This window comes from Actinopolymorpha alba DSM 45243 (assembly GCF_000373925.1).
Classification (GTDB): Bacteria; Actinomycetota; Actinomycetes; order Propionibacteriales; family Actinopolymorphaceae; genus Actinopolymorpha; species Actinopolymorpha alba.
Map to the genome: position 1 here is coordinate 1 of NZ_KB892767.1, position 57,671 is coordinate 57,671.

General features: G+C 69.1%; 46 protein-coding genes and 1 pseudogene (1 of these 47 running past the window's edge). 17 read left to right on the forward strand and 30 right to left on the reverse strand.

The annotated features are described in order from the left end of the window. Together B141_RS42145 and B141_RS42150 are read right to left on the reverse strand one after the other, a co-directional pair. Nucleotides 1-202: pseudogene (locus B141_RS42145) on the reverse strand (IS1634 family transposase); the annotation flags it as partial. 97 nt (nucleotides 203-299) lie between these two features. Further along, a complete protein-coding gene (locus B141_RS42150; protein ID WP_157181203.1) occupies nucleotides 300-1,868 on the reverse strand; it encodes a protein kinase domain-containing protein in 1,569 nt (522 codons plus the stop codon). Nucleotides 1,869-2,112: 244 nt separating this feature from the next. On the opposite strand from B141_RS42150, the gene B141_RS0122405 reads away from it, so the two are divergent. From B141_RS0122405 to B141_RS0122415, 3 genes are all read left to right on the forward strand, one after another. Continuing rightward, nucleotides 2,113-3,807: a sensor histidine kinase gene (locus B141_RS0122405; RefSeq protein WP_020577426.1), complete on the forward strand. Its 1,695-nt coding sequence runs from the start codon at nucleotides 2,113-2,115 to the stop codon at nucleotides 3,805-3,807. Further along, the gene (locus tag B141_RS0122410; protein WP_020577427.1) at nucleotides 3,804-4,523 is read left to right on the forward strand and encodes a response regulator; all 720 of its coding nucleotides are present in this window, start codon (nucleotides 3,804-3,806) and stop codon (nucleotides 4,521-4,523) included. The genes B141_RS0122405 and B141_RS0122410 overlap by 4 nt, the downstream gene beginning before the upstream one ends. Nucleotides 4,524-4,614: 91 nt before the next feature. Next, entirely contained in the window at nucleotides 4,615-6,003 is a 1,389-nt protein-coding gene (locus tag B141_RS0122415) for a C4-dicarboxylate transporter DctA (RefSeq protein ID WP_020577428.1), read from the forward strand. Between the two features lie 196 nt (nucleotides 6,004-6,199). Here the strand turns inward: B141_RS0122415 and B141_RS0122420 are convergent, their stop codons facing one another. Beyond that, nucleotides 6,200-10,288: a Pls/PosA family non-ribosomal peptide synthetase gene (locus tag B141_RS0122420; RefSeq protein WP_026257467.1), complete on the reverse strand. Its 4,089-nt coding sequence runs from the start codon at nucleotides 10,286-10,288 to the stop codon at nucleotides 6,200-6,202. A 319-nt stretch (nucleotides 10,289-10,607) separates the two neighbouring features. Next, nucleotides 10,608-10,877: a CdaR family protein gene (locus B141_RS0122425; RefSeq protein WP_026257468.1), complete on the reverse strand. Its 270-nt coding sequence runs from the start codon at nucleotides 10,875-10,877 to the stop codon at nucleotides 10,608-10,610. A 294-nt stretch (nucleotides 10,878-11,171) separates the two neighbouring features. Between B141_RS0122425 and B141_RS0122430 the strand changes: the two genes are divergently transcribed. From B141_RS0122430 to B141_RS0122445, 4 genes are all read left to right on the forward strand, one after another. Next, entirely contained in the window at nucleotides 11,172-11,927 is a 756-nt protein-coding gene (locus tag B141_RS0122430) for an SDR family NAD(P)-dependent oxidoreductase (protein ID WP_020577430.1), read from the forward strand. A gap of 25 nt (nucleotides 11,928-11,952) precedes the next feature. Then, nucleotides 11,953-12,837, forward strand: coding sequence for an ABC transporter substrate-binding protein (locus B141_RS0122435; RefSeq protein ID WP_020577431.1), 885 nt, complete (start codon nucleotides 11,953-11,955; stop codon nucleotides 12,835-12,837). A gap of 467 nt (nucleotides 12,838-13,304) precedes the next feature. Continuing rightward, on the forward strand, nucleotides 13,305-14,027 hold the full coding sequence (locus tag B141_RS45975; protein WP_020577432.1) for a TetR/AcrR family transcriptional regulator: 723 nt from the start codon (nucleotides 13,305-13,307) through the stop codon (nucleotides 14,025-14,027). Next, nucleotides 14,024-16,624 (forward strand): PEP/pyruvate-binding domain-containing protein, encoded by a 2,601-nt coding sequence (locus B141_RS0122445; RefSeq protein ID WP_020577433.1) that lies wholly within the window; start codon nucleotides 14,024-14,026, stop codon nucleotides 16,622-16,624. Before B141_RS45975 ends, B141_RS0122445 begins: the two co-directional genes overlap by 4 nt. Before the next feature lie 9 nt (nucleotides 16,625-16,633). Here the strand turns inward: B141_RS0122445 and B141_RS0122450 are convergent, their stop codons facing one another. The 6 genes from B141_RS0122450 to ald all read right to left on the reverse strand — a co-directional run bounded on the left by B141_RS0122450 (nucleotide 16,634) and on the right by ald (nucleotide 22,326). Continuing rightward, nucleotides 16,634-17,386: a pseudouridine synthase gene (locus tag B141_RS0122450; protein ID WP_020577434.1), complete on the reverse strand. Its 753-nt coding sequence runs from the start codon at nucleotides 17,384-17,386 to the stop codon at nucleotides 16,634-16,636. After that, nucleotides 17,379-18,206: an SMC-Scp complex subunit ScpB gene (scpB, locus tag B141_RS50815; RefSeq protein WP_020577435.1), complete on the reverse strand. Its 828-nt coding sequence runs from the start codon at nucleotides 18,204-18,206 to the stop codon at nucleotides 17,379-17,381. Before scpB ends, B141_RS0122450 begins: the two co-directional genes overlap by 8 nt. 5 nt (nucleotides 18,207-18,211) lie before the next feature. Continuing rightward, nucleotides 18,212-19,171: a segregation and condensation protein A gene (locus B141_RS0122460; RefSeq protein WP_020577436.1), complete on the reverse strand. Its 960-nt coding sequence runs from the start codon at nucleotides 19,169-19,171 to the stop codon at nucleotides 18,212-18,214. After that, nucleotides 19,168-20,067 carry a ParA family protein gene (locus B141_RS0122465; RefSeq protein WP_020577437.1) on the reverse strand — a complete coding sequence of 300 codons (900 nt, stop codon included), beginning with the start codon at nucleotides 20,065-20,067 and terminating at the stop codon, nucleotides 19,168-19,170. The genes B141_RS0122460 and B141_RS0122465 overlap by 4 nt, the downstream gene beginning before the upstream one ends. Before the next feature lie 151 nt (nucleotides 20,068-20,218). Beyond that, the gene (xerD, locus tag B141_RS0122470; RefSeq protein WP_020577438.1) at nucleotides 20,219-21,121 is read right to left on the reverse strand and encodes a site-specific tyrosine recombinase XerD; all 903 of its coding nucleotides are present in this window, start codon (nucleotides 21,119-21,121) and stop codon (nucleotides 20,219-20,221) included. Nucleotides 21,122-21,210: 89 nt separating this feature from the next. Beyond that, on the reverse strand, nucleotides 21,211-22,326 hold the full coding sequence (gene ald, locus B141_RS0122475; RefSeq protein WP_020577439.1) for an alanine dehydrogenase: 1,116 nt from the start codon (nucleotides 22,324-22,326) through the stop codon (nucleotides 21,211-21,213). A gap of 255 nt (nucleotides 22,327-22,581) precedes the next feature. Between ald and B141_RS0122480 the strand changes: the two genes are divergently transcribed. Together B141_RS0122480 and B141_RS0122485 are read left to right on the forward strand one after the other, a co-directional pair. Then, complete coding sequence (locus B141_RS0122480; RefSeq protein WP_020577440.1) at nucleotides 22,582-23,616, forward strand: aminotransferase class V-fold PLP-dependent enzyme; 1,035 nt, start codon at nucleotides 22,582-22,584, stop codon at nucleotides 23,614-23,616. A 314-nt stretch (nucleotides 23,617-23,930) separates the two neighbouring features. Beyond that, nucleotides 23,931-25,463 carry a helix-turn-helix domain-containing protein gene (locus tag B141_RS0122485; RefSeq protein WP_020577441.1) on the forward strand — a complete coding sequence of 511 codons (1,533 nt, stop codon included), beginning with the start codon at nucleotides 23,931-23,933 and terminating at the stop codon, nucleotides 25,461-25,463. A 38-nt stretch (nucleotides 25,464-25,501) separates the two neighbouring features. On the opposite strand, the gene B141_RS0122490 is transcribed toward B141_RS0122485, so the two are convergent. From B141_RS0122490 to B141_RS0122510, 5 genes are all read right to left on the reverse strand, one after another. Next, complete coding sequence (locus B141_RS0122490) at nucleotides 25,502-26,029, reverse strand: GNAT family N-acetyltransferase (protein WP_020577442.1); 528 nt, start codon at nucleotides 26,027-26,029, stop codon at nucleotides 25,502-25,504. Between the two features lie 74 nt (nucleotides 26,030-26,103). Next, nucleotides 26,104-26,952, reverse strand: coding sequence for a phosphotransferase enzyme family protein (locus B141_RS0122495; RefSeq protein WP_157181205.1), 849 nt, complete (start codon nucleotides 26,950-26,952; stop codon nucleotides 26,104-26,106). 28 nt (nucleotides 26,953-26,980) lie between these two features. Next, nucleotides 26,981-28,333 (reverse strand): MFS transporter, encoded by a 1,353-nt coding sequence (locus tag B141_RS0122500; RefSeq protein WP_020577444.1) that lies wholly within the window; start codon nucleotides 28,331-28,333, stop codon nucleotides 26,981-26,983. Between the two features lie 65 nt (nucleotides 28,334-28,398). After that, nucleotides 28,399-29,187, reverse strand: a complete 789-nt coding sequence (locus B141_RS0122505) for a 3-hydroxybutyrate dehydrogenase (RefSeq protein ID WP_020577445.1) — start codon at nucleotides 29,185-29,187, stop codon at nucleotides 28,399-28,401. Between the two features lie 89 nt (nucleotides 29,188-29,276). After that, nucleotides 29,277-31,199, reverse strand: coding sequence for a helix-turn-helix domain-containing protein (locus B141_RS0122510; protein WP_020577446.1), 1,923 nt, complete (start codon nucleotides 31,197-31,199; stop codon nucleotides 29,277-29,279). Nucleotides 31,200-31,315: 116 nt separating this feature from the next. Here B141_RS0122510 and B141_RS0122515 point away from each other — a divergent pair, with 116 nt between their 5' ends. The 5 genes from B141_RS0122515 to B141_RS42160 all read left to right on the forward strand — a co-directional run bounded on the left by B141_RS0122515 (nucleotide 31,316) and on the right by B141_RS42160 (nucleotide 36,619). Then, nucleotides 31,316-32,347 (forward strand): LacI family DNA-binding transcriptional regulator, encoded by a 1,032-nt coding sequence (locus B141_RS0122515; RefSeq protein WP_026257470.1) that lies wholly within the window; start codon nucleotides 31,316-31,318, stop codon nucleotides 32,345-32,347. A gap of 170 nt (nucleotides 32,348-32,517) precedes the next feature. Further along, entirely contained in the window at nucleotides 32,518-33,819 is a 1,302-nt protein-coding gene (locus tag B141_RS0122520; protein ID WP_026257471.1) for an ABC transporter substrate-binding protein, read from the forward strand. After that, on the forward strand, nucleotides 33,816-34,739 hold the full coding sequence (locus tag B141_RS0122525; RefSeq protein WP_020577449.1) for a carbohydrate ABC transporter permease: 924 nt from the start codon (nucleotides 33,816-33,818) through the stop codon (nucleotides 34,737-34,739). Before B141_RS0122520 ends, B141_RS0122525 begins: the two co-directional genes overlap by 4 nt. Nucleotide 34,740: 1 nt before the next feature. Next, entirely contained in the window at nucleotides 34,741-35,616 is an 876-nt protein-coding gene (locus tag B141_RS0122530; protein ID WP_020577450.1) for a carbohydrate ABC transporter permease, read from the forward strand. Nucleotides 35,617-35,665: 49 nt separating this feature from the next. Further along, nucleotides 35,666-36,619, forward strand: coding sequence for a dihydrodipicolinate synthase family protein (locus B141_RS42160; protein ID WP_020577451.1), 954 nt, complete (start codon nucleotides 35,666-35,668; stop codon nucleotides 36,617-36,619). A gap of 36 nt (nucleotides 36,620-36,655) precedes the next feature. On the opposite strand, the gene B141_RS45980 is transcribed toward B141_RS42160, so the two are convergent. Further along, entirely contained in the window at nucleotides 36,656-37,246 is a 591-nt protein-coding gene (locus tag B141_RS45980; protein ID WP_020577452.1) for a winged helix-turn-helix domain-containing protein, read from the reverse strand. Further along, nucleotides 37,218-38,063 (reverse strand): TrmB family transcriptional regulator, encoded by an 846-nt coding sequence (locus tag B141_RS0122545; RefSeq protein WP_020577453.1) that lies wholly within the window; start codon nucleotides 38,061-38,063, stop codon nucleotides 37,218-37,220. Before B141_RS0122545 ends, B141_RS45980 begins: the two co-directional genes overlap by 29 nt. Nucleotides 38,064-38,265: 202 nt before the next feature. Between B141_RS0122545 and B141_RS0122550 the strand changes: the two genes are divergently transcribed. Further along, nucleotides 38,266-42,390 (forward strand): S8 family serine peptidase, encoded by a 4,125-nt coding sequence (locus tag B141_RS0122550; protein ID WP_020577454.1) that lies wholly within the window; start codon nucleotides 38,266-38,268, stop codon nucleotides 42,388-42,390. A 77-nt stretch (nucleotides 42,391-42,467) separates the two neighbouring features. On the opposite strand, the gene B141_RS0122555 is transcribed toward B141_RS0122550, so the two are convergent. Beyond that, the gene (locus B141_RS0122555) at nucleotides 42,468-42,899 is read right to left on the reverse strand and encodes a ribonuclease H family protein (protein WP_020577455.1); all 432 of its coding nucleotides are present in this window, start codon (nucleotides 42,897-42,899) and stop codon (nucleotides 42,468-42,470) included. A 377-nt stretch (nucleotides 42,900-43,276) separates the two neighbouring features. Here B141_RS0122555 and B141_RS0122565 point away from each other — a divergent pair, with 377 nt between their 5' ends. Further along, nucleotides 43,277-43,579, forward strand: a complete 303-nt coding sequence (locus B141_RS0122565) for a DUF2087 domain-containing protein (RefSeq protein WP_020577457.1) — start codon at nucleotides 43,277-43,279, stop codon at nucleotides 43,577-43,579. On the opposite strand, the gene B141_RS0122570 is transcribed toward B141_RS0122565, so the two are convergent. The 3 genes from B141_RS0122570 to B141_RS0122580 all read right to left on the reverse strand — a co-directional run bounded on the left by B141_RS0122570 (nucleotide 43,576) and on the right by B141_RS0122580 (nucleotide 47,169). Continuing rightward, nucleotides 43,576-45,060, reverse strand: a complete 1,485-nt coding sequence (locus tag B141_RS0122570; protein WP_020577458.1) for an amidohydrolase family protein — start codon at nucleotides 45,058-45,060, stop codon at nucleotides 43,576-43,578. The genes B141_RS0122565 and B141_RS0122570 overlap by 4 nt on opposite strands. Before the next feature lie 257 nt (nucleotides 45,061-45,317). After that, on the reverse strand, nucleotides 45,318-46,328 hold the full coding sequence (locus B141_RS0122575) for a phosphotransferase (protein WP_020577459.1): 1,011 nt from the start codon (nucleotides 46,326-46,328) through the stop codon (nucleotides 45,318-45,320). A 67-nt stretch (nucleotides 46,329-46,395) separates the two neighbouring features. Continuing rightward, entirely contained in the window at nucleotides 46,396-47,169 is a 774-nt protein-coding gene (locus B141_RS0122580; protein WP_020577460.1) for a TetR/AcrR family transcriptional regulator, read from the reverse strand. A 227-nt stretch (nucleotides 47,170-47,396) separates the two neighbouring features. Here B141_RS0122580 and B141_RS42170 point away from each other — a divergent pair, with 227 nt between their 5' ends. After that, nucleotides 47,397-48,560, forward strand: coding sequence for a DUF418 domain-containing protein (locus tag B141_RS42170; RefSeq protein WP_157181206.1), 1,164 nt, complete (start codon nucleotides 47,397-47,399; stop codon nucleotides 48,558-48,560). Nucleotides 48,561-48,608: 48 nt separating this feature from the next. Here B141_RS42170 and B141_RS0122590 read toward each other — a convergent pair whose 3' ends face one another. From B141_RS0122590 to steA, 9 genes are all read right to left on the reverse strand, one after another. After that, nucleotides 48,609-49,277 carry an NUDIX domain-containing protein gene (locus tag B141_RS0122590; RefSeq protein WP_026257473.1) on the reverse strand — a complete coding sequence of 223 codons (669 nt, stop codon included), beginning with the start codon at nucleotides 49,275-49,277 and terminating at the stop codon, nucleotides 48,609-48,611. A 14-nt stretch (nucleotides 49,278-49,291) separates the two neighbouring features. Next, the gene (locus tag B141_RS0122595; RefSeq protein ID WP_020577463.1) at nucleotides 49,292-51,055 is read right to left on the reverse strand and encodes a CTP synthase; all 1,764 of its coding nucleotides are present in this window, start codon (nucleotides 51,053-51,055) and stop codon (nucleotides 49,292-49,294) included. Nucleotides 51,056-51,278: 223 nt separating this feature from the next. After that, on the reverse strand, nucleotides 51,279-52,694 hold the full coding sequence (locus B141_RS0122600) for an amidase (protein ID WP_020577464.1): 1,416 nt from the start codon (nucleotides 52,692-52,694) through the stop codon (nucleotides 51,279-51,281). After that, nucleotides 52,691-52,882 (reverse strand): hypothetical protein, encoded by a 192-nt coding sequence (locus B141_RS0122605; protein ID WP_020577465.1) that lies wholly within the window; start codon nucleotides 52,880-52,882, stop codon nucleotides 52,691-52,693. The genes B141_RS0122600 and B141_RS0122605 overlap by 4 nt, the downstream gene beginning before the upstream one ends. Nucleotides 52,883-52,972: 90 nt before the next feature. Continuing rightward, nucleotides 52,973-54,043, reverse strand: a complete 1,071-nt coding sequence (locus B141_RS0122610; RefSeq protein WP_020577466.1) for a glycosyltransferase family 4 protein — start codon at nucleotides 54,041-54,043, stop codon at nucleotides 52,973-52,975. Continuing rightward, a complete protein-coding gene (murJ, locus tag B141_RS0122615; RefSeq protein WP_020577467.1) occupies nucleotides 54,040-55,731 on the reverse strand; it encodes a murein biosynthesis integral membrane protein MurJ in 1,692 nt (563 codons plus the stop codon). The genes B141_RS0122610 and murJ overlap by 4 nt, the downstream gene beginning before the upstream one ends. Then, on the reverse strand, nucleotides 55,728-56,675 hold the full coding sequence (locus tag B141_RS0122620) for a hypothetical protein (protein WP_202805874.1): 948 nt from the start codon (nucleotides 56,673-56,675) through the stop codon (nucleotides 55,728-55,730). The genes murJ and B141_RS0122620 overlap by 4 nt, the downstream gene beginning before the upstream one ends. Next, nucleotides 56,672-57,622 carry a copper transporter gene (locus B141_RS0122625; RefSeq protein ID WP_020577469.1) on the reverse strand — a complete coding sequence of 317 codons (951 nt, stop codon included), beginning with the start codon at nucleotides 57,620-57,622 and terminating at the stop codon, nucleotides 56,672-56,674. Before B141_RS0122625 ends, B141_RS0122620 begins: the two co-directional genes overlap by 4 nt. Then, nucleotides 57,619-57,671, reverse strand: the 3' portion of a protein-coding gene (gene steA / locus B141_RS0122630) for a putative cytokinetic ring protein SteA (protein ID WP_026257476.1). 1,129 nt of this gene lie beyond the right edge of the window; the window shows 53 of its 1,182 coding nt (coding positions 1,130-1,182); its start codon lies beyond the right edge, outside the window — the gene reads right to left on this strand; its stop codon occupies nucleotides 57,619-57,621. Before steA ends, B141_RS0122625 begins: the two co-directional genes overlap by 4 nt.

The following is a 57,671-nucleotide window of genomic DNA, read 5'->3' on the forward strand; positions in this document are numbered from 1 at the left end:
ACACCGCGGCCAGATCCCCGAACCGCTTGTGCTGGCTACGTACCGGCTCACCCCCCGGCGCACCGGACAGCTTCGCCATCACCTCCTCAGCGCTGCCCAGGTACAGCTGGGACACGATGCGTGGCTTGCCGTCCACCCGCGCCGACTCCACCAAGTAGTAGTAGGTCTGCTTCCCGCGACGCTTCCCCACGATCGACGCCATATATGGGTAATACAACCGCGGAACCAAAACCTCAAGCACCACAAGGAAGACACGCCGGTCAACTACGAAGGCCGGAAACTCCCGCTAGGCGCGGCGATCAGCCGCGGCGACCTCGGTCGTGGTGGTCCCCGTCGCCGTTGTCGCCACCGTCACCCTGGTCGTTCAGCGCTGGGCCGAGCAGGTCACGGAGCGGATCGATCTGCGCGAGGTCGCCGTTCTGGAACGCCTTCACCAGCTCCCGGCGTACCTCGAACGACTTCTTGCGCGCCTGGCCCGGCTTCCCTTCGTCGAACTTGCTCAGCGCGTCACTGATGGTGGACCGAAGGTCGTCGGCCACGTCGGAGTCGATCGCGCCGGTCGCCGCGAGTTCGGCGAGCGCGGCGTCGACCTGCTGCAGCCAGGCTGCCGTTCCGAACGTCGGGATTGGCGCCGCGGAGGGCGTCGTGGCGCTCGGCGTGGCGCTCGGCGTGGTTGGGGTTGGGGTTGGGGTCGGCGTGGTCGTAGGAGCGTTGGTTTTCGAAACCGGTGCGGCCGAACGGCCCTGGTCCCCGCTGGCGGTGCTGGGAGTGTCCCGCCAGCCTTGGGTGGAGAGTGCCAGCAGCCCCACCGCCACCAGTCCCGCCGTAACCAGACCCGCGATCATGAGGATCTGCTTGCGCGATTGCCGGGACTTGGCATGCTCACCGGCACCGCGCTCCGACCGATCGCCGAGCGAGAAGAACGACGTCGCATCGCCCGGGTCCTCTCCTCCCGCGACGCCCGGTGAACCAGTGCTGCTGGGGGGAGCGGGTAGAACGACAGGGGTCGCGATCGCAGCTGTCATGGCCGAGTCGGCCGCGCTCTCGGGCGGGCCGGCCAGAAGCGCCGCGCGGACGCTGGCCGCGTCGGCCGGGCGTTCGTCGGGATCCTTGGCCATCAGGGCGAGTACGAGCGCCTCGAGATCGGCCGGGATGTCCGGCCGCCACCGCGACGGGGGATCCGGTTCGGTGTGCAGGTGTGCGTAGACGACCTCCGTGGGGCCGCCGGTGAACGGCGCCCGCGAGCACAGGAGTTGGTACAACACGCAGCCCAGAGCGTAGAGATCCGACCGCGCGTCGGCCGTGACTCCGCGGGCCTGCTCGGGGGCGAGGTAAGCCGCCGTCCCGACGACCGTGCCCGTGCGGGTGAGCCGGCTCGCCGCCTCGTCCAGCACCCGCGCGATGCCGAAGTCGACGACCTTCAGGGTGCCGTCGCGGGTACGCACCAGGTTGCTCGGCTTGATGTCGCGGTGCACGACCCCGGCTCGGTGAGCGGCCTCCAGGCCAGCCGCTGCCTGCGCTCCGAGATCGCGTACCTCAACGACGGGTAGCGGTCCACGCTCGGCCAGCTCGGCGGCGAGGGTCCGGCCATCCAGGAGCTCCATCACCAGGTAGGGACGCCCCGACCACTCCCCCACGTCGTAGACGGCGACGACATGAGGATGGCTGAGCTGTGCGGCGGCCCGGGCCTCGCGTACGAAGCGTTCCCGGTCGTTGGCGTCGCTCACCCCTGCGTGGAGCAGCTTCAACGCGACCGGGCGGCCGAGCGTGTGGTCGTACCCACGCCATACCTCACCCATGCCGCCGCTGTTGAGTAATTGGTCGACGCGATACCGACCGATCGATGTCCCCACCCTCAGCGCACTCACAGTCACCGCATCCTCAGTCGCCGTTCAGTACTAACCCCCCAGTCCGTCGCAGCAGCCTACGCAGCAAACCCCGCCGCCCGCCAAAACGCTCCGCCGGGACCACTTCCGACAAGCTCGGCGCACCCGGAGAAATCAGGGGCTCGTCACCACCGACCGTGGTCGCCCGTGGACTCTGCGGGCTGGCCGAGACCGGGCCAGCGGTCCCATCAGCGCGGATGCGCGGACCTGTCTCACACTGTGGGGCATGCTGAACCGCTCTGGTGGACATCGGGTTCGCCGGACGTCGCGGTGGAGCCTCGCCCGTCAACTGTTCGTCCTGCAGGTCCTCCTGGTGGTCCTCATGGTCATCGGAGGGACGGCCGTCGCCTACCTCGATGCCCGCCAGCGCGCCCTCACAACCGCTGACCAACGGGTGACGGGGGTCGCCGAAACCCTCGCCGAGACGCCGACCGTCCGCGCGGCCCTCGACCTGCCCGAGCCGTCGCGCGTGCTCCAGCCGTACGCCGACCGGGTCCGTGCGCAGACCGGCGTCGACTTCATCACGATCATGACGCCGTCCGGTATGCGGTACACCCACCCGAATCCCGCCCTGATCGGGAAGCCGTTCCTGGGACATATCGGGCCAGCTCAACGCGGAACGACGTTCACCGAGACGTACGCCGGCTCGCTCGGCCCGTCGCTGCGGGTGGTCACCCCGATCATGGAGGCCGGCCGGGTGCGCGGGCTGATCAGCGTCGGCATCACCCTCGACGCCATCGGGCGGGACCTGCGCGGCCGGGTGATCGCCCTCGTCGAGGTCGCCGCCCTCGCGCTCCTCCTCGGCGCCGCCGGCACCTACGTGATCAACCTGCGGCTCCGACGGGCGACCCACGGTCTTGGCCCGACCGAACTGTCCCGGATGTACGAGTACCACGACGCGATGGTGCACGCGGTACGAGAAGGTCTCATCCTGCTCGACCAGGAGCGGCGGATGACCCTGTGCAACGACGGTGCCCGGCATCTCCTCGGCCTTCCCGCCCAGGCCGACGACCGTCCGGTCACCGAACTCGGCCTACCGCCCGGGCTCACGCAGGCGCTGCTTGACGATCAGCCACGCCGCGACGAAATCCATGTGACCGACGACCGGGTCCTCGTCATCAACACCTCGCCCGCCGAGTCCGACGGCCGGCGGGTGGGTACGGCGGTGACCCTCCGGGACCAGACCGAGTTGCGGGCGCTGATGGGTGAGCTCAACACCACCCGGAGCCTCACCGAGTCCCTGCGCTCGCAGGCGCACGAGTCGGCGAACCGCCTGCACACGATCGTCTCCCTCATCGAGCTGGGCCGGGCCGACGACGCCGTACGCTTCGCCACCGCTGAGCTCGAGTCGGCCCAACAGCTCACCGACCTCGTGGTCGGCGCCGTGACCGAACCCGTCATCGCCGCACTGCTGCTCGGCAAGACGGCCGAGGCGAGCGAGCGCGGTGTCGAGCTCCTCATCACCCCGGACACCGAGGTGGGTCCCGGCGTTCAGCTCGCCGACCTCGAGCCCCGTGACCTGGTGACCATCCTGGGCAATCTGGTCGACAACGCGATCGACGCCGCCGCCGGCAGGGAGCCCGCACAGGTGCAGGTGACGGTACGCAACGACGGCAGCGAGCTCACCCTCCGCGTGGCCGACAGTGGCCCGGGCCTGGACCCGACCATGCTGGGCGACGCCTTCCAGCGAGGCTGGTCGACCAAATCCGGTGACCCGCTCGTGGGACGGGGCCTCGGGCTCGCCCTGGTCGGGCAGGCGGTACGCCGGCAGCACGGCCAGATCGAGGTCACCCGGGGCGACTATGGTGGCGCCGCGTTCACGGTCCGGCTCCCTTTGTCTGACCGGGACGGTAACGGCGGCGAGGCCGGTGGCGACGGACGGCAGACCGTACGACCGGTTGTACGACAGGAGGAGCCGTGATCAGCGTCCTGGTGGTCGAGGACGACCCGGTCGCGGCCGACGCGCACCGGTTGTACGTCGAACGCCTGTCCGGCTTCGCGGTGGCGGGTGTCGCCCACTCCGGCCGGGATGCCATGCGCATCCTCGAATCCCGGGCCGCCGCCGGCGAACCCATCGATCTGGTGCTCCTCGACCTCTATCTCCCTGACACGCACGGGCTCGACCTGTGCCGTGCCCTGCGCGCCACCGGCCAGCGCTGCGACGTGATCGCAGTGACGTCCGCGCGCGACCTCGGCGTCGTACGTGCCGCGGTGTCGGTGGGAGTCGTGCAGTATCTCCTCAAGCCATTCACGTTCAGCACGTTGCGGGACAAGCTCGAGCGGTACGCGAAGTTCCAGGACCAGCTCGCCGTCAAGGGCGAGGCGGCCAGCCAGCATGACATCGACCGGGCGTTCGGCACCCTCCGCAGCTCCGAGGCCCACCTCCCGAAGGGCATGAGCCCCGAGACCCTCGACGCGGTCCTCGACACGGTGAAGGGCTCCTCGACTGGCATGTCGGCCGCGATGGTCGGCGAGCGGCTCGGGATGGCGCGGGTGACCGCCCGCCGTTACCTCGAGTACCTCGCGGACAACGGCATCGTCGTTCGCCGTCCCAAGTACGGACAGGTCGGGCGGCCCGAGGTTCAGTACCACTGGCTGCCGGCAGACAAGGGCCGAAACGTCCGCGAAACACAATGAACACAAGGCTGCCAAGGAGTGAGACCTGGGCCACAGTCGTGCGGTGAATCTCGGGGGACGACAACCACACGTCACGGACCAGGAGATCTCTATGGCCGGCCAACCACCCTCGCGCGACACTGCCTCGTCGCGGGTCCGCCGCGACCGAACCCACCTGCTGTATCCCGCCGTGATCGTCGCCGTTCTCGCCGGCGTCGTGGTCGGTCTGGTGTTTCCCGATGTCGGTACGCAGCTCAAACCGATCGGCACCGGCTTCGTCAACCTGATCAAGATGATGATCAGCCCGGTGATCTTCTGCACCATCGTCCTGGGGGTTGGTTCGGTTCGCCAGGCCGCCAAGGTGGGCAAGGTCGGTGGTCTCGCGCTCGGCTACTTCCTTGTGATGTCGACGGCCGCGCTGGCCATCGGCCTGGTCGTCGGCAACCTGATCCAGCCGGGATCGGGCCTGCACCTCAGCCAGGAGCTGCGCGAAGCCGGCCAGGCCCAGGCGCCCACCGAGGCGAAGAACACCGTCGACTTCCTGCTCGGAATCATCCCCACCAGCCTCCTGTCGGCCCTGACCCAGGGGGAAGTCCTCCAGACCCTGCTCATCGCCCTGCTCGTGGGGTTCGCGGTCCAGGCACTGGGCCGCCACGGCGAACCCGTCATCGCGGCGCTCACCGTGGTGCAGCGGCTGGTCTTCAAGATCCTGGCGATGATCATGTGGCTGGCGCCGATCGGCGCATTCGGTGCGATCGCCGCGGTCGTCGGAGCGACCGGTGTGGACGCGCTCATCAGCCTCGGTCAGATCATGCTCGGCTTCTACGCGACCTGCGTGGTCTTCGTGTTCGTACTCCTCGGCGCTCTCCTGCGCCTGGTGACCGGTCTGTCCATCTTCTCGCTGCTGTCATACCTCCGGCGGGAATTCCTGCTCATCGTGTCCACCTCGTCGTCGGAGTCGGCGCTTCCCCGCCTCATCGCCAAGATGGAGCACCTCGGCGTCAGCAAGCCAGTTGTCGGTATCACCGTGCCGACCGGCTACTCGTTCAATCTCGACGGCACCGCCATCTATCTCACGATGGCATCGCTGTTCGTGGCGGACGCACTCGGCAAACCCCTGGCGATCGGTGAGCAGGTGTCACTGCTGGTCTTCATGGTGATCGCGTCCAAGGGCGCTGCCGGTGTCACTGGTGCTGGGCTTGCCACGCTCGCGGGCGGCCTGCAGAGCCACCGGCCGGACCTGCTCGACGGCGTTGGCCTGATCGTCGGGATCGACCGCTTCATGTCTGAGGCCCGGGCCCTGACCAACTACGCCGGCAACGCGGTGGCCACCGTCCTCGTGGGGACGTGGACCGGGGAGTTCGACAAAAAACGCGCCCGTGCCGTCCTCGCTGGCGAGCACCCCTTCGACGAGTCGACGGTGATCGACGAGCATGGCAGTGGCGCCGCCAACCCAGCGAGTAGTAAGGCGGCGAACACTCCTCAGCCAGTGGGTTCGTGAGCGGGTCGCATGGGGCTACCTCGTAGTCAGGAGGACTGCCCGTAATGGATACCTCCAGCGAGTTCGCCTCGGTTGAGATCGGTGCGGCGTTGCCGGCGGGTCGGAAAGCGCCGGCGTTGCGGGATCGGGGCCGCGGCGAGACGCACAGCAAAGTGATCCACACCCGCCCACACGAACTTCGTCGGGAATCCGGGCTTCAGCCAGAGCGGGTGCTGTTTGGGGTGGAGGTGCGGTCGGCAGTCAGCTCAACCGCAGGATTGCCTCGCCACCGGGCGTGGGCTGGTACGTGTTCGCCCTTCATCAGGAAGGAGTCGGCGTCGATCTGGGCATGTTCGTCGATGACGACGCCGTAGTGCACGAAGGCGCTGGTACCGATCGTGCAGCCAGTGCCGATGGTTATGCGGTCGGACTTGAAGACGCCTTCTTCGAGGGAGTGCGCCTGCAGGATAGTGCCGGCGTTGAGGGCACAGTCGTCGCCGATCTGGGTGAGAGTCCGTTCCAGGATTCTGCAGCCGTCGTCGAAGACACGGTGACCCATGCGGACGCCGAGGAGCCGCCAGACGAGGGGTTTGGCAGGAGTGCCGTTGAAGAGGGCGAGGTACTCGATGGGCGTCACCTTCCAGTACCGCTCGTGCCGCCAGAAGGGCCGCTCGTAGATGGAGCAGAACCGTGGCCGCAGGGCGTGGAAACCCAGCACGGCCCGTTCCGCCACGACGAAGAACCCGACTGTGAAAGCGAGTTCGAGCAGGGCTGTGCCGGCCGTCTCCAGCCAGTACAGCGTGCCGTTGTTGGCCAGCGGAAGCATGGCGATCAGCAGCAGACCGTAGACGTAGAGGCATCGCACGGTCAGGAACAGGGCCATCGTCATGGCGTTGTGGCGGTTCTTGGCCGCGAGACGGCGCCGGAACTCCGGTCCCGTGCGGAGGTGGTCGAAGCGGTGGTCGCGCTGAACCGAACGCGGGATCTCGATGGGCGGTGAGCCGAGCAGTCCGGTGTTCTCCTTGACCGGACCACTGACCGGAATCATGGCCTTGGTGGCCAGCAAACAGTTGTCGCCGGTCCTGCCGCCGGCCGGATAGACGATGTTGTTGCCCAGGTAGGTGTGGTTGCCGATGGCCACCGGGGCGGCGCGGAAGGAGGTGCTGGAGAACTCGGCGTTGGCCATGGACAGGCCGTCGGAGACCATGGTTCCGGTGCCGACCCGGGCGAGCGCGGGGACCTCGTGTTTGAGCATGGTGCCGAAGTTGGTTCCGGTCTGCTCGACCGGCGCCAGCCGGTATCCGAGGCCCTTCAGATAGTGCACGATCGCCGAGCTGTCGCCGAACAGGGTGATGAAGAAGCGGATGTTGGTTAGCCGGGCGACGGCGCGCTGGAGTGTGAAGCGCACTCCGTACAGCGGGTAGACGGTGTTCGGCTGGAGGGGACGGGACAGTACGCGCGACAGGACCGGGACGAGGACCGCTCCCAGGATGGCGAGGCCGAATACCGTGGCCGCCGCGATCTCCAGGCCATCGGCGTAGTACCTCCAACTGCCCGGCCCGACCGCTCCGGTCAGGCTGCGGACCAGCGCGGGCCGGGAATCCAGCAGCGCGGCGAGGACCACCTCGGCAACGCCGACGGTGATCGCCAGCGCCAGCACCATGACGAGGCTGTGGCACACGCGCCGCAGACGGCCGCAGCGGGCCGGCGGAACGGTGAGGTACTCAGCCCCCTCCGGCGCGGGCTGCGCCGGCGATCCGTGCCAGCACTGTCCGGCAGGTATCGACTGGCCTTCGTGCAGCGAGGAGGCATGACCGAGCTGAGCGGCGTCGCCGACGCGAACGCCGATGTCCAGAGTGCTCTGCTCGCCGACGAAGGCGCCGGCACCGATGGTGACCGGGCCGGTTTCGATGACTCCGTCGCGGGCTCGGTAGCCGTTGAGGCGGGACTCCTTGCGGATCACGCTGTCGGCCCCGATGGTCAGCAGGTCGGTGCACACCGGTACCCACCGGGTGAGGATCAGGGCGCGCGGTCCGATCTTGGCGCCCAGGGCCCGCAGGTACAGGGTGTACAGCGGCGTTCCGACGGTCAGCCGGGCCAGCAGGTTGGTGGCGATGAGGGTTCTGACACACCAGAAGCGGAAATAGGCCACGCTCCACAGACGGATGCGCTGCGGCTTCCACCGTCCGATGAGCACCCATTTCGCGACGACGGGCAGCAGGCCCGCAGCAACCAGCGCCCCGGCACCGAGGATGACCGCGCGTTCGTAGACGCTGAGCCACCCCTGTCCCCGCGCCATCCACGACGTACCGGCGTCCAGCAGGACCGAAGCAAGACACACATATGCCAGGAACGCCACGAACTGCAGAATCCCGCACAGGGCGTACCGGGGCGTGCCCACGGCTGGAGCCTCCGGCCGCAGTGGCGTGGCCGGGGCGGGGGACGGCGCCTCGTCCAGGGTCGCGGCCAGTTGACGCACGGTGGGGTGCTGGTAGACGTCCTTTATCGATATGCCGGGCAGGTCCGGTCTCTTGCGGGCGGCCGCGTTGAATTGCGCCATGAGCAGGGAGTTGGCGCCGAGGTCGTCGAAGAAGTGGCTGTCCACGGAGACCCGGTCCACCCGCAGGATTCCGGCCAGCAGCTCGGCCAGCGCCCGTTCTGTGTCGGTGCTCGGAGCCGTGTCACCGCCCGGTGCGGTGAGCCGGCGCGGCCCGGTTGGTGGTGGCAGTTGGCGGCGGTCGGCCTTGCCGCTGGGCAGCATCGGTATCGACGCGATGTGTTCGAGGTAGGCGGGGATCATGTAGCCGGGCAGCCGATCCCGCAGATATGTCAGGGTGCGTTCCGGATCCACGGCCGTGCCGTCGCGGGCGGTGTAGTAGGCGCATAGTTCCACGGTCCCCGGAATGATCTCCCGCTCGCTGACCACCGCCTGGGCGATCCCGGGCACGCGCAGCAGCACCGACTCGATCTCGGTCAGCTCCACGCGGTAGCCGCGGATCTTGACCTGGGTGTCGATGCGGCCATGGTGCTCGACCTCGCCATGGGCGTTGATCCGTCCCAGGTCCCCGGTGCGGTAGATCCTGCCGGACGGATTCCCGGCCATGCCGAGAAAGTCCGGGATGAAGCTACGTTCGGTCACGTCCGGCCGGTTGAGGTAGCCGCTGGCGAGCCCGATCCCGCCGATCGCGATCTCCCCCAACGTGTCGGGTGGCAGCACGGTGTCCTGCTCCGGGTCCAGGACGACCACCGAGTACGTCGGCAGCGGAACACCGATCGTCACCGGACGGTCGGGCGCCAGCGGGGTCCAGGTGGCGCTGACGGTCGCCTCGGTCGGGCCGTAGACATTGAGGAATCGACGGCCGGGGCGGCACCAGCGGGTGACGAGGTCCTGCGGACAGGATTCCCCCGATACCAGCAGGAACCGCAGCTCGGAGGTGGTCTCGTTCAGCGTGGCCAGCAGGGTGGGAACGCAGCACATGGCTGAGATCCGCCGCTCGCGCAGGAACACGTCCAACTCGGCACCCAGCAGGCCGGGCCCCTCGGGTCTGGGCACCAGCGTGGCACCAGCCATCCATGGCACCCATATCTCCTCGACGGAGAAGTCGAACGCGATGGTCATCCCCTGGTAGACCCGGTCATCGGAGGTGATGCCATAGACCTCCGAGGCCACCCGGACGAAGTTGCACACCGCGGGGTGGCCGATGGCCACCCCCTTCGGACGGCCGGTGGACCCGGAGGTGTAGATGACGTAGCACAGATCGTCGGCTGGCTCCCCGACAGCCATGGGGTCGAGGCGATCAGGGGACTGCTCCGCTATCCGCGACCGCATCCGGTCCAGATACAGCAGATCGACGCTGTCCGCGAGACGTCCCATCCGCTCGGCGAGCCGCGAGAGCGACAGGACCACGCGCACCGAGGCGTCAGAAACGATGTAGGACAACCGATCCGGCGGAAACCCGATGTCCAACGGCACGTACACGGCATGCGCCTTCAACACGGCCAGCATCCCCGCATAGGCGTCCACCGCGTCATCGAGCAGCAACCCGATCCGATCGCCGGGCCGTACGCCCTCAGCGATCAGGAAACGAGCAAGCCGGTTGGCCTTTTCGTCCAGCTGCGCGTACGTCAGGACGACGTCACCGGCGTCCACCGCGAGCCCGTCGGCGTTCCCCTGCGCGCGCATCCGGTCACAACGCTCCTCGAACAACCGCTCAAGCCGTTCGCCGTCCCGCCACTGGACCGTACCGTCCCAGCCAGCACAGGCGAGCACACCATCCGGACCGCTCCGCGACCTCGGAAACCGCACCTGCGGCGACCCTCCCCTGACCGCCCCTTTCCGGGCACTTTTTCCTTTGCGGTTCAATACCAACATTGTCGGCTTCCTCCGTGGACGCGGACCACTGACTGGTTCCGACGCTATGAAGAAGGCCCCCACAGCTCGCTCTGGCGAAGGTTACGTGCCGGCAAAAGTGGTCACAGCCGGCGGGAAATGAGCTGGCCCTGGTGAATCGCCCGGGTGTCCGGAGAGCTCATTCATTGGGATGACTCTCATGGCACGCGCCCCTCGTCCTCGGCTGAGAGTTGTATCGAGGAAGGCCCCAGAACCCCCGTGCTGGGGCCCTCACCTACGCCAAGGCCACGTTGCCGAAGGGTGGGAGCGGATCAGAGAGGGGTCGAGGGCCAGTCGAGAAGTCGGGCGCCGAGGAGCGCCGCCGAGCCGTCGCGGTGATGTTGCCCTGCGACTCGAAGAATGCTGCCAAGGTGTCAAGGAAAGGTTGCGGACCGCCGCGCGCCTCCGTGAGCTGCCCGAGGACCGTGCGTACCAGATCGGTAATGGCGTGATCGCGCAGCAGGACGGGAAACACCAGCAGGTCGGCGGCGTTCAACACCGGCACCCGAATTCCCAGCCGGGCGGCGAGCTGGAACGTGTTGCGTGCCTCTTCGTACGACTGGACGACACCGCTCGGGCCTGGGTGGGAGCGTCCGACCGCAAAAACTCGATATATCCGGCCGGTTGTACTTGAACAGTCTGGCGAACCCTTGCCGAAAAAGGGGCCGGCGTAGACGTTTGCAGAGAATTCGTATGGCCTTCCCTCAGGTGCGCTAGAGGCAGTACGACAGTGGTATTGAATGAAGAATTCCGTCCTCTGCGGTGCGATCCGCCCCGACAGCGAAAGTGAGGTCACATCATGACCAGCACAACCGGCAGGGTCGTATTGGTAACCGGGTCCAGCAGTGGAATCGGCGCGGCCACCGCGCGACTGCTGGCCGCACGCGGGATGCGCGTGGTGATCAACTACCTGCACAGCGCCAAAGCGGCCGAGGAGGTCGTCGCCGACATCGAGGCCACCGGCGGCCAGGCCATGGCCATCCAGGCCGACGTGTGCGAGCCCGCGGCCGTCGAAGCCCTGCTCGAACGCGTGCGCGCCGCGTGGGGCGGCGTCGACGTGCTGGTCCACAACGCGCTCACGCCGTATGCCATCAAGCCGTTCCAGGACATGACCTGGAAAGAACTGGGCGGCAAGGTCGACGACGAGATGCGCGCCGCGTTCGTGGTCACCAAGGCCGTACTACCGGCGATGACCGAAAACCACTGGGGCCGGCTGATCTACCTCGGCACCGGCCTGAGCCGTCAACCGCGCGCCGGCATGATCGCGCTGGGCACGGCCAAGGCGGCGCTCACCCAGTTCGCCCGTTACCTCGCGCAGGAACTGGGTCCGCAGGGCGTCACCGTCAACGTGGTCGAGCCCGGTCCGGTGGCCGAGACCACCATGTCGACCGTGCTCGACGACGAGGTCAAGCAGCGGCAGGTGGCCGCGACCCCGTTGGGCCGGCTGGCCCGTCCCGCCGACGTGGCCAACGTGGTCGCCTTCTACGCCAGCGAGGACAACGCCTTCATGACCGGCACCACCGCCGCGGTCAACGGCGGATTGGCGATGTACTGAGCCCCGGCGCGGAAAGGACACGGACATGCTCACCATCGATCTGGCCTACGTCGGGCGGGGCCTGCACGAGGAGTTGGTCGCCTACGTCGCCGACCAGGAGGATTTCTACGCCGCCGAGGGCGTGCACGTGTCCCTGCGCGACGGCTGCGCCTGGGACATCCAGCGGCTGCGGCCCGTGGCCACCATCGGTCTCGGCCGGGCGCTGCTGTCCCGGCTGACCGACGGGATTCCGTGGGTGGCGCTCAGCGTCAACACCGACCGACCGCTGTTCTGGTTCCTGGCCCGCGCCGGCCTGACCTCGTTGCCCGACCTGGCCGGCCAACGGCTCGCAGTGCACGCGCCGCACACCCCGCCCGGCAGCTTCGCCCGCATCGTGTTGCGCCAGGCCGGTCTCGATCCCGACCGCGATGTGCAGTGCGTCGTCCGGCCGCCCGGCGACTACGGCCTGGACCTGCGTCACCTGCGCGAGGGCGAGATCGACGCCGCCTACGTCGGCAGCACCATGGCGCCGGAGGCGATCGCCGCCGAGTACGGCTGGAATGTGCTGGCCTGGGTCGGCGACCACTTCCAGATCCCCACGGTGGGTCTGGCCGTCGACCCCACTCACCTGTCGCCCGACGACCCCGCCGTGCTGGCCGTCATTCGCGCCCATCGCCGTGCTCTCCAGGTGATCCACACCGATCCCGACACCACGGTCCGGCATATGCGGACCTTCCTGGGCCAGCACACCGAAGCCGAGGCCCGCGCCCACTACGACACCTTCATCGCCCCGTATTTCACCACCGACGGCCACGCCGACCTCGCCGTGGGCGCCGCCGGAATCGCGGCCGTCGCGGCCGAACTCGGCGTCCCGCACACCGTCACCGCCGCCGACTTCTACCGCACCACAACCATTACACCGGGGAGTTGAGCAGGAAGATGCGCGGTCATGGACGTCTATCCGGTGACACCGGCACCGCCTGCCGCAGCCGTGTGCCCTTGGAGATCACGTACACCTGCGATCCCGCCCCGTCCACGTCCCCCACCATGACGGTCTGCCCGGCGTCCGAGCCTCCCGGACCAGTTGCAGGAACTCCTGCCGCATAAGCGGATCGAGCCGCTGGTCGGCTCGTCGAGGATCAGGAGCTCGGGTTCGTGCATGAACGCCTGGACCACGCGCACCGGGCCGTACGTCGGCCGGATCAAATCCAGCAGCAGGCGGATCGTCGTCGTCTTGCCAGCGCCATTGGGCCCGGCCCGAGGTAACCGAAGACCTCACCTATGTGGACCTCGAGGTCGAGGAGCAGTGGCTTGACCCGACAGATGGCCAGCGAGTAGCTTCCGGGTGTCCAGTGAATGACTAATTACGCTCATCCGGTCAATATCTTGGGAGTGCGGATGGTCGGAAGAGGGCGCACGGCGCGCGCCCACCGCATCCTCGACGCCGCCGAGGAGCTGATCCTGCGCTTGGGCTACAACAAGACGACCCTCGATGACGTCGCCCGGCTCGCCGGCGTACCCAAGAGCACGATCTATCTGCACTGGACCACGCGGGACACGCTCTTCGCCGCGCTCCTCCGCCGGGAACGCCTGGTCATGGTCGAAGCGATCCAGCATGAGGTCACGCGGTCCGCCGACCGGATCACGCTGCCCGAACTCCTTCGCACCCTGGCGCTCGAAATCGCCCGGCGCCCCCTCCTGCGAGCCGCCCTCCTGCAGGACAACGAGGTGCTGGGCCGGCTCGTCGCGCAGAAGCGCCAGAGCAACCAGGCGACGGCCACCGCCGGACTCGAGCACTACCTCGAGACCCTGCGGGCCCTCGGCGTGGTCCGCACTGACTTCTCCCTGGCAGACCACGTCAACGTCATCAGCATGGCGACGTACGGAGCCTTCATGACCGGCCCGATGCTGCCCGACGATCTCAGGCTCTCTGACGAGCGGCGCGCCGAGCTCATCGCCGAGACCGTGCACCGCACGCTCGCGATCGACCGGCCGCTCTCCTCCGAGGACGCCGAAGCGATCTCGAAAGCCACCCGCGAGTTCCTCGACACCGCGGTGGGGATCGCACGGGACAAGCTCGCGCAGTCCCTCGCCCCTCCGCATGGAAAGGACCGCACGTGACCTCACCGGCGACGAACCCACCACCGATCTCGTGGGTGCTCCCGCTCGATGACAACCGCGCTACCAGCCTCGCACTGACCGGAGGGAAGGGCGCGTCGCTCACCCGGCTCGCGATCGCGGGCCTGCCCGTCCCCCCGGGATTTCACCTCACGACCAGGGCGTACCAGGAGTTCGTCGACCGGAACGGCCTCCGGGATCAGATCCTGGCGATCCTCGCGAGGACCACCATGGACGAGCCCGCGTCGGTCGAAGCCGCGTCCGCGCGGATCAGGGAGCTGTTCGCCAAACGCGAGTTGCCAGCTGCGATCGCCGAGGCGATCCGCAAGGCCTATGCGGGGATGGGCGGAAACGAGCCGGCGGTCGCGGTGCGTTCCTCGGCCACCGCCGAGGACCTGCCGGAGATGTCGTTCGCCGGACAGCAGGACACCTTCCTCAACATCCACGGCGAGACGATGCTGCTGGCGGCGGTCAAACGCTGCTGGGCCTCACTGTGGACCGCACGGGCGATCGACTACCGCGCCCGCCATGACGTTCCCTCCGGCGACGTCGCGCTCGCGGTCGTCGTGCAACGGCTCGTACCCGCCGACGCGGCCGGCATCCTCTTCACCGCCGACCCGGTCACCGGAGCCCACGACCAGGTGCTGGTCAACGCCGCCTGGGGACTCGGCGAGGCCGTCGTCGGCGGGCAGGTCACCCCGGACACCTATCACGTCGATCGCACGAGCGGCGCGGTCACCGAGCAGCGGATCAGCGACAAGACGGTCATGACCGTGCGTACGGCGGAGGGTACGCACGAGGTGGCGGTGCCCGCTGATCGGCGTACCCACGCGGTGCTCGACGACGAGCAGGCGGCCGGACTCGCCCGGCTCGGCGTCCGCATCGAGGAGCTCTACGACCAGCCGATGGACGTCGAATGGGCCATGCACGACGGGTCCTTCTTCATCCTCCAGGCCCGACCGATCACCGGGCTGCCAACAGCGACACCAGGCACCGAGGAGTGGAACGACAGCCTGACCGGCGACTACCTGTGGACGTGCGCGAACCTCGGTGAGGCCATCCCGAGCGTGATGACGCCCTGCACCTGGTCACTGGTCCGGATCTTCATGTCCGAAACGATGTCGCTCTCCCACGTCGGACCGCACCGCATCTCCGGCAACATCGGCGGGAGGTTCTATCTCAACCTCAGCGTCACCATGTCGGTCGGCACAGCCCTCGGCGTCACCAAGCTCATCAGGCAGGCCAGCGAGCAGGCCGTCGGCCGGATTCCTGACACCGTGGGGATCCCGCCGTTGCCGATGTCACGATGGCAGGTCGTACGCGAGGCGTTGTCGAGTGCCGTGCCGTTCCTCGGGCGGGTGCTGGCGTACCAGAAGAGGTTGCCGGCGCTCCTCGCGGAGGCGCCCGCACGCTGTGAAGCGGCCCGCACCGCGATCCGGTCCGCGAACGACGCCGCCGACCTCGCCGCAGTGTGGCGGACCACCGTCGACCCCCTCCTGCGTGACGTCAGCCGGATGCTCGCAGCGGGCGCCCGCCTGAACGGCGCGGGCCTGATCCAGATCCGTCCGAAGGTAGGCAAGCTGGTGGGCGAAGCCGACACAACCACACTGCTCACCGGGCTGCACAAGGGCGCCAACCAGCTCGCGAGCCTCGGCCCGGTGGTCGGCCTCGCCCAGGTCGCGCGCGGCGAACTCGACCGGGAGACCTACGTCCGTCAGTGGGGACACCGCTGCCCGGACGAGTTCGAGGTGTCGACGGCTCGACCGGCCGAGGATCCGCAATGGATCGACCGGCAACTCGAGTCCCTTCGTGATTCTGAGCACGATGCGACCGCGTTGCTCGCCCGCCAGGAGGAGGCCCGCACGGCCGCCTGGCAGAGGTTCGAGCGGACGCACCCGCGCAAGGTCAAGGCGCTGCGCCGCCAGATCGAGCGGGCCGCGGTCGCCGCCCGCGCCCGCGAGGACGCCCGCTCGGAGGTGATCCGCGCGTTCTGGGTCCTGCGGGACTTCGTCGTGTGCGCCGGTGACCTGACCGGTCGGGGCGAGGATCTGTTCTTCCTGCCGATCGAGGAGATCCTCGACCTCCTCCACGGCGACGACACGGTGCTGGACGCGGTGCCGACCCGCCGGGCGACGTACGAACGCTATCGCGCGCTCCCGCCGTACCCCACGCTCATCCGTGGCACCTTCGACCCGTTCCGGTGGGCCGCCGACCCGAACCACCGGGTGGATGTCTTCGACGACCACCACGAACTCGCCCCGGTCAGTGACTCGATCAGTGGCTTCCCCGGCGCCGCCGGTGTGGTCGACGGCACGGCTCGGGTGATCCACAGCGTGGACGAGGGCGATCAGCTGCACGCCGGGGAGATCCTGGTGACCACCGTGACGAACGTCGGATGGACGCCGCTCTTTCCGCGCGCGGCGGCGGTCGTGACAGACATCGGCGCACCGCTGTCCCATGCCGCGATCGTCGCGCGGGAACTCGGCATCCCCGCGGTGGTCGGCTGCGGCAATGCCACCATGCGGGTACGCAGCGGCGACCGCATCCGTGTCGACGGCGAACACGGAACGGTCGAGATCCTGGCGTCCGCCAACCCCTGAGGGCTGGCGCTAGAGCTCCACCGCATCGAGCAGGGAGCCCAGCTCCTTACGGGTCAGCGGACGGAATTGGCCGGGCCGCAGGTCACCGAGCTTGACGGGACCGACCGCGGTACGCACGAGCCGGCGTACCGGATGGCCCACCTCGGCGAGCAGCCGCCGGACGATGTGCTTGCGGCCCTCGTGGAGCACGACCTCGACGAGTGCCTTGCGGCCGGACTGCTGCACGATCCGGAACGCATCCACCCGGGCCGGCCCGTCCTCCAACTCCACGCCGTCCCGCAGCTGGCGGCCGACACGGTGCGGCACCGGGCCCGTAACCTCCGCGAGGTAGGTCTTCTGGACGCCGTACGACGGATGCGCGAGCCGGTGCGCGAACTCACCGTCGTTGACGAGCAGGATCAGCCCTTCGGTATCGGTGTCGAGCCGCCCGACGTGGAAGAGGCGTTCCCGGCGGTCCTCGACCAGGTCCCCGAGGCAGCGCCTGCCCTCCGGGTCGCTCATCGTGCTCACCACACCGCGCGGCTTGTTGAGCGCGAGGTAGACCTTGCTGACGTCGACGGGTACGCGTTCACCGTCGACCCGAAGGACGTCGTGCTCGGGGTCGACGCGGGTCCCGAGCACGGTCACGATCTCGCCGTTGACCTCGACCCGGCCGTCGATGATGAGCTCTTCGGCCGCCCGGCGGCTCGCCACCCCGGCCTGGGCGAGCACCTTCTGGAGGCGGATGCCCTCAGGATCAGCCGTCGCCTGATGGTTACTCATGGGGATCGGTTTCCTGGGTTGGTTCGGGCGCGGCATCCGCCGTCGCGGGCTCGTCGGTTGCCGCGAGCTCGGTCGCCGGGGATTCAGGCGCGGCGGATTCGGGCGCCACCTGCTCGGATTCCATCTCGTCGATCTCGGGGAGATAGGGCGCGAGGTTCGGGAGTTCCTCCAGCGAACGGATGCCGAGGCGTTCGAGGAAGTACGACGTCGTGCGGTACAACGTGGCCCCGCTCTCGCCGTCCGTACCCGCCTCCTCGACCAGCCCCCGGGTCACCAGCGTTCGCATGACACCGTCGCAGTTGACGCCGCGGATCGCCGAGACCCTGGCCCGGCTGACCGGTTGGCGGTACGCGACCACCGCCAGCGTCTCGAGCGCCGCGTTGGTGAGCTTGGCCTGCTGGCCGTCGAGCACGAACCGCTCCACGACCTCGGCGTACTCCTCCCGCGTGTAGAGCCGCCAACCGCCGGCCACCTCCCGCAGCTCGAAGCCCCGGCCCTGCTCGGTGTACGACGTCGAGAGTGTGCGCAGCGCCTCCTCGATGACGGGTCGCGGACGGTCGAGCACCTGCGCGAGGGTCACCGGCAAGAGCGGCTCGTCGACGATCAGCAGGATCGCCTCGATCGGGCCGAACAACTCCTCCACCGGCGGTTCCTCGACCAGTGGCTCCTCCGCGGCCGGCTCTTCTACCGCTGGCTCCTCCACAGCCGGTTCCTCCGGCGAGGCTTCCTCTGCCACCGGCTCCTCGGTTGCCGGCTCGGCCAACGCCGTTGGCTCCTCTGCTGGCTCCTCCAGCGAGGCTGCCTCTGCCACGTCGGGCATCCCTGTCACTGCGTCTCCTCCGCCAGCTCCGGCTCGTCCGTCTGCTCCTCCTGCGGAACCGGCGCCAGCTCCACGTCACCCTCGTCGAATTCGTCCCCGACAGCGACCTCGCCCTCGTCGCTCCCCGACCAGCGCACCGTCAGCTCCGACAGCGCCTCGAGCTGTTCGAACGCCACGGCGCCCTCCCGGAAGAGTTCCAGGAGCGCGAGGAACCGCGCGATCGTGGTCACGAGGTTGGGCGAGTCGGCCGTCAGTGCCCGGAACGTCGTCGACCGCAGCCTCCGGAGCCGCTCCACCACGATCGTGGCCTGCTCGCGGACGCTCACCCGCGGCGCGTGGATGTGCGCCAGCGAGAGCACGGGCTCGAGCTTGGGCTTCAGGGCCGTCGCGGCGAGCTTGGCGAAGTCGTCCAAGCTCAGACCGATGAGGACCTCAGGCAGCAGCTTGCCGTACCGCTCCTCCAGCCCGACCGCCCGGGGGTACCGCCGCGACTCCCGCGCTATCTGCGCCGCCAGCAGCCCCGCCACCTGCTTGTACGCGCGGTACTGCAGCAACCGTGCGAACAGCAGGTCCCGGGCCTCCAGCAGCGCAAGGTCCTCCTCGTCCTCGACCTCGCCCTGCGGCAGGAGCCGAGCCGCCTTCAGGTCGAGCAGGGTGGCCGCGACCAGCAGGAACTCCGTCGTCTGGTCGAGGTCCCACTCCGGGCCCTTCGCCCGGAGGTAGGCGATGAACTCGTCGGTGACGACGGACAGTGCAACCTCGGTGACGTCGAGCTTGTGCTTGGAGATCAGGCTGAGCAACAGGTCGAACGGGCCCTCGAAGTTGTCCAGCCGGACCGTGAAGCTCTCGCGCGACTGCGTACCCGCCGGCGCCGCCTCGGTGGAGTCGGTCGCCGGGTCCGGATCAGTCGCCGGGGTGGGTTCGGTCGCGAGGTCGAGGTCGGTCACGTTCTCTGTGGCGGTCACAACCTGGCCAGGAGTTCGCGCGCGAGCTGGCGGTAGGCCTCGGCGGCCAGGCTGCTGGGCGCGTACGTCGTGATGGGCTCGCCGAGCTTGTTGGTCTCGGGGAAACGGACGGTCCGGGAGATGATCGTGTGGAACACCGTCTCGCCGAACCTCTCGACGACCTCCTCCAGGATCTCCCGCGCGTGGAGGGTCCGCATGTCGAACATCGTCGCCAGGATGCCCTCGATGCGAAGCTTTGGGTTGATCCGTTGCTGGACGGTCCGGATGGTCTTGTCGACGAGGAACCCAAGGCCCCGCAGCGCGAAGTACTCACACTCCAGCGGGATGATCACGCCGTCTGACGCCGTGAGCGCGTTGACGGTGAGCAGGCCGAGCGAGGGCTGGCAGTCGATCAGGATGAAGTCGTACTCCGGACGCATGGGGTCGAGCACGCGCTGGAGCGTGGTCTCGCGCGCCACCTCGGTCACCAGCTGGATCTCGGCACCGGACAGCGAGATGTCGGAGGGCAGCAGGTCGAGCCCCGCGACGCTGGTCTTGAGCCGGATGTCCTCGGCCGTGGTCTCGGGGTCGATCACCAGGTCGTACGTCGAGGCGTCGAGGGCGAGCGGGTCGATGCCGAGACCGATCGTGAGGGACGCCTGCGGGTCGAAGTCGACCAGCAGCACCTTGCGGCCAAGCTCCGCGAGCGTCGCGCCGAGGTTGATCGCCGTGGTGGTCTTGCCGACGCCACCCTTCTGGTTGACGATCGCGATCACCCGTGCCGGGCCGTGCGTCTCCAGCGGGGGTGGCTTGGGGAACTTGATCCGCGGGCGGGGCGATTCTTCGGCGCCGTCTACGTCCCGGGATAGCTGGGGTTGGGCAGACTCGGCTCCGGGAACGTTCATCGAGTCGTTCACGGCTCGTGTGACCTCCTGCCCTTCATAGCCGGCACCGTCGCTGCGCCAAGACCGCGGGCTCCTCTTCCGGAGATCGGAGAGACGGCGACCCTGGGGTGGGTGACTCTAGTCTCAGCCATGCTGCCTAAGACGGTAGACCCAAGCGCACCGTCTACGCCCGTGCACGGGGGTGTGTCGCGGCATACACCTCACGCAGCTTGTCAACCGTGACGAGCGTATAGACCTGGGTGGTCGTCACTGACGCGTGCCCGAGGAGTTCCTGTACGACGCGGACATCCGCGCCACCGTCAAGCAGATGCGTGGCGAACGAGTGGCGGAGCGTGTGCGGAGAAACCTCTACCGTCACCTGCGCGCGCTCGGCAGCGTTCCGCAGCACCGTCCACGCGCTCTGCCGCGACAGCCGGCCGCCGCGGGCGTTGAGGAACAGCGCCGGTGTGCCCCGACCCGCCGCGGCCAGCGCCGAGCGGGCCCGGACCTGGTACGCCGCGACCGCCTCGCTCGCGTACGACCCCACCGGGACCACCCGCTCCTTGCCGCCCTTGCCCCGCAGCAGCACCGACCCCGAAGACAGGTCGAGGTCGTCGACGTCGAGGCCCACCGCCTCCGAGATCCGGGCGCCGGTGCCGTAGAGGAGCTCGAGCAGGGCACGGTCGCGCAGACCGAGCGGCGTGCCGGGGGTGCCGGCCGCGTCCAGGATGCGTTCGACGTCCGCCACCGGGAGTGCCTTGGGGAGCCGCCGGGGTGGCGCCGGAGGCCGCACGTCGCGGGCCGGGTCGGCGGTCGTGAGCCCCTCCCGGTGCGCGAACTTGTGGAACCCCCGGACCGCGACCACGGTCCGCGCCGCCGAGCTCGCGCCGAGTGCGCGATGGTCGGCGTCACCTTCCCGGAGCTGGATGAGGAACGCCGTCACGTCGCCCTCACTCACCTTCTCAGGCTGACCGAGACCGCGGGCGGCCAGGAAGTCCGCGTACCGTCGCAGGTCGCGGCGGTACGACGAGAGAGTGTTGGCGGCGAGCCCGCGTTCGACCGCGAGATGGTCGAGGTACCCCGTCACCGCATGGTCCAGCGCGCTTGCCCTCGACGACGTGGAGCGACGACCGGCTCCCGAACCTCGGGCGTCGGCGTCGGGTATGGCGTGGGTACTCAGGCCACCACCTCTGACAGGTTGACGTGCGGGAGCCGGTGCGCGTCGGCGACGGCGGCGTTGACGAGGTGACCCCGATGGGTGTTCAGGCCGAGGCCAAGAGCCGGGTCGTGGCGGCACGCCGCCTTCCAACCGTGGTCGGCGAGATCGAGCACGTAGGGAAGCGTGACGTTCGTGAGCGCGTACGTCGACGTGTGCGGCACCGCACCGGGCATGTTGGCGACGCAGTAGAACACCGAGTCGTGGACGCGGTACGTCGGCTCGTCGTGGGTGGTCGGCCGGGAGTCCTCGAAGCAGCCGCCCTGGTCGATCGAGACGTCGACGAGCACGCTGCCGGGCTTCATCCGGGCCACCTGGTCGCTGGTGACGAGGGTCGGCGCCTTCGCGCCCGGCACCAGCACCGCTCCGATCACCAGGTCGGCGTCCAGCACCGCGCGTTCGATCTCGTACGCGTTGGAGGCGACCGTCTGCAGGTGGCCGCGGTAGACCCGGTCGGCCTGGCGCAGGCGTTCGATGTTCTTGTCGAGGAGGAGGACCTCGGCCTGCATGCCGAGGGCGATCGCCGCCGCGTTGAGTCCGGAGACGCCGGCGCCGATGACGACGACCTTCGCGGCGTACACACCGGAGACCCCGCCCATGAGGATCCCGCGCCCACCACCCTGGCGCATGAGGTGGTACGCCCCGACCTGGGGAGCCAGCCGGCCGGCGACCTCGCTCATCGGCGCGAGCAGCGGCAGCGAACCGTCGGCGAGCTGGACGGTCTCGTAGGCGATCCCGGTGATGCCCGAGTCGAGCAGCGCGTGCGTGCACCCCCGGGACGCCGCCAGGTGGAGGTAGGTGAAGAGCACCTGGTCCTTGCGGAGCAGGGGGTACTCCGAGGACAGCGGCTCCTTGACCTTGAGGACCAGCTCAGCGTGCGACCACACCTTTTCGGCGGTGTCGAGGATCCGGGCCCCGGCGCGCTCGAACTCCCCGTCAGGGATCGCTGACCCCGCGCCGGCATGGCGTTCGACGACGACCTCATGCCCGTGCCGGACAAGCTCATGCGCGCCCGCGGGGGTGAGCGCGACGCGGTATTCGTGGCTCTTGACTTCCTTCGGGACACCGATCTTCACAGTCGTTCAGCGCCTTCCAGTGGCCGAGGTGGTCCGGACCCCGTGGTCGCCGGGGCGCGGTTACCACCGCTCGGGGCAGCCTGGTCGCCGCCCCCTGATGGTTGTCCGCGACTGGTCTTGTGGACCGGCGCGGCGGGGCGAGTGTATTCCCGGGCGCGGCGGTGTTTGGAGCGCGTACGACCGCGCCGCGCCAGCGCACCTTCTGCCATACCGGTGACATACCCGGTCTGGTACCCGGTCTGAGAGAGTGCGCTCATGGAGATCACGGAGGCCCATCGGCTTTGGGACGCCGCGCCCGGCTGGCTCAACACCGCCAGTTACGGACTCCCACCCAGAGTCGCCTGGATCGCCCTGCAGGAGGCCCTCGACGACTGGCGGCACGGGCGTACGAGCTGGGAGGGATGGGACACCTCGACCGCCCGGTCCCGGGCGGCCTTCGCCGAACTCCTCGGCGTACCCACTGCGGACGTCGCCGTGGGCAGCACGACGTCGGGGCTCCTCGCGCCCGTGGCGGCGGCGCTGCCGGACATCGCGCGGGTCGTCCTGCCGGACATCGAGTTCACCTCCAACGTGTTCCCCTGGATGGTGCACGCCGACCGGGGCGTCGAGGTGGTCGCGGTGCCGCCCGGCCAGCTGGTCGACGCGGTGGATCGGCGTACGACTGTCGTCACGTTCAGCGCGGTCCAGTCGGCGACCGGCGAGGTGGCGGACTTCGACGCCCTGGTCGAAGCGGCCCGCGCGGTCGGCGCGATGGTGGTCGTGGACGCCAGCCAGGCGGCGGGCTGGTTGCCGCTGGCGTGGTCGCGCGCCGACGTGGTGGTGGCGAGCGCCTACAAGTGGCTGATGGCGCCCCGTGGCGCGGCGTTCGGGTACCTCTCCCCCGCCGTGCGCGAGCGGTTCCGTCCGCTGCAGGCGGGGTGGTATGCAGGGACCGATCCGCATGCGTCCTACTACGGTCCGCCGCTACGACTTGCCGAGGATGCCCGGAAGTTCGACATCTCGCCGGCGTGGTTCTGCTTCGTGGGGGCCGCACCCGCGCTGGAACTTCTCGTCGAACTCGGCGTGGAGCGGGTGAACGCCCACAACGTGGCGCTCGCCAACCGGTTCCGTGCCGGACTGGGCCTGCCGCCGGGAGACTCGGCGATCGTCTCCACCGACGTGCCGGACGCCGAGTCGAAGCTGGCCGCGGCGGGTATCCGGGCAGCGGTGCGGGGCGGCCGGGTGCGGGTGTCGTTCCACGTCTACTCCACCGAGGCCGATGTCGACGCCGCCCTCGACGCGCTCGCGTAAGGCAGCAGTCCGCAGCCGACATGTTGGGGCCCAAATGATCACGTATACGTGGTCATTGCCCGCCTCACATGGTGTCGATGCCATGCAAGGCATCCGAGCGCGCGGGCCAGGCGGTATTCGTCGGGCCCGGTCGAGCGCCCGCAGCCGCGCACCGTCGTCGACCTCAACGTGGCACTCCGCGGTCCGGGCCGCCGCATCCTCAGCCGTCAAAATGTCACCATCCGCATGCCGCTCCCTAGAAACTTCCACCATCGCCCCCAGACACGCCCGATCCGACCTCGGCGTACCTCACATATGAGATACGCTCACGGGCCATGACCGAGAATTACCTCCTCCGGGTCGGCAACCTGATCCGGGACTCGCGCCAACACCGTGGCTGGACCCAGGCGCAGCTCGCCGACGTGCTCGGCACGAGCCAGAGCGCTATCAACCGCATCGAGCGCGGACACCAAAACCTCAGTCTGGAGATGCTCGCCCGCATCAGCGAGGCGCTCGACAGCGAAATCGTCTCCCTCGGGACGTCTGGCCCCATGCACCTGCGAGTCGTCGGAGGTCGCAAGCTTTCGGGAAGCATCGACGTCAAGACCAGCAAGAACGCCGGTATTGCCCTCCTGTGCGCCGCACTCCTCAACAAGGGGCGAACGACGCTTCGCCGGGTCGCCCGCATCGAGGAGGTCAACCGGATCCTCGAGGTCCTCACCAGCATCGGCGTCCGCACCCGGTGGCTCAACGCCGACAACGACCTCGAGATCACCCCGCCGGCGCGGCTCGACCTCGACAGCATGGACGTCAGCGCCGCTCGGCGTACCCGCACGGTGCTCGCCCTTCTCGGCCCACTCATGCACCTCGAGGACCGCTTCAAGATCCCGTACGCCGGCGGCTGTGACCTCGGCACCCGCACCGTCGAGCCGCACATGGTGGCCCTGCGCCAGCTCGGCCTGGAGGTGAAGGCGACCGGCGGTTACTACCACGCGGAGGTCGACCGTGACTTCACGCCGAGCAGGCCCATCGTCCTGACCGAACGCAGTGACCTGGCCACGGAGAACGCCCTCATGGCGGCCTCCCGGCGGGACGGTGTCACCGTCATCCGCAACGCCAGCGCCAACTACATGGTCCAGGACCTCTGCTTCTACCTGAGCAAGCTCGGCGTCCGCATCGACGGCATCGGCACGACCACGCTCACCGTGCACGGCGTACCCACCACCATCGACTGCGATGTCGACTACGCGGCCTCCGAGGACCCGATCGAGGCGATGAGCCTGATCGCCGCGGCAATCGTCACCTCGTCGGAGATCACGGTCCGGCGGGCGCCGATCGAGTTCCTCGAGATCGAGCTGGCGCTGCTGGAGGAAATGGGTCAGAGGTACGACCGCAGCGAGGAGTACCTCGCGGCCAACGGGCACACCCGCCTGGTCGACCTGACCATCCGTCCGTCGCGGCTGCACGCACCCATCGACAAGGTGCACCCGATGCCGTTCCCCGGCCTCAACATCGACAACCTGCCGTTCTTCGCGGTGATCGCGGCGACCGCGCACGGCTCGACGCTGATCCACGACTGGGTCTACGAGAACCGCGCCATCCACCTGACCGAGCTCAACAAGCTCGGCGCGCGGGTCAAGCTGGCCGACCCGCACCGGATCTATGTCGAGGGCCCCACCCGGTGGTCAGGCACCGAAGTCATCTGCCCGCCCGCCCTACGGCCCGCGGTCTGCATCCTGCTGGCGATGCTGGCCGCCAAGGGTACGTCGGTGCTGCGCAACGTCTATGTGATCAACCGGGGGTACGAAGACCTCGCCGAGCGCCTCAACCAGCTGGGCGCCCGGATCGAGACCTTCCGCGACATCTGAGCGACGACCTGAGGGCTGGCGGTCGGCGTGACCGCTCCTCAGGCCAGCTTGCCGAACTCCTCGGCGTACCGGCACCTGCCGCGCAGCCCGTCGTCGTACGTCGTGAGTCGGCGCACCTGGAAGTACTCCCCCCAGTCCGGCTCCGGCGCGATGATTCCGGACCGACCCGCCGGCTCGAACCCGAAGCGGGAGTAGAACGCCGGCTCGCCGAGCAGGATGACGGCTGGTGCGCCGTACCCATCGGAGGCGCCGAGCACGGCATGCATGAGCGCGTGACCGACACCGCGACCCTGATGGTCCGGGCGTACGCCGAGCGGCCCGAGTCCGAGCACCGGGCGGTCCTCGACGTACGCCCGCGAGCACACGACGTGCCCAACGACCTCGCCGGCACCGTCGAGCGCGACGAGGGACAACTCGGGGATCCAGTCATCGCCCGCCCGCAGCCAGTCGACGAGGTCGGCTTCCTGCACCCGCTCAGGATCGGGAAGGTCTGGCCGATGGAAGGCTTCGAACTGCACGGCGCGGATGGCATCGACGTCGTTCGGGAGTTCACGGCGGATCAGCATGCCCGCACGCTAGGGGCGCCCGGCCGGCCGACGCACCAAGATTTCGGGCCGGCCGACTGTCGCCGAAGCCCGGGTCAGCCCGTGGCTTCTTGCCGCAGGCGCGCGAGCACGTCGCGGTGATGCGCCTCGAAATGCGGGTCGTGGTGCTCGCGAGCCCAGACGATCGAGGACACCGCTCCGAGCACGGCCGCGCCCCGCAGGACCGCGTGGTCTTCCTCGGCAAGCGACCGGCCGTATCCGGAGAGGAACGCGTCGCGCAGGTCAGGCCGCCCACGCCACTCCGCGAAGTACATGCGGTTCAGGTCGTTGACCCAGACGTCCTTGCGGGCGTGCCCGAAGTCGATGACGCGGACCGTGCCCTCGCCATCCACCAGCCAGTTCCGTGGTGTGTAGTCCCGGTGGCACGGAACCCGCATAGGCTCGGGCAGCTCCACGAGACGGCGTACCTCCTCGCGCGCGAAGGTCCGCTGCGCCTCGTCGATCAGATCCCCACCGCGGGCGATCCATTGCTCGAGCAACTCGGCGACGCGTTGGGGGTACCCCGGCCAGGGCTCGGGAGACTCCGCGTCATGAAAACGCCGGAGCAGCGCGCCGGCCTGCTCATGGACGCCGACCTCCTCACCGCTCGCCAGGGTGTCGGCGGCAACAGAGCCGGGAACGACCGACATCACCAGCGCACGGAGGGCGTCATCACTGGCGCGGAGCCAGGGTGCGCGGCCCCCCAACACCGGCACCCAGGAGTGGTACGCCGAAAGCTCGCGGTGGTACGCCTTCTCCTGACGGTGGCGCTTGGCGTACCACGACGTGCCGCCGGCATCGCGTACCTCCAGGACACACGCCTCGCCGTGCTCCCAGGACCTGTCGGCGGAGACCTCCGCGGAGCCCAGCACCCGGTGGACGTACTCCTCGAGCTCGTCGCGCACCAGCAGCACGCTAACGCAGTGTGCGGCCTCACCGATGATCGACGGGCGCGGATCCCGCGACCTCACCAAGCACCCGGTCGTGGGCGAGCCCGCTCCCCCGGGTTTCCCTGGTGAAGACCAGAGCGATCACCGTGACTGCGGCGGAGCCGAGCAGGTACACCGACACGGGCACGCTCGACCCGAACTCCGCCAGCAGCGCCAGCGCGATGATCGGCGCCAGCGACCCGGCGAAGACCGACGCCAGCTGGTAGCCGATCGAGGCGCCGCTGTAACGCACACTGGTCCCGAACAGCTCGGAGAAGAACGCCGCCTGCGGCCCGTACATCGCGGCGTGCAGCACCAGGCCCACCGTGATCGCGACCGTGATGAGCGCCTGCGACTTCGTGTCGATGAGGGGGAAGAACGCGAAGCCCCACAGCCCGACACCGACGGCCCCGATCAGATAGAGAGGGCGCCGGCCCACCCGGTCAGACAGCGCGCCGTACAACGGGATGACGACGAAGTGCACCGCCGACGCGACCAGGACCGCGTTGAGCGCCACCTGCCGGTCCAGTCCGACCGTGTCGGTGACGTACGTCAGGACGAACGCGGTGAAGATGTAGTAGCAGACGTTCTCGACGAATCTCGCCCCCATCGCCGACAGCACCTCGCGCGGGTACTTCCGCACCACGTCGACGGCGGGCAGACGACGCTGGATCCGCCGGCGTTCGAACTCCGCCTGCGCCTCCTGGAAAACGGCCGACTCTGTGAGCGACAACCGGATCCACAGCCCGATCACCACCAGGACCGCGCTGAGCAGGAACGGCACCCGCCACCCCCAGCTCGTGAACGCCGCGTCGGAGGTGGTCGACGCGAGGATGAAGAGCACCAGGACCGACAGCAGGTTGCCCGCGGGTACGCCGGCCTGCGGCCAGCTCGTCCAGAAGCCCCGGCGTTCCTGCGAGCCGTGCTCGGCGACCATCAACACCGCACCGCCCCATTCGCCACCGACCGCGAACCCCTGGACCAGCCGACACAGCAACAGCAGCACAGGCGCGAGGATGCCGATGGTCGCGTACGTCGGCAGCAGGCCGATCGCGAACGTCGCGACACCCATCAGCACGAGGCTCACGACAAGCATCCGCTTGCGGCCGACCTTGTCACCGAAGTGGCCGAACACGATCCCGCCGATCGGCCGGGCGACGAATCCCAGCGCGTAGGTCGCGAACGCGAGCATCGTTCCGACCGCCGGGTCGTGGTCGGGAAAGAACAGCTTGTTGAAGACGAGCGCCGCGGCCGATCCGTAGAGGAAGAAGTCGTACCACTCGATGGTGGTGCCGACCAGGCTGGCGGAGACGACCTTGGTGATGCTGGTGCGAGAGGTACTCACCGCGTCGGACATGGGCACAGTCCTTTCAGGAGGCGAGCTGTTGCGAGCTGTTCCGAGCCGTTCGTGGATCGGGCGGGTCAGGTGGCGGTCCAGCCGCCGTCGAGGCTGAAGGACGTCCCCGTGATCGACGACGTACCAGCGCCGCAGAGGAACGCGACCAGCTCGGCGACCTCGGCCGGCTCGACCAGCCTCTTCACCGGCGTACGCGCGAGCAGCACCTCGTCGAGCACCGCCCCCTCGTCGATGCCATGTGCGGCGGCCTGCGCGGCCAGTTGGTTCTCGACCAGAGGCGTCCGGACGTACCCCGGACACACGGTGTTGGAGGTCACGCCGCGCCCGGCCGCCTCCAACGCGATCACCTTCGACAGGCCTTCGAGACCGTGCTTCGCCGCGACGTACGCCGCCTTGAACGCCGAGGCGCGATGGCCGTGGACGGAGGAGATGTGGATGAGCCGGCCCCAGCCACGGGCGTACATGCCGGGGAGCACCAGCCGGGCGAGCCGGAACGGCGCCTCCAGCATCACCCGCAGGATCAGCGCGAACGTCTCCGGCGGAAACCCCTCGACCGGAGCCACGTGTTGCAGCCCGGCGTTGTTGACCAGGACGTCCGCGTCGAGCGCGAGACGGTCGATGCCGGAGGGGTCCGCGAGGTCCACGACGAGCGCCTCACCGCCCACCTCCGCGGCGGCCGAGGTGGCCGCGTCCGCGTCCCGGTCGAGGACGACCACGTGGGCGCCGGCCGCGGCGAGCCGGGCGGCGCACGCCCGCCCGATGCCGCTGGCACCGCCGGTGACGAGGGCGGTACGGCCGGAGAGGTCCAGACCGCTGGGTACCAGCGGCGGCCTGCGCGGTGTGGCGTCCGTCATGCAGCCAGACGGTAGGCCCGCCAACGCACCCTGACGATGTGGTGGCGGACCACAGAAGTACGCCGATCATGTGGCAGCGGCCCAGGGCGTTACCAGGCCTTCGCCGACTGGAGCCGCCACAGCCGGAGGGCGAGTTGTACGTCGAGCGCGCGTTCCGGCGTACGCCAGTCACCCCCAAGGAGGACGGTCACGCGTTCCAGGCGCTGCGCCACGGTGTTGGGGTGGATGTGGAGCCGCTCCCCCGCCCGGCCCGGGCTGCCACCCTCGGCGAACCACGCCTCGACGGTGCCGACCAGATCCGTGCCGCGCCGGTCGTCGTACTCGAGCAGCGGCCCGATGGTCATACGCAGGAACCCCTCGATCTCGGCGGCCCCGCCACCGAGCAGCAGCCTGGTGAACCCCAGGCCCGCGGCGTCGGCGGCCGCACCATGGCGCCCGAGCGCGAGCAACACAGCAAGGCACTGCCGGGCCGCGCGATAGGCGGCCACGATCCCGTCAGGACCCGAACCCGGACCGGCCGCGCCCACGGTGACCGTGGTGTCGAGCAGGTCGGCCAGGCGGTCGCGGATCGAGCGGGCCACCGCCGCCGCGTCCTTCCCGGGGATGGCGAGGACGACGTCCGCGTCGTGCAGCCCGCCGAGTCCGCCCCGGGTGGCCGCGAGCCGGGACGCGGCGGCGACTGTGCGATGCCGCTCGGCGTCCTCCGCCCGGACCACGACCACCACGTGATCCGCGGCGAGGTCGGTCCGGTGCCGCCGCGCCCGCTCCCGCAGGGTCGCGGGGTCTCGATGCGGGTCGGAGAGCAGGTCGTCGAGGAGTTCGCCGCGTACCCGGTCCTCCGCCTCGGCCACCGAACGCTGGAAGAGGAGCAGCAGCGCGGTCACCAGCGCACCGCGTTCGAGGATGCGCCGGTCCGCCTCCGCGAGGTCGGCCTGCCGGCACAGGACGAGCGTGCCGAGCAGATCGTCACCCGCGACCGCCGCGGCCACCCACTGCCGTGGCGTCGAGGGGGTCGCGTGTCGTTCGGCCGCGGCCTCGACCGTACGTCCGCTGCGCCGCGCCTCCCCGATCGCGTCCTCCAGGGCCGCCGGCGCTGGTCCGGGCGGCAGAGCTGGTCGAGCGTGGCCGGCAAGCGGACGCCCGTCCGGGTCGCGCACCGACACCTGGCCACCCAGCACGTCGGCGAGCACGGCCGCGACCGCGTCGACACCACCACCGTGCAGCACCACGTCCGCGAGCCGGTCGTGCGCACTCGCCGCCAACTCGACCGCCTCCGAATGAGCGCGGATGGTGGCGTTGGCGGCGTCGAGGTCACGGACGGCCGCCTGGGTCTCCTCGAACAACCGCGCGTTCTCCAGCGCGATCGCGGCGTGCGCGGCCAGCGATCCAAGCAGCGCCACCTCGCCGGGCGGGAACGGACGCGCGCTGCGATTTCCGGCGAGGAGCGCGCCCAGCACCCGGCCGCCCAGCAGCAGCGGCACGCCCAGGATCGCCCGGATTCCCTCCTCCGCGACCGCCTCGTCGATGTAGTCGCGGTGGAGGAACCTCCGGTCCGCGAAGTAGTCGTCGGTGAAGTACGGCGCACCCGTCTGGGCGACCAGGCCGAGCAGGCCGGTGCCAAACGGCAGCCGGAGCTTGCGGAACTTCGCCGACACCGAGCCGTCCGTCATCCGCATGAAGGACTGGCCGCGGTCGGGATCGTTGAGGCTGAGGTAGGTGAGGTCGGCGCCCAGCAACTGCCGAGCGCGGCGGACGATCGCCGTGAGCACCGCGTCGACGTCGCGCAGCGCGGTGAGGTCGTTCGCCGTTTCGTACAACGCCGACAGCTCGGCTTCGCGCTGGCGCTGCCGGCTCATCTGCTCGCGGACCCGCAGCGCCACCGCGAGTTCGGCGCGCAGGGCCCGAAGTGCCTCGTCGTCGACACCCGCCTCCTGCGCCCGGCGTACCTCCTCCTCGAAGGCCTCGGGCGGCGCCTCCTCGTACAGCAGCTCGACGAAGGATCGGACAGCCATGCGCCGGAGGTTAGGGCATGTCCAAGTCGACGTACGCCGCTCCGCCGATCTCCAGCCATTGCGCCGTTACCGGTAACGTTTACCATGGGTCGACCGTGGCGGGGAGGGTGAGCTCGATGGCTACCGATGATGGGCGCGACCGGACGCGGCCCGCGACCATCTACGACGTCGCGCGGATGGCGGAGGTGTCGCATCAGACGGTCTCGCGTTACCTCGCCGGTAAGGGCGGGATCCGTCCGCACAACCGGGAGCGGGTCGAGGCCGCGCTCAAGGCGCTGAGCTACCGGCGCAACTACACCGCCCGGTCACTCGCCACCAACCGCACGTATCGGCTGGCCGCCCTTGGTTATGAGCTTTCCGGCACCTCGCCGGGGAAGGTGATGCAGGGCGCGAGCGAGGTCGCCCGTCAGGCTGGCTACTCCCTCGACATCGTGAGCCTCGACCCGATGAACGACACCGACATCGGTGACGCTCTCGACCTCGTACAGAACCGCGACATCGAAGGGATCCTCGCGACCGCGCCCACCGAGACACTCGACCGTGCGCTGGAAACGCTGACCCTGCCGGTTCCTACGGTCGTCGTTCGCGATGCGGACCTCTTCGAAAGGCCGGGTAGCCGGGAGCAGGCGCCGATCGGGCTGCCCGCCCTGGTCAAGCACCTGACCGATCAGGGGCACCGCCGGATCGCACACCTCGCGGGACCGCCGGCGTGGGTGGCCGGACAGCAACGCGCAGACGCCTACCTGCGTGCGATGCGGGAGCACGGCCTCGAACCACTGCCGATCGTCTCGGGCGACTGGACGGCCCGCTCGGGATACGCGGCGGCTCCAGACATCCTCCGCCTCGACGTCACCGCGGTCGTCGCCGCGAACGACCGGATGGCGCTCGGCCTGATCCGCTGGCTGCATGAGCAGGGGATCGTGATCCCGGGTGAGATGAGCGTGGTCGGATACGACGACGTGCCGGAGGCGGAGTTCTTCTACCCGCCGCTCACCACGGTGCGGCTTGACTTCCACGCCATCGGAGCGGCGGCGATGCGGTCGCTGCTCACGATGATCGAACATCCTGACGTCGAGGCCAGGCCGCGGTTTCCGCTGCCTGAGTTGGTGGTTCGGGCTTCCAGTGGGCCGGTTCCGGACAGCAAATAGTGACCGGTAACGAAATCCTTGTGCCTCACTGCCACGCCCGCCTAGTATCGCCGCGTCCTTAAACGTTACCGGTAACGATTTGCCTTGCCGGCTGCTGCCGGCGGCCACCCCTCCGTGCGTCGGCGGCTGTCCGCGGCTGGGCGCGGAGACCTGAAGAGAGCTGGTGACAGATGACCAGATTCCGTGGCGGAACCGCAGCCAGGCTCATGGGCGGAGCGCTGGCGGCAGCGTTGCTTCTCGCGGCGTGCTCATCGAACGGCGACAAGCCGGCTGACGGGCCGATCACCCTGACCTACTGGTCGTGGGCGCCCAGCATCGAGAAGATCGTCGAGGTCTGGAACAAATCCCACCCGGACGTGCGGGTGCGGGTCAACACCTCAACCGGTGGAGACGAGATCGTCGCCAAGCTCACCGCGGCAAAGAAGGCGGGCGATCTGCCCGACCTCTCCAACACCACCTACCAAGGGCTTCCGGCTTTGATCACCGCGGACATCGCGGCCGACATCACCGATGTCATGGGCGAGCGCAAGTCGGAGACATCCGCTCCGGCCTGGACCATGACGACGTTCGACGGCGTCAACTACGGGGTGCCGCAGGGCACGTCGCCGATGTTCCTCTTCTACCGGAAGGACATCTTCGAAAAGTACGACCTGCCCGTTCCGACGACGTGGGACGAGTACGCCAAGGTCGCCCGGGATCTGCGGAAGGCTGACCCGGCTCGCTACCTCGCGACGTTCCCCGCGAACGACGCCCAGCTCTTCGCCGGACTTGCCCAACAGGCAGGGGCGTCCTGGTGGTCGGTGAACGGCGGCAACTGGACTGTCGGGATCAACGACGAGCCGAGCAGGAAGGTCGCTGAGTACTGGCAGCGGCTCGTCGCCGACGACGCGGTCGCCACGATGAAGACGAATACGCCTGAGTGGCAGGCGGCCCTCGCCGACGGCACGCTGGCCAGTTGGCTGGGCGCGGTCTGGACCCCACCGATCCTTGCGACCAATGCTCCGAAGACCGTCGGAAAGTGGGCGGCGGTTCCGCTCCCGCAATGGGACCCCTCCAAGCCCGCATCCGGCGTCCTCGGAGGCAGCGGAACGGTCGTGACCACGGGGACGAAGTATCCGAAGGAAGCCAAGAAGTTCGCTCTCTGGCTGAACACCTCCGAAGAGGCGCTGAACGCCTACATCGAGCACGCGAGCATCTGGCCGGCTGCTTTGCCGGGCAGGAAACTGCCGGAACTGCAGAAGGCACCTTCTCTGATGCCCGAGCAGACCGACTTCTACAAGAGCGCGGCGGAGATCGACGAGATCACTGTCCCGGTTACCTGGGGACCCAACGTGCCAGCCGCGTTCGACTCGTTCAACAACCATTTCAGCGCGGCGGTGACGGCCAAGTCAGGCTTCGCGAAAGCGCTGGAGCTGGTTCAACGTGACGCTGTGGCCAACCTCAAACGCGCCGGTTACCGGGTGACCGAATGAGAGCTGCCATCGCCTGCCGTAGTTCGGCCTCGCTGGAGCCGAAGGCGGTCCCGTGGCTCTTCATGGCGCCGGCGATCCTGCTCGCGGCCGGCCTCATCGCCCTCCCCCTTGGCTACGCCGCCTGGCTCAGCTTCCGGGGAACCCGGGTCAGCGGCTCGGGACTGGGAGTCCGGCGGGAGGTCTTTGTTGGGTTCGACAATTATCTCAACGTCCTGGCCGACACCGCTTTCCTTTCTGGCGTTGGGCGGATGCTGGTCTACGCCCTGATCACGGTGCCGATCACGATGCTGCTGGCGCTTCTCTTCGCGCTGCTGCTGGACAACGCGACCACGCGGCTGAGGAGGTTCGGCCGCATCGCGATCTTCGTTCCGTACGCGGTGCCCGGGGTGATCGCCGCCCTGATGTGGGGATTCATGTATCTGCCCGGCGTAAGTCCCTTCACCGACGCGGCAGGCGCGCTCGGCCTGCCCGAGCCGACATTCCTCGGACCGGTCTCGGTGTACTTCTCGGTGGCCAACATCTCGATCTGGGGGTCGGTCGGCTTCAACATGGTGGTTCTCTACACGTCGTTGCGTGGACTGCCGCAGGAGGTCTACGACGCGGCCCGCATTGACGGAAGCTCGGAGATTCAGCTGGCGCTTCTGATCAAGGTCCCGATGATCGTTCCCGGCCTCGTGATGACCGGACTGTTCTCGATCATCGGCGCCCTGCAGGTGTTCAGCGAGCCGAACACCCTGGTGACGCTGACGAACACCATCAGCTCCGACTGGGTACCGATGATGCGGGTCTACCGGGACGCGTTCGTCACGAACGACCTCTTCTCGGCGTCGGCGGCATCGATGGTGATCACCGGTGTCACCCTGGTCGCTTCGCTTGCCCTCCTTCGGCTTCTGCAGCGTCGCGCGTTCGGAGAAGGGTGAGATGGCGTCGCTGGCAACGGCCGAAAAGAAGAGGCGCCCGGATCAGCGGGCGGCGTTCTGGCCGACGTTGGTCGTACTCCTCGGCGCGGTGTACTGCCTGCTGCCGGTCGTCTGGTTGGTCACCGCCACGACGAAGAAGTCCGGCGAGCTTTTCACGACGTTCTCGTTGTGGCCGAGTTTCACCGGAGGGTTCACTGACAACCTCGCGAAGCTCGCCTCGATTCGCGGCGGCGCGTTCTGGACCTGGTGTCTGAACAGCCTGATCTTCGCTGGTGGTGGGGCACTCCTGGCCACCGCCGTCTCCGCGCTCGCTGGCTATGGGCTCGCCAAATATCAGTTCCGGGGAAAGCAACTCATCTTCAACTTCCTGCTGGTCGGAGTGCTCATTCCCGGGGTGATCCTGGCCGTCCCGCAGTACCTGCTGCTGTCGAAGGTCGGGATCGCTGGGACGTACTGGTCGGTGCTGTTGCCGAGCATCATCAGCCCGTTCAGTATCTATCTCTGCCGGATCTACGCGACCGCGGTCGTGCCGGATGAAATGCTGGAGGCGGGTCGTCTCGACGGGGCCGGAGAGTGGCGAATCTTTCGTTCGATCGCTCTCTATCCGATGATCCCGGGGTTGATCACCGCGTTCCTCCTGCAGTTCGTCGGGATCTGGAACAACTTCCTGCTGCCGTTCATCATGCTGGCCGACAGCGAGAAATTCCCGTTGACTGTGGGCTTCTATTCCTTGATGAACCAGGGAAACGACCAGGTGAACATCTACAACGTGGTGATCACCGGCTGCCTGGTCTCTGTCATTCCTCTGCTGGCGCTCTTCTTGTTCCTCCAACGCTACTGGCGCCTGGACCTGGTAAGCGGCGCGCTCAAGGGCTGAGCGTCCCACAGCCCTGGCCAGCTGACTGAATCTCACCACGAGGAGAACGATGTACGACGAAGCTTCGGCGACGCTTCCCCACGGAGCGTGGCCGGTGATGCTGACGCCGTTCAACGAGGACCGCTCCATCGACTGGAACCACGTCGACGAGATCACCGACTGGTTGATCGATCGCGGATCGGCGGGAATCTTCACCGTCGCCTTGTCGAGTGAGATGTACGACCTGACCGAGACCGAACGGCTCGCCCTCGCTCGCCGCGTGGTCGACTGTGCGGCGGGTCGCGTGCCGGTCGTGGCGTCGGCGGTGGCGTCCGGCTCGGCGACGCGGCAGAGCGAGGCGGTGAAAGCGATCGCCGACACGGGCGTCACCGCCGTCGTCCTGATCTCCTCACTGGTGGCCAATCTGGCCGAGACCGAGGACCAGTGGCGTACGACGACGGAGGCGATCCTGGACGCCAATCCCGGCGTCGATTTCGGAATCTACGAATGTCCGCTGCCGTACAAACGACTCTGTTCGCTTCAGAACGTCGCCTGGATGGCACAGACAGGCCGGTTCGTCTTCTTCAAGGACACCAGCCACTCCGTCGACGTCATGCGCGATCGGCTGGAGGTGATGGCGGGGACCCGGATGCGTTTGTTCAACGCGCAGATCTCGTCGCTGACCACGACACTCCGGATGGGCGCCGCGGGCTTTTCCGGATACGCCGCCAATATCTACCCGGAATTCGTCGCCTGGCTGTGCGAGCAACTCGCCGACGCCGCGGAGGAAGACATCCTGACGGTGCAACGCCTCCTGACTGTCGCCGAACACTCGGTCAACAGCCGGTACCCAACGTCGGCGAAGTACTTCCTGGCTGGAAGCTCCCGGCTGGATATCCGTCCAGTGAGCCGCTGGCGCCCGGAATCGATCGGGGACCACGAGGGCCGGCCACTCCTTGACCTCGCCGAGTACATCGCGAGCCTGGGCCTGCCAACCGGTGCAAGGGTTACCGGCCCTCGCTGACAGGAGCGGGTGCGTACCGCTGGGTCGAGGTCGCCGTCAGCCGTTCTGGCCCTTGGCGCTGACAAGTCGCAGGTCACGGCCCTCCGCGAGACGGAAGCCAAGTCCTCTGACCGCGACGATCTCGAACGGCAGACCGGCCATCCGCAGCTTCGCGCGCAGCCGCTTCACAACGGACTGGACGGCGGCCGGACCCGGGAAGTAGGCGCCGTCCCAGCCGTGGCCGTACAGCTGCTCGTAGGTCCAGACCCGGCCCGGCCGGCGAGCCAGGCAGCCCAGCACGGCCAGCTCGCGCGGCGTGAGCTGCAGCGACTGGCCGTGCCAGGTCGCCTCATGGTGCACGAGATCGAGGTGCAGCGCACCGACCCGCACCACGGTCGCTGAGGTGTCCGGCGGATCGGCGACCGACTCCAACGACCAGCCAGTGTCGGCCTGCACGTCGCGGCCTCCGCGGCTGTCGTGCAGGTGGCCGAGGAACGAGCTGGCGCTGCCAGGATCGGCCGCCAGCACCATCACACCGACGCCGTCGAACAGCCCGGCCAGCCGGCTCCGCTCCTCAGGAGCGGCGGCAATGCAGACAACCACCGGCGGCGGCGAGCCGTCAGCACGATGGTGGCGGGCGGTGTCCATGACGTCCTCTCTCGGGTGCGGGCCGCGACTCCAGTGGCTCCGAGCGCTCCCAGATCGTTTCGAACAGGAAGCCCAACGCGGCCGCGAGTTCGCGGTTGCGGACGATGATCGCGACGACCCCGGTCACCCCCGGTGCCACCAATGGCATGAGGACGGTGTGGCCGTCGAAGAGCGCGAACTTCATCGGCAGTTCGCCGTCGTAGACGCGAGCCTGCTCCCCCTCAGCGAGCCACGCACTGAGGTTGCCGGCGACCGACGGGTCGTCCAGGGCGGCACTGTCGTAGATCGCTCGGGCACGGACTCCCCGTCGCAGGGCCTCCTGCTCGGCCTGGTTGACCCCGCCGACCTGGATGGGGCCACGGACCACGATGTCGATCGTGTTCTTCGCCGCCGACTGGAGCCGGTCGAAGCGTTCACCGATCAGCTTCGGTGTACGGAGGATCTCGACGATCTCGCCGACCTCGGTGCCAGCGCCACTCCGCTCGAAGATCTCGCTAAGGGCGGGAAGGGCGTCTTCGGCATGGCGTTCGCGGCGATCGAGCTGGGCACGGTCACGTTCCAGCAGTCCGCCGAGGGCATGCTGAGGAGGGACCGGGTGGTAGCGACTGCTGTAGCCGGCGCCTGCGGCGATGAACCCCTTGTCGACCAGTGAGCGCAGGACGAGATACAGGCTGCTGCGGGACGTGCCGGTGCGGTCAGCGATGGTGGCCGCCGCGAGTGGTGACTGCCCGAGGAGACAGAGGTAGACCCGCGCCTCGGTCTTGGAGAGTCCGAGCTCTTCGAGTGCTGGCTCGAGGTTCATCAGGCCGTTCCCCATGGGGTGCCATCCTGGCCCACAAGATCCACACCGGGCAACACGTTCTCCACTTGTTGGACGACGTCTTGCCCAGGAACTGCCCCGGCACCGCCCGGGTTCTGCCGTCCTGCCGGCCTAGGGTCCACCGCACGGAGAGGTAGTTCCGGCCCCACGGGCATTGCCCGTCTGGGCCCCACCCCCACCCCGCTCAGGGAGGTAGCACGTGGACAAGGTGCGTCTACGTGCGGTCCGGTCGCTCGTCGGTGGAGTCGCGGCAGCAGCGTTGCTGGTCGGCATGGGCCCGATCACGACCGCCACCGCCACCGCCACCACGCACACCGGCCGGACCAGCACGCCGGACCCGAAGGACAAGATCAAACCGAAGCTCGAACAACGCCTGGCCGCCGACCGTCCGGCGAACTTCTGGGTGCGCTTCACCGCCACCGCCGACCTGTCGCGAGCCAGCGCGATCAAGGACTGGAACGCGCGGGGTACGGCGGTCGCCAAGGCACTGCGGGACGTCGCCCAGACGAGCCAGCGAGACGTCATCGCCACCCTCAAGGACGAGGGCGTCGACTACCAGGCGTTCTGGGCCACGAACGCGGTCTATGTCCGGCAGGGCTCGCTCGAGCTCGCCGAGCGGCTCGCGGCCGAGGCGGAAGTCCAGGCGTTGTATCCGACCACGGCGTACGCCGTACCCAAGCCGGTCAATGGCAAGGACGTCAACGAGGTCGACGACGTCGAGTGGGGCATCGCGAACATCAACGCCGACGACGCCTGGTCGCAGTACGACGTCCGGGGTGAGGACATCGTCGTTGCCAACATCGACACCGGCGTGCAGTACGACCACCCTGCCCTGGTCAACCAGTACCGCGGTAACAAGGGCGACGGGACCTTCGACCACAACTACAACTGGTTCGACGCGGCCGGCGTCTGCGGTGACGCGCCCTGCGACAGTTACGGGCACGGCACCCACACGATGGGGACGATGGCCGGCGACGGCGGGTCTGGCAACCGGATCGGCGTCGCCCCGCACGTCAAGTGGATCGCGGCGAACGGCTGCTGCCCGAGTGACGCGGCGCTGATCGCGTCCGGCCAGTGGATGCTGGAGCCGACCGATCTCGCCGGTGAGAATCCGGACGTGAGCAAGCGTCCCCACATCATCAACAATTCCTGGGGTTCGCAGGTCCCGTCGAACGACCCGTTCATGGAGGACGTCACCGACGCCTGGACAGCGTCGGGCATCTTCAGTAGCTGGTCGAACGGCAACAACGCACCGGGCTGCCTGACGAGCGGTTCACCGGGTAGCCGGACCGCGAACTACTCGGTCGGCGCGTACGACAACACGAACACGATCGCGTCCTTCTCCAGCCGTGGCGCGGGCCAGGACCGCGAGATCAAGCCGAACATCGCAGCCCCCGGTGTGAACGTACGCTCGGCAGTGCCGGGCAGCGGCTACCAGAGCTACAACGGGACGTCGATGGCCGCACCGCATGTGGCCGGCACCGTCGCGTTGTTGTGGTCGGCGGCGCCCACCCTGGTTGGCGATGTCGCCGGGACCCGCGCGCTGCTCGACCGGACGGCTGCCGACCATCCCGACGACGAGTGCGGTGGCACCGACGCGGACAACAACGTGTACGGCGAGGGACAGCTGAACGCACTAGCCCTCCTGGACGCCGCGCCCGTCGCCGAGACCGGCACTCTGGGGACGACCGTCAAGGACGGTGGCACGGGCGACCCGATCGCCGGTGCGAAGGTCAGCGTCACCGGCCCGGTCAACCGCGAGCGGACCACCAGCGCCGACGGCAGGCTGTCGCTACCTCTGCCGGTCGGCACGTACACCGTGACCGTGTCCTCCTTCGGCTACGCGGACGAGACGGTCAGCGTCGAGGTCACGAGCGGCGGGACCACGTCCCGCACGATCGGGCTGCGGGCGACGCCCAGGGTCACGGTCACCGGCCGGATCACCGACGGCTCGGGTCAGGGCTGGCCGTTGTACGCGAAGCTCACGGTGGCCGGCATGCCCGGCGGGACGTTCATGACCGCGCCGGCGACCGGGCGGTACTCCCTCAGCCTGCCGGCTGGCGCGACGTACACGCTCACGATCGACCCGGACTATCCGGGCTATGAGACGGTGACCGACAAGGTGACGGTCGGCTCGACGAGCGTCACCCACGACATCGCCGTACCCGTCGACGCCCAGGCCTGCACGGCTCCCGGCTACCACTACACGTACGACGGGGCGTTCGCGGACTTCACCACCGGGCTGCCGGCAGGGTGGAGCGTCGTCGACAACAACGGCAGCGGCGAGGTGTGGCGGTTCGACGACCCGTACGACCGCGGCAACCGCACCGGCGGCGACGGAGCGTTCGCGATCGCCCAGAGCTCCGGGCACGCGACCCTCGACTCGACTCTTTCGACTCCGGTGGTCGACCTGCGTGGCCAGCGGGCGCCGGAGATCAGGTTCCGCCAGGACTTCTACCCGCTCGTCGGTGTGAGCGAGGTCGACCTCAGCACGGATGGTGGGAAGACCTGGGAGAACGTCCTCCGCCAGACGACGAGCGCCCGCGGGCCGGTCGAGAAGGCCATCGCGATCCCGCAGGCAGCCGACCAGCCTGACGTGCGGGTGCGGTTCCGATACTCCAACGCGCAGTACAACTCGCGGTTCTGGCAACTCGACGACATCGTGGTCGGTACGCGGTACTGCTCGCCGAAACCAGGCGGCCTCGTGCTGGGTCACGTGCGTGACCGCAACACCGGCGATCCCGTCAACGGCGCCACGATCAGCAGCAAGGAGCGCCCGCTGGAGACGGCGGAGTCGCGGGCCACGCCGGACGACCCGAACCTGCCGGACGGCTTCTTCTGGATGTACTCCTCGCTGACCGGCAAGCGGGAGTTCACCGCCGTGGCCGACAGCTATCAGACCCACACGCTGAAGGTCGCCGTGGTCGACGGCGGGGCGGCTCAGCCGGCGTTCCGGTTGCCGGCCGGGCGGCTCTCGGTGAAGCCGGCCGACATCGTGGCGACGGTCCGCTCGGGCCGGACGACGACGGGGACGTTCGTCGTGACCAACACCGGGTCGGCGCCAGCCAAGGTGGAGTTCAGTGAGGGCGCCGGAGGCCGGGTCCCGCTCGCGGCCAGTCGTACGCCCGGGAGCGGCGGGAAGGCGAGCACCGCCGCGGGGAGCGCCACCGGCGACGGCCCTGAGGTCGTCCGTCTCAAGGGTGACTTCACTCCCCTGCCGTTCGCGCGGGCGAAGTCCGCAACCCGGGCGGCCGGGTCCGGTCCGGCGGCCGGGCCGTGGATCGACCTCGCCAACTACCCGACGCGGATCATGGACAACCTCGTCAGCGAGCTCGACGGGCGGATCTACTCGGTCGGCGGCGTTGACGGGATCGACGTCACCGCCAAGGGCTTCCGCTACGACCCGGCGACGCGGGCCTGGACCGAGATCGCGCCGCTGCCGCAGGGCCGGGAGAACCCTGCCGGAGCGTTCATCGACGGCATCCTCTACGTGACCGGCGGGTGGGAGCCAGGGCCCCGCTCCCTCAAGACCACGATCGCGTACGACCCGGCGACCGACACCTGGACCTCCCGCGCGTCGGCACCGGTGGCGACCGCCGGCGCTGGTCGGGCGGTGCTCGACGGCAAGCTCTACGTGATCGGCGGATGTACGAACGCCTGCGACGGCCAGGACGTCCAGCGTTACGACCCCGCCACCGACACCTGGGAGCTGCTCGCGGAATACCCCAACCCGGCCGGGCACCTCGCCTGTGCGGGCATCGACGGCAAGATCCTCTGCGCCGGCGGTGTCAGGCGAGGCGGCACGGTCTGGAAGAACACCTACGCCTACGATCCGGCGGCCAACACCTGGACGCGGCGGGCTGACCTGCCCCTCCCGATCTACGGCTCGGCCTCCACCGCGTCGTACGGCCAGCTGCACGTCTCCGGCGGCACCACGGGCGAGGTGATCACCAACGAGGGGTTCAGCTACGAGCCGGACACCGACACCTGGTCCGGGCTCCCGCCGGCGCGCACCATCGCCTACCGGGGTGGGAGCGCCTGTGGCCTCTACCGCGTCGGCGGATCAGTGGCCAGTGGGTTCGTACCAACGGTCGCGGCGGAGGTGCTGCCGACCTACGGTAACTGCGCTCCCGTCGACCTGGCGTGGCTGTCGCTCGACACCACGTCGGTGACGCTCGGCCCGGGGAAGCAGGTGCGGGTACGGGTACGACTCGACGCCGGGGACACCTCCCCTGGCGCCCATCGGGGCGGGGTGTGGATCAAGGAAGACACGCCGTACCTCGTCGAGCCGGTGAACGTCACGATGACCGTCGCACCGCGCTAGCGTCCGCAGCCGCGACTTGTCCGAAGGAACGTCCCCGATCCCAGCGGGGAAACTTCGGACAAGTCGCGGCCGTGCGATCAGCTGGTGCCGTTACGGGCCGCCTCGACGGCGAGCCGATCGACCAGGTCGTTCATGGGGTCGCCGCTATGACCCTTCACCCATCGGAACGTGAGCTCGGCCTCGCGGGCAAGGTAGATCTCCACCATCGGCCGCCACAGATCCTGGTTGGCAACCGGCTTCCGGGCCGCGTTGAGCCAGCCAGTCCGTATCCACGCGTCGAACCAACGCCGGCGGAAACAGTTGACGACGTACGTCGAATCACTCACCACAGCGATGGGCCCGCGGTGAGCTTCGAGCGCCCGGAGGACGGCGGTGAGCTCCATCCGCTGGTTCGTGGTCCGCGGCTCCGCGCCGCTCGCGTAGGCACCACCTGGTATCGCCCAGGCCCAGCCGCCTGGACCGTCTGGGTTACGCAGGCAGGAACCATCGGTGAAGACCGTCGTCGACATCCCGTCAGCATCCCACCCTGGACCTTCGGACAAGTCGCGGTCCACCCGGCGACCACGCCGGCGCTGGACTCGTACGGAAGCTACTCGAGGAGTTCGCAGCCGTACGCCTCGAACAGCTCACGCAGCATCTCCGGACTCCGCTGCCCACCGGAATGCAAACCACCTGGGATCGCCGGGAACTCCGGCCGCACCGGTCCACTCAGCCATCACCAGGTCGGAACCGGCGGGTGCGAGTGTCCGCCCGGCCAGGGGTACCGCCGAAACATCGGCCCGCAATGGAACAGACACGCCTGTCCTCCATCGATCGGCCGCCAGTTCCTAGCACCCTAGAGTGTGAATCGGCTTGACCGCCTTCGTGGGGACGGCAAACTTGGGGCGTGCCTAAGTGCGGGCTGACCCTTCCACCCGAGGCCGACCCGGCGACGCAGAAGCTGTTCCGCGCGTTCGTCCGCGAGGGGCGGATCGTGACGATGCCAGCCAGGTACGCCAAGCGCCGGACGCTGCTGGACCACGTAGCGAGGTTGTTCGAACCTGGCGTGCGCTTCCCCGAGAAGGCTGTCAACCAGACCTTGCTCCAGGTGTACGACGACCACGCCGAGTTGCGTCGGCTCCTGGTCGACGAGGAGTTCCTGACCCGCGAGGATGGCGTCTACTGGCGGTCCGGCGGCGCGGTCATCTAGGCGCGCACACGCCCGTGGCAGTCGCAGCCGCCGGCGGTGCGCCGGGCGCCAGCCAAACCGCTTGCCGCGGCGCCGGCCGAGCCCACCGACGCCGGCTCTGTCGGCTCCTGTGCGGCCGCCTCGACGTCGGCCAACATCCGTGCCCGCTGCTCGGAGGAGATCAGCCGGCCCCGAACCACCACCGCATGGACCATCCTGGTGTTCCTGATGGTGTCGAGCGGGTTGGCATCGAGCACCACCAGATCGGCGATCTTGCCCTTCTGAACAGTCCCCAGCGCGTGCTCCACACCGAGAAAGCGGGCCGGCTCGAGCGTGGCTGCCTGGAGCGCCTCCATCGGGGTCAAGCCCGCCTCGACGAGCAGGGCGAGTTCGTCGTGCAGGCTGAATCCCGGAAAGGTGTACGGGTTTATGGTGTCCGTACCAGCCATTATCGGCACCCCGGCCCGCCGCATGGCGCCGACGAGACGCAGCCGGTGCCCAAACAATTCACGGTGTTGCGCGAATTCCTCAGGTGTACGCCCAGCCAGATACAGCTCCTCGATCTGCCACTGCCATTCTCGCAGCCTCGAGGCTGGAAGGTATTTCAGCCGCTCGTCATCCGGCGAGAAGTCGTCAGGCCGGTCCACCACCTGGTGCACGGTCAGCGTCGGGACCTGCCGGGACCCGTTCGCGACCAGTTGAGCGAAGAGCGCCGCTGCCTTCTTGTGGTCGTAGCTGTGTGCGGCCATCCATTCGAGGGGGTGGATCTGCTGGAACCAGCTGTTGTAGGCATTGTCCGAGTCGATCGTGATCTCCGCGAGTCCTCGCCGGATCTCCGCTTCGCGGCTGGAGGTGGAGAACCAGGTCCAGAACAAGTGCTCGAAGCTTCGCTGCCCGGCATCGCTGGCCTCAGGCATCGGAACCGCGTCAGGGCAGTGGCCGGCGAACGGTATTCCCTGCCGCCGGGCCTCATCGGCGAGAGCGTGATAGACCGGCCGGGAAACCCGGGTGTAGACCTTGATGAAATCGGCACCCTCGCGTTTGAGTTTCCGCACCGCGTCCCGGGCCTCGGCCTCAGTACCAGCCTTGATGATCGGTAGCGGAATGCCGTCCCAGAGCGACGGCGTACCGTCGATCATCCGGCTCGCGACCACCATGTGCGGGCCGAGCAGACTGCCACCCTCGACCCGGTCCCGCCATTCGTAGTGGAAAGGCAGGCCATTCATTTCCCGGACGGTCGTCACCCCGTTGGCGATATAGAGCGGAGGATAGATTTTTTCCAGATCGTCACTGTGTACGTGCATGTCGCACAGTCCGGGGATCAGGTATTTCCCGGTCAGGTCGACGGTCTTGGTGCCGGGCGCGATCCGCACCTCACGGCTCTTGGCGATGAGGGCGATCCGCTCGCCTCTGACGAGCACGGTCATGTCGGGCTGCGGCCGCCTACCAGTGGCGTCAATTGCCGTGACATGGGTCAGCGCGAGGTCCCCGCGAGCGGTCATCAGAGCACCATTTCCAGCGGGTGCTGTTTCGGCCACACCGGTTTCCGCGGCGGACGCCCGGCCAGCGGGTTGAGTCGCCGCCATGAATACGCCGCCGGTGACGACCGCAGCGGTACGCAGGATATTCCGTCGAGTGGGCTCAGGCATGGTAAGTCTGTTCCTTAACTGTGGATGTCGCTGTACTGCAAAGGCATCCACGACTCTGCCCCACCAACGTCCCCCGGTCACTGCGGCGAGCCGGCAAGTTCCCGGTGGGGCTATCCCCACTGTGGAATCACGCGCGCCCAGCGATCCAGGGCGGTGACATCCTGCGCGAACGAGCCGATCAGTGCGGGAGCGAGCCGCCGGCGTAGCTCGTGGTCGTCACCGGGGACATCCCACAGGACTCCCTCGACATTGCGCAGAAGCCAGTCGGGGTTGGCCTGCTCCACCGCCAGCGCCAGCGGGTCGGGGGGTTCGGCGTCGCCGCCGGCGGCGTGGTACCCCGAGACGAACGCGCGTACCAGGCGTTCGTCCACCCCACTCTCCCCGTCGGCGAACGACGTGGCCGCGACCACCAGCTCCACACCAGGTAGCACCGGCCCGGCGTAGTCCCAGTCGGTGAGCGCGATCCGGCCATCGGGGCGGACCACGGCGTTCTTCGGGTCCAGGTCGCGATGGCTGGCCAGCATGGGCCGTCGTTGCGAACGCAGCAGGTCGAGCCGGTCCGCGAGTTCCTCCACGAGCGGGGTATGCGCGGCCAGGTCAACCGCCCACGGCACATTCGCGATCCGTGCCTTCCGCACCGCCCGCCGCCACCGCTCCAGGTCGAGCGGCGGCACCGCGGACGTGTCGCCCGCGGGCATCCGCATCGCGTGCAGGAAGCCGAGAGAACGCCCGACATCCCTTGCGTACTCGATCGACGGGGGTACGGCCGAGCACGGTCGACCGTCTACCCAGGCGTGGGCCCGAGCCAGCCGGGCCGGTCCACCGCCCGAGACGGCGACCTCGACAAGCCAATCACCGCCGTCCGGATCAGGGACCGGCTCGGCCATGGGCACTTTGCCGGCCTTCAGGACGGCCGCCTCGACCGCCATTCCCGCGCGCAGCGTCGCGAGCCGCTCCGGGCCGACAACGGCGGGAAACAGCTTCACCGCGAAGGTGCCCGCCTCCGTCACGACCCGGAACACTGAGTTCGACCAGGCCTCCCGGAGAGGTTCAGGCTCTTCGAGGAGCCGGCCGAGGCCGAAGCGCTGGGCGGTGGCACGGATCGTCTGGCGAAGGCTCACACCAGGAGACCGTAGGGGATCGCCTCCCCCGCGGGCCACGGAGAATCCGCCGGGCACTGCCCAAGGATTACGGTCGGGTGGTCACTTCGATCGCGGCGGCGACGCCGTCGAGAATCAATTCGAGGCCGAAGGTGAAATCGTGGTCCACGGGTTCTTCGGCGGGTTGCGGCGGCGATTCGAAAATGCCGGAGGCGAACAGCTTGGCCGCCTGGGGGAAGCGGTCGGGGTCGACAAGCCTTGCCATCGTCCTGCCATAGGCGCGTTCGACCTGCACCTGGTCAATGCCGATGTCGCGCCTGCCCTCCTCCATGTCGAGCATTTGTTGGGAGGTGCTTCGCACATATCCGGTGAGGACCACCGCGATGCCCACTTTCGCGCCCCAGTCGAGGCCGGTGTCCCTCAGGACACCCAGGCAGGCGTCCAACCAGCCGATCGCATTCGGTCCGCTCGGTGGGCCGGCAATCGGCAGATGGGCCAGCCAGCGGTGCCGTACGTAGACCGCTCCCAGCGCGAGCGCCCACTGCCGCAATCCGGCGCGCCAGCGCTTGCCGCCGTCCGCGAGGTCGGGTGCGAGGTCGGGCGCGGGCCCAGTGGCCGCGTCCGCCATCAGGACCAGCAGCTCGTCCTTGGAGCCCACATAGCGGTACAGCGACATCGAGGTGAAGCCCAACTCCTTCGCGATCTTCGGCAATGTCGCACCCGCCAGACCGTCGCGATCAGCCAGCTCCACGGCCGTACGCACGACCCGCTCCACGTCCAATGCGGCGGGCCGGCCCAGCCGGTATCCCGCCGACACCCGCCACAATCGCCCCAATGCGGCGGGCACCTCCTGCTCGCCCATGACTGGCCGCTACCTCCGCATGCTCGTCGACTCCGTTGCCCACGCACATCATCACGCACCATATTAGTATGCGTCATATAGTTTCTCTGTTACATTAACTCTCCCGCTGACAGACAGACCAAGGGGGAGTTGTGACCGTCAACGTTCCTGCCCATGCGGCGCAGGTCGCACGAGGCCCAGTGCGAGGTGCGGACCGCGTTCTGGCGCCCGACCTGGCTCGGGGAGCCATGCTGCTGCTCATCGCGCTGGCCAACGGTGCGGGAGTGTTCTTTGCCAACGCTCCTGGCATAGACACCACTCCGCACGGCCTCGAGCGCTTCTACAACGTCTTCCTCTTCCTGTTCGTGCATGCGCGCGCGCTACCGCTGTTCGCCATCATGTTCGGCTACGGGCTGGTCCAGCTCGCCCGCCGGCAGGAAGCGGCCGGTAGCACACCCGGTGCCATCCGCGCGGTGCTGGTGCGACGCAACGCATGGTTGTTCGTCTTCGGGATCGCCCATGGCATCTTGTTGTATGCCGGCGACATCCTCGGTGCGTACGGCCTGATCGGGATCGCGTTCACGCTCGTCCTGCTGCAGCGCGGCGACCGCATCTATCGCATCGCGGTGTGGTACGCGGGCTTCGGCGCCGTGTATATCCTCGTGCTCGCCGTCGTGGTTGCGGTTGGCATAGCCGGCAACCCGAACGCACAAACGGTGGCACCCACGAGCGCCTTCCCCTCGATGGCGGCTGACAGCTATGCCGCCGCCGTGCTGACCCGGTTGACCGAATGGCCGGCGAGCATGGTCACGATGCTGCCGCTCATCCTCTTCGCCTGGCTTGGTGCCTGGGCCGCGCGACGTCGCGTACTCGAAGAGCCGGCGAACCACCGGCGGCTGCTGCGCGGCGGGGTGATGGTCGGGTTCGGTGTCGCCGTCCTCGGGGGCCTGCCGATGGGGCTGCTCAGCGGTGGGTTCCTACCTGTCGACGCCGCCACCGGCACGTGGATCAAAGTCCTGTACGAATCGTCTGGGCTCTTCGGCGGCATCGGGTATGTCTCGCTGTTCGGTCTCCTCGCCCTCAGGTTGTCGAAGGCGATGGCGTCCCCGCGATCGAACGTTGTCGTGGGCGCACTCACCGCGCTTGGCCAGCGCTCGCTGAGTGGCTATCTGTTCCAGTCGGTCGCCTGGCTGGTGTTGGCGTCACCCTTCGTGCTCGCGCTCGATGAGAAGGCTGCCAGCCCGACGTTCGCCGCCGCCGGGTCCGCGGTGGCCGTCTGGCTGGTCACGGTCGTCGGCGCCTATGTGATGGAACGCTGCTCCTACCGTGGGCCAGCCGAAATCCTGCTCCGGCGACTCACCTACGGCCGACGCTGGCGGGGAAGCGCAACCACCTCTCCCACCCGATCATGAGCACCGAGTGGACGTGATGCCGGGCCCGCCGGCCCGGCATCCCTCCGATCACACCAGGAGACCGTAGGGGATCGCCTCCCGCGCGGGCCACGGAGAATCCGCCGGCCGCAAGGCGTCGTAGCCACTGCCCTGCCGGGCCGTCCACGCCGCCAACGCGCCCATCACAAGCGTCGGATTGTGCAGGTCGCCCCGGAGAATGCCGTCGACCACGTCGGCCAGCGGCGCCCAGGCCACCGGCATGTCGGCCTCCTCGTGGATGCCGTTGTAACGCTCCGCCGGCGGTACCTCCTCAAGACCGCGCGCGAGGTAGATCCGCAACGACTCCGTGGTCATGCCGGGTGAGGTGAACGCGTCCACCAGCACCCGCCAGTCCCGAGCCCGGACATGGCCTTCCTCGTACAGCTCGCGTTGCCCGGCGGTGAGGTAGTCCTCACCCTCGATGTCGAGCAGGCCGGCGGGGGGTTCGTAGAGCAGGTGGCCCACCGGGTGGCGGTACTGCCGGACCAGCAGCACCCGCTCCGCGTCGTCGAGCGCGATGATCCCCACCGCACCCGGGTGGACCACCACATCGCGGGTGAAGCGCTGGTCGCCGGCCACCACGTCGTCCTGGCGTACGTCGATGACCCGGTGGGTGCGGAGCGCGTACGCCGACGAGGTGACGGGCCACCGGGTGGGAACGTCGCGCAGGCCGTCCTCGAGGTGGTCCTCCCCTGTCATGCCAGGGTCACCTGTCACCGGCGTGCTCCCGCCTTCACCCACGCGGAGCCGGCACCGACCTCGTCACCGGGCCGGCCGTCGTGGTCGCCCTCCGGCGTCCCGACGATGCCATCCTCCACGCCGTCCGCACCCGCGTAGGCGACGGCGAGGTCGCCGACCGGAAGCTGCATCTCCCGCTGGCGTACCAGCGCCGCCTCCACCAAGCCCGCGAACAGCGGATGGGGCCGGGTCGGCCGGGAGCGCAACTCGGGGTGTGCCTGCGTGGCGACGAAGTACGGGTGGAGGTCACGGCGCAGCTCGACGAACTCCACCAACCGCCCGTCGGGAGACGTGCCCGAGATGATCAGGCCGGCCTCCTCCAGCTGCGAGCGATAGCCGTTGTTGACCTCGTACCGGTGCCGGTGCCGCTCCTCGACGTACGGCTCGGTGTAGGCGCGGCGGACCAGCGTGTCTTCGGCGAGCTTGGCTGGATAGAGCCCGAGCCGCATCGTGCCGCCGAGATCACCGGAGCCGGCGACGATCTCGCGCTGCTCCTCCATCGTCGCGACCACCGGATGCGCGCAGCTTGCGTCGAACTCCGAGGAGTTGGCGCCGTCCAGTCCTGCGAGGTTGCGGGCCACCTCCACCACCATGCACTGCAGCCCAAGGCACAGGCCGAGAGTGGGGAGCTGGTGTTCGCGGGCGTACCTGACCGCGCCGACCTTGCCCTCGACACCGCGCACGCCGAAACCGCCGGGGATACACACCGCGTCGACGTCAGCGAGGTGCTTCGCCGCGCCCTCGGGGGTGGTGCACTCGTCGGAGGGGACCCAACGGATCTCGACGCGGGTGTCGTGCTGGAATCCGCCGGCACGCAACGCCTCCGTCACGGAGAGGTAGGCGTCGGGCAGGTCGATGTACTTGCCGACCAGGGCCACCGTGATCTCGTCGGCCGGGTGGTGGACGCGGCGCAACAGCTCGTCCCAGCGCGTCCAGTCGACATCACGGAACGGCAGGTTGAGCCGGCGTACGACGTAGGCGTCGAGGCCCTCCGAGTGCAGCACCTTGGGCAGGTCGTAGATGCTTGGTACGTCGGGATTCTCGATCACCGCGTCTTCGTCGACGTCACACATCAACGAGATCTTGCGCTTCACCGCCGCTGGGAGCGGCCGGTCGGACCGGCAGACGATGGCGTCCGGCTGGATACCGATGCTGCGCAGCTGCGCGACCGAGTGCTGGGTCGGCTTCGTCTTCTGCTCTCCCGACGGGCCGAGATAGGGAACCAGTGAGACGTGCAGGAAGAACACGTTGTCGCGGCCCACGTCATGGCGTACCTGTCGAGCGGCTTCGAGGAACGGCAGCGACTCGATGTCGCCGACGGTCCCGCCGATCTCGGTGATGACCACATCGATGTCGGGCCCGGCCATCGCGCGGATCCGGGCCTTGATCTCGTTGGTGATGTGCGGGATCACCTGGACGGTGTCGCCGAGGTAGTCGCCGCGGCGCTCCTTGGCGATGACGCTCGAGTAGATCTGACCGGTGGTGACATTCGCGCTGCGGCCAAGATCCACGTCGAGGAACCGCTCGTAGTGGCCGATGTCGAGATCGGTCTCGGCTCCGTCGCCGGTCACGAACACCTCACCATGTTGGAAAGGGTTCATCGTGCCGGGATCGACGTTGAGGTAGGGGTCGAGCTTTTGCATGGTGACTCGTAGTCCTCGAGCCTTGAGCAGGTTGCCAAGGCTCGAGGCGGTGAGTCCCTTGCCAAGAGAGGAGGCGACGCCTCCGGTCACGAACACATGCCTTGTCGGCGAAGAGGCGGCCAAAGCTAACTCCCCGTGGTCTTGTCGGGGCTAGAAACCCGGGCGGAATCCAGCAGGTCCACGGGCTTTCAGCCTATCAACGACCAGGTACCTCGCGACACACCACGCCGGGCTGGGCCCAAAACCCCAGGAACGGTACAACTGATGGGACCCGGACAGCGACATTCCGTCACCATTGCTGAGCTTCGCACCACCCAACTCAGGAGGAAACGGCAGTTGGCGGGACCTTCAGGTGCCAGTCGGTCCAGCGCTGGTAGGCGTCCGCCGCGTTGAGCACCGTCGCCTCGGCGTACGGCCGGCCGACGATCTGCATCGACAACGGCAACCCGCTCACGCTGAACCCGCACGGCACCGCGACCGCGGGCAGGCCGGCGAGGTTCCACTGGCCGGTGAAGCCCGGCCCGAGCAGCAGCATCTCGACGTCGAACTCGTCGAACCGCTCCGCGGGTCCGGTCATGGTCGGTGTCACCAGGACGTCGACGGTGTCGAACACCGTCGACAACCCGCGCCCGAAGGCGGTCCGCAGGCGCTGCGCCTGTGCGTAGTCGCCGGCGGAGTACATCGCGCCGCGGGCCAGCATCGGCCGGGTGCCGGGGCCGTAGTCGTGCCAGCGGTGGACCAGGTTGGAACGGTGGTAGGCGAACGCGTCGGCGGCGAGGATGAGGTGCGAGGCGTCCCTCGCCTCCTTCGCGTACGGCACCGTCACCTCGCGGACGAGCGCGCCATGGTCGCGGAGTACGCCGACCGCGGTCAGGACGGCGGTTCGCGTCTCGGCGTCCAGCTCGGGCAGGTCGAAGAAGTACGGCGTCGCCACCCCGATCCGCACGCCCTCGACCGATCCGGAGAGCAACGCCGGGTACGACGGGACCGGCACCCGTCCGGCGTCGCGGTCACCGGGATCGTGGCCCGCCATCACCTCGAGCAGGAGCGCACAGTCGTACGCGCTGCGAGCCATCGGTCCCACGGTGTCCAGCGAGGCGGAGAGCGGGACGACGCCGTTCTTGGGGACTCGACCAAACGTCACCTTCAGGCCGGTGTGACCGTTGACCGCCGCCGGACCGCGGACCGACCCGCCGGTGTCGGTGCCGAGCCCGCCCAGGGCGAGGCCGGCCGCCACCGCGACCCCCGTGCCGGAGCTCGAACCAGCCGCGATGTGGTCGGTGTTCCAGGGGTTGCGCGGGACGAGGAAGCCCTTGGCCGGGTCGGGCGGCCCCATCGCGAACTCGCTCGTGGTCGCCTTGCCGAGGATGACGGCACCTGCGGCGCGCAGCCGGGCGACCACCGACGCGTCGACGCCCTTGCCCCACGCCGGATCCTGGACGGCGCTGTTGGCAGAGGTCGGCGCGTCCCGGGTCGCGATGAGGTCCTTGATCGCCAGCGGGATCCCCTGCAGGGCGCCCTTCTCCACACCGTGCGCGCGCATCTCGTCGGCCTCCGTGGCCGCTTCGAGCGCGGTTTCGGGACACACCGTCACGAAGGCTCCGAGGCGGGGGTCCTCGGCCTCGATCCGGGCGAGCAGGGCACTGGTCAGCTCGACCGCGGTCAGGGCTCCCGACCGGAGGACACGTGCCGCGTCCCCGATCGTGAGCGGCAGGGGCTCCGTCATCGCGGTCATCGCACGAACTCCCGCGGATCGAAGGAGACGGCAGGTGGCACCTGGTCGAGTTCGGGGAGGTAGAGCCCGTCCGCCTGCGCCCGCAGCACGGCGTACTGCGCGACGAGGCTCCGGAACTCCTCCTCGGTCACCGTCAGACCGGCCGCCGCCAGCAGGGAACGCACGATCGGCGCGCCGTCGTCCGCCATCGGGTCACTCCTTCCGCGACCGATCGCTCCCGACCGCGCGCCGAATGTATCCCGCCGAGGTAACGGAGGGCCGCGGGCCGGCGGAACCTCTCAGATCAGCTCGCGGTAGAGGCCGATGATCTGTGCGGCGGTGTCGTCCTCGCCTGGCCAGGTCGCCGCCTGCCGGGGTCCGGCCGCGCGGAGCCGCTTGGCCTCGCCGGGATCCTCCAACGCCTGCGCCAGCGCGACCGCCAGCGCCTCGGGGTCGTCGGGAGGCACCAGCAACGCCGCGTCCCCCACCAGGTCGGGGATCCCGCCGACCCCCGTCGCCACCAGCGGGACCCCCGCCCGCAGCGCCTCCTGCGCGGCCAGCGCACGAGCTTCCCACTGGCTGGTGAGGACGACGGCGTCCGCGGCGGTGAGGAGGTTCGGCAGGTCGGATCGGTGCCCGAGCAGTAACGCCGGCAGCTTGTCCCGGGCGATCCGCTCCGCCATCCAGGTACGTTCCGGGCCCTCGCCGGCGATGACGAGCAGGGGCGGGATGGCGTCGCGAGCGACCAGGCGGGCGAGGCCGTCCAACAGGACGTCGTACCTCTTCTGCGGCGCGAGCCGTCCGATCGCCAGCACCATCGGGCGCTCCGCGAGCCCCAACGCGGTCCGCGCCTCCGCACGGCCCCTGTTGGCGGGGGCGAGCACTGGTGCCGCGACGGGGACGAAACGGGCGTCGCGCGCACCGAGCCGCCGGGCCTCGTCGACGAGGTCGGCCGACGCTCCGAGGAGTACGCGGGTACGCCGGGCCACCCACCGCTGGGCGAGTTCGAGCGCGGTGCGGCGGAACCCGCTGGAAAGGACGGCGTTGTGCCAGGTCACCACCAGAGCCGGTGCGTCCTGGTGGGCGAATGTCGCGGCGGCCGCGATCACCCCGGCCGTGTGCCCATGCGCGTGGAGGACGTCGGCGTCGACGAGCACCCGCCGGCCCTGGCGTACGGCGGACCACGCCGGCAGCTCCAGCGGGACGAACTCCGCGTGGTCACCGAACCCGAACCGCTCCTGCGTCGCGACAGGTCCCGCCACCCGGACCACACACCCCGCGGCGGTCAGCCGGCTCGCCAGGGAACGGATGTGCTGGCCGATCCCGCCGGTGCTCGGACCGAGGACCAGCGTCACGCGTAGGCCACTCACGCGGCATCATCGCCCGCGGCAGCACCCTCGGTGCCACGCGAACGCGAACGGAGCCGAGCCAGGGCAGCCCGCGCGTCCGGCCGGTCGACCACCGCAGCCACGCCCACGAAGACCGCCACCACGACCAGGCCCGACAGCAGCGCGCCCAGAACTGCCGGCGTGAGGCTCGAACCCGCGAACCCCCGGCCGACCGCGGCCCCCGCTCCCCCTGCGATCACACCTGCGACCGTACCCGCGATCACCACCCGGGTCAGCCCTCGAACCGCCGCCCGCCCGCATGCCCGCGCGACCCCGAGTAGCAGGAGGGCCCCACCCAGGGCGAGTCCTGCCGACGTCGCCGCACCCAGCGTCGCCGCGACGAGGGAGGCGTCGACCATGCCGCTCACCACCACGGCGCAGGCCGCGACGGTCAGCCACCCCAGCGCCGTGCCGGCCGCACTCAGCCGGTGACGGCCACCCGCGTTGAGCACCCGGCCGGCGAGGGTGACCACACCGAGCGCGGGGACGGCCGGGGCGAACGCGAGCAGGGCCCACGCGAGCGACCGGGTGTCGCCTCCGCCCGGCCCGAGCACGAACACCCGCGCGACCGGCTGCGCGGTGCCGGCAAGCAGGGCCCCGCCGAGCGCGCCGAGCAGGATCACGGTGCGGACCGCGGTCGCGGCGAGCCGCCCGAACCGCCGCTGCGCGTCAGGACCGTCGCCGTTGCGCGCCAGCGCCGCGAGATCGGGGAAGGCGCTGGTCACGATGGGAACCGCGAGGACGGCGTACGGCAAGGCGAAGACCGCGAAGCTCCAGGTGTACATCGTCAGCGTGCCGGCGTCGCCGCGATGGTTCGCGAGCCAGGTGAGGACCAGCGCGACCACCTGCTGGGCGATCAGGGCGACGATGCCCGCTGTCGCGAGGCCGCGCACCCTCTGACCCACACCGGGCGGAAACCGCAGCGTCGGGCGGAAACTTCCACCTCCCTTACGGAGCAGCGGCACCAGCACCGTCAACGCCAGCGCCAGCACGCCCAGCGTCGTACCCCCCGCGAGGACGGCGACCGCGCTGCCCGGCACCTGGTCGACGTCGAGGATTCCCTCTGCGAGCAGCGCGAAGACCGCGTATGCCGCGACCACGACCAGGCTGCTGGCCAGCGGCGCCACGGCCGCCGCGACGAACCTCCGCTGCGCCTGCAGGGTCCCCGACGCTACGACCGCCACGCCGTAACACCAGATCTGGGGAACGAACACCAGCAGCATCCGGGCCGCCAGCTCGGAGGTGCCGTCCGGACAGCCGGGCTGGCCCGCCAGCATCAGCCGGGCGTACGGCGCCGCGAGCAGGGCGGCGAGCAGCGTCACCGGCGTCAACGCGAGCAGCGTCCACGTGAACAGCGCCGACATCGTGCGCGACGCCTCGGCCCGGCCGTGCTCGTCGCCGCGCGCGTAGGCACCCGCCAGCACCGGGACCACCACGGACGCGAGTGCACCGCCGGCGACGATCTCGAAGAGCACGTTGGGCAGCTGGTTCGCGGTGTTGTACGCGTCACCCAGACAGGTGTCGCCGACCGTTTTGGAAAAGACCAGCCACCGACCGAACCCGACCAGCCGCGCCGCCATCGTGATCACACCGACCAGCACGGCGGCACCGGCCAGGCCAGCCCCCAACGACGCGAGACGGACGCGACGTCGCTCCTGCGCGGTGGTCATCCGCGGGACGGACGTCGCCCCAGCTCGTCGAGCCGGCGCAACGGCGGAGTCGCCTCGATCACGCCGGTGAACGATACCCGCTCGGACGCCGCGGTCAGCCCGAGCAGACCCGCGAGCACCGCCCAGCGCACCGGGCGGGGAGCCCGCGCCGCGATCGCGACACCGAGCCCGGCACCCAGGGCGTTGGCACCGCAGTCGCCGAGCATCCCGCGTTCGCAGAGGTCGTCTGACAACAGACCCGCCGCCGTCCCGACCGGCGCGGCGAGCGCCGGCCCCGCTCCGGCGAGGATGGCCGGGGTGTGGGCGAGGACCACCTTGAGCGCCCGACCTGGACGGAGGTCGAAGAGGTTCACGACGTTGGCCGCGGCGGCGATCAGCACGCCGTCGACGACGACGTCGGTCGCCCGCGCCGCCCTTGAGCTACGCCGGCCAGCGCGCGCTTCCAGGTCGCGGTCGGTGGCCAGAATCGCGGCGGCCGCGAGCCCACTGGCGCCGATGCCGGCGATCTTGACGAGACCACTGGTGATCTCACCCCGGCGCAGGGCACGCAGATGGCCGCGGAAGCCCTTGATCCGGGTCGATCCCGCGAGGTCGTCGTAGCAGCCGACAGCCCCGCTGCCCGCCACCGCGACGACGCTCGCGAGGCGCTCGGGCCGGCTGAGACCCGGCGCGGCGGCCGCCGTCACGGCCTGGGTCAGGACCGCCGCCGGTCCGAGCAGAAGACTCACCCGCTCGCCGCGGTGGTTGGTGCGGTCCCAGCGGTCGGCACCGCCGGGCGGCCGCGAACGCAGCAGCCGGAACGCCGTCCGTGCGGCCAGCCCCGCGGCGGCTGCCACCCCGACGGCGGCGATGCGCCCCCGGGCCATGCGGCTGTGTGGGATCCGGCCCCCACGGGCTTCGCCCGTCGGGCCCACCCCCACCGCGCCGCTCCGCCGGGCGGTCATGTGCCGTCGGGCGTCTTCGGCAGCGCCCCGTCGGTGGTGCCGACCGCGCCGTACTGTCCGGCGCCTCCCCTGGCCTGCTCGGCCAGCGCCCAGACCAGCGCGACCTGGCCGCTCGGCAGGTCGGCGACATCGACCGACGACACAGCCCCGCTCGCCTGCGTGTCGTCGCGCAGGCTCGCCACGACTCCACCCTCGCCCGCGGAACTCGTGTCGCCGGCGACCACGACCCCCTGGCTCGCCGTGTCGAGGGCACGCGCCAGTGCGACCCATGCCTGGTTGGTGTCCTTGGCGTCGGGCTCCACCTTGGTCTTGTCCACGGAAGGCGCCACCAGGACAGCGAGGTCGGCGCGCGGCAGGTCGGCGTCGGCGTCCACCAACTGTCCCTCGCCGAACCCGCCCATGATGGTGGGGGTGGCCGCGTCCTTCTGACCGGCGATCCGGGTGTCCTTGGTGACGAGGGCACGGGCGAGCACACTGCCGGCGCGGTCGTACGCCGATCCGCTGTCCGGCAACTTCTGGTCACCGGCGACCAGGCGGGCCGCGAGGTCCTCCAGGAACTGCCGCTGGCTCGGATCCGCCCACTTCGCGGTCATCTGGACCGTGCCCGTCACCGCGCCACCAGCGGCGGTGATGATGGTCTGGAGTTCCTTGACCGTCGTGCTGTCGGCATCAGGAAGCGCGACCACCACGATGTTCTCGCCGGTGAGCCGATCCCGGATCAGCCCCGGAGCCACGTTGGTCGCGAACGTGTCGCGGTACTTGTCGGCCTGCTCCAGATCGGCGATCTCCTTGCGGAGACCGTCCTTCTCCTTGCCCAGGGCCTCCAGGTTGGAGCGCAACTGCTGGTCGAACTCGCCCTTGAGCGGCCCGGCACCCAGGGCGACACCGACCGCGAGCGCGAGAAAGATCGCCGCGATCGAAACGAGGAAGTAGCGGAAGTCGATCACGTGAACAGTCCCCGGATCCAATAAATCAGGTCGTTCCACCGGATGCCGA

What these genes read in the sequence shown, in the direction of transcription:
- B141_RS0122480 (WP_020577440.1), top strand. Translation starts at nt 22,582, where the DNA reads ATGGAGATCACGGAGGCCCATCGGCTTTGGGACGCCGCGCCCGGCTGG.
- murJ (WP_020577467.1), bottom strand. Translation starts at nt 55,731, where the DNA reads ATGACCACCGCGCAGGAGCGACGTCGCGTCCGTCTCGCGTCGTTGGGG.
- B141_RS0122520 (WP_026257471.1), top strand. Translation starts at nt 32,518, where the DNA reads ATGACCAGATTCCGTGGCGGAACCGCAGCCAGGCTCATGGGCGGAGCG.
- B141_RS0122530 (WP_020577450.1), top strand. Translation starts at nt 34,741, where the DNA reads ATGGCGTCGCTGGCAACGGCCGAAAAGAAGAGGCGCCCGGATCAGCGG.
- B141_RS0122620 (WP_202805874.1), bottom strand. Translation starts at nt 56,675, where the DNA reads ATGACCGCCCGGCGGAGCGGCGCGGTGGGGGTGGGCCCGACGGGCGAA.
- B141_RS0122415 (WP_020577428.1), top strand. Translation starts at nt 4,615, where the DNA reads ATGGCCGGCCAACCACCCTCGCGCGACACTGCCTCGTCGCGGGTCCGC.
- B141_RS0122435 (WP_020577431.1), top strand. Translation starts at nt 11,953, where the DNA reads ATGCTCACCATCGATCTGGCCTACGTCGGGCGGGGCCTGCACGAGGAG.
- B141_RS0122545 (WP_020577453.1), bottom strand. Translation starts at nt 38,063, where the DNA reads ATGGGGAACGGCCTGATGAACCTCGAGCCAGCACTCGAAGAGCTCGGA.
- B141_RS0122525 (WP_020577449.1), top strand. Translation starts at nt 33,816, where the DNA reads ATGAGAGCTGCCATCGCCTGCCGTAGTTCGGCCTCGCTGGAGCCGAAG.
- B141_RS0122500 (WP_020577444.1), bottom strand. Translation starts at nt 28,333, where the DNA reads ATGTCCGACGCGGTGAGTACCTCTCGCACCAGCATCACCAAGGTCGTC.
- B141_RS0122485 (WP_020577441.1), top strand. Translation starts at nt 23,931, where the DNA reads ATGACCGAGAATTACCTCCTCCGGGTCGGCAACCTGATCCGGGACTCG.
- B141_RS0122580 (WP_020577460.1), bottom strand. Translation starts at nt 47,169, where the DNA reads ATGGGCGAGCAGGAGGTGCCCGCCGCATTGGGGCGATTGTGGCGGGTG.
- B141_RS42170 (WP_157181206.1), top strand. Translation starts at nt 47,397, where the DNA reads ATGCTGCTGCTCATCGCGCTGGCCAACGGTGCGGGAGTGTTCTTTGCC.
- B141_RS0122430 (WP_020577430.1), top strand. Translation starts at nt 11,172, where the DNA reads ATGACCAGCACAACCGGCAGGGTCGTATTGGTAACCGGGTCCAGCAGT.
- B141_RS0122505 (WP_020577445.1), bottom strand. Translation starts at nt 29,187, where the DNA reads ATGACGGACGCCACACCGCGCAGGCCGCCGCTGGTACCCAGCGGTCTG.
- B141_RS0122555 (WP_020577455.1), bottom strand. Translation starts at nt 42,899, where the DNA reads ATGTCGACGACGGTCTTCACCGATGGTTCCTGCCTGCGTAACCCAGAC.
- B141_RS0122490 (WP_020577442.1), bottom strand. Translation starts at nt 26,029, where the DNA reads ATGCTGATCCGCCGTGAACTCCCGAACGACGTCGATGCCATCCGCGCC.
- B141_RS45980 (WP_020577452.1), bottom strand. Translation starts at nt 37,246, where the DNA reads ATGGACACCGCCCGCCACCATCGTGCTGACGGCTCGCCGCCGCCGGTG.
- B141_RS0122590 (WP_026257473.1), bottom strand. Translation starts at nt 49,277, where the DNA reads ATGACAGGGGAGGACCACCTCGAGGACGGCCTGCGCGACGTTCCCACC.
- B141_RS45975 (WP_020577432.1), top strand. Translation starts at nt 13,305, where the DNA reads ATGGTCGGAAGAGGGCGCACGGCGCGCGCCCACCGCATCCTCGACGCC.
- B141_RS0122510 (WP_020577446.1), bottom strand. Translation starts at nt 31,199, where the DNA reads ATGGCTGTCCGATCCTTCGTCGAGCTGCTGTACGAGGAGGCGCCGCCC.
- B141_RS0122605 (WP_020577465.1), bottom strand. Translation starts at nt 52,882, where the DNA reads ATGGCGGACGACGGCGCGCCGATCGTGCGTTCCCTGCTGGCGGCGGCC.
- B141_RS0122405 (WP_020577426.1), top strand. Translation starts at nt 2,113, where the DNA reads ATGCTGAACCGCTCTGGTGGACATCGGGTTCGCCGGACGTCGCGGTGG.
- B141_RS0122515 (WP_026257470.1), top strand. Translation starts at nt 31,316, where the DNA reads ATGGCTACCGATGATGGGCGCGACCGGACGCGGCCCGCGACCATCTAC.
- B141_RS0122600 (WP_020577464.1), bottom strand. Translation starts at nt 52,694, where the DNA reads ATGACCGCGATGACGGAGCCCCTGCCGCTCACGATCGGGGACGCGGCA.
- B141_RS0122570 (WP_020577458.1), bottom strand. Translation starts at nt 45,060, where the DNA reads ATGACCGCTCGCGGGGACCTCGCGCTGACCCATGTCACGGCAATTGAC.
- B141_RS0122450 (WP_020577434.1), bottom strand. Translation starts at nt 17,386, where the DNA reads ATGAGTAACCATCAGGCGACGGCTGATCCTGAGGGCATCCGCCTCCAG.
- scpB (WP_020577435.1), bottom strand. Translation starts at nt 18,206, where the DNA reads ATGCCCGACGTGGCAGAGGCAGCCTCGCTGGAGGAGCCAGCAGAGGAG.
- B141_RS42160 (WP_020577451.1), top strand. Translation starts at nt 35,666, where the DNA reads ATGTACGACGAAGCTTCGGCGACGCTTCCCCACGGAGCGTGGCCGGTG.